The sequence below is a fragment of the Micromonospora jinlongensis genome (assembly GCF_013410645.1).
GTDB lineage: Bacteria > Actinomycetota > Actinomycetes > Mycobacteriales > Micromonosporaceae > Micromonospora > Micromonospora zamorensis.
This window is the reverse complement of record NZ_JACCHK010000001.1, coordinates 2,629,238-2,685,436: the sequence shown is the minus strand read 5'-3', so window position 1 is coordinate 2,685,436 and position 56,199 is coordinate 2,629,238. Positions and strand designations below refer to the sequence as shown.

51 protein-coding genes, 1 other RNA gene and 1 pseudogene (2 of these 53 only partly in view) are annotated in these 56,199 nt (G+C 70.9%); 33 read left to right on the top strand and 20 right to left on the bottom strand.

Annotated elements, in window-relative coordinates; genetic code table 11:
• Positions 1–260, bottom strand: the 5' portion of a protein-coding gene (locus tag HNR22_RS11440; protein WP_179780350.1) for a MarR family winged helix-turn-helix transcriptional regulator. 199 nt of this gene lie to the left of the window's left edge; the window shows 260 of its 459 coding nt (coding positions 1–260); the start codon lies at positions 258–260; its stop codon lies beyond the left edge, outside the window.
• Positions 261–314: 54 nt separating this feature from the next.
• Here HNR22_RS11440 and HNR22_RS11435 point away from each other — a divergent pair, with 54 nt between their 5' ends.
• The gene (locus HNR22_RS11435; RefSeq protein WP_179780349.1) at positions 315–1,547 is read left to right on the top strand and encodes an MFS transporter; all 1,233 of its coding nucleotides are present in this window, start codon (positions 315–317) and stop codon (positions 1,545–1,547) included.
• A gap of 91 nt (positions 1,548–1,638) precedes the next feature.
• Here the strand turns inward: HNR22_RS11435 and HNR22_RS11430 are convergent, their stop codons facing one another.
• Positions 1,639–2,400 carry a sulfite exporter TauE/SafE family protein gene (locus HNR22_RS11430; RefSeq protein ID WP_179780348.1) on the bottom strand — a complete coding sequence of 254 codons (762 nt, stop codon included), beginning with the start codon at positions 2,398–2,400 and terminating at the stop codon, positions 1,639–1,641.
• Between the two features lie 130 nt (positions 2,401–2,530).
• Between HNR22_RS11430 and rnpB the strand changes: the two genes are divergently transcribed.
• Positions 2,531–2,946, top strand: an RNA gene (gene rnpB / locus HNR22_RS11425) — RNase P RNA component class A.
• A gap of 201 nt (positions 2,947–3,147) precedes the next feature.
• Positions 3,148–4,695 carry a reverse transcriptase domain-containing protein gene (locus tag HNR22_RS11420; RefSeq protein WP_179780347.1) on the top strand — a complete coding sequence of 516 codons (1,548 nt, stop codon included), beginning with the start codon at positions 3,148–3,150 and terminating at the stop codon, positions 4,693–4,695.
• 456 nt (positions 4,696–5,151) lie between these two features.
• On the opposite strand, the gene HNR22_RS11415 is transcribed toward HNR22_RS11420, so the two are convergent.
• The 4 genes from HNR22_RS11415 to HNR22_RS11400 all read right to left on the bottom strand — a co-directional run bounded on the left by HNR22_RS11415 (position 5,152) and on the right by HNR22_RS11400 (position 7,899).
• Positions 5,152–6,447, bottom strand: a complete 1,296-nt coding sequence (locus HNR22_RS11415; protein ID WP_179780346.1) for a hypothetical protein — start codon at positions 6,445–6,447, stop codon at positions 5,152–5,154.
• 99 nt (positions 6,448–6,546) lie between these two features.
• Positions 6,547–6,819: a hypothetical protein gene (locus HNR22_RS11410; protein WP_179780345.1), complete on the bottom strand. Its 273-nt coding sequence runs from the start codon at positions 6,817–6,819 to the stop codon at positions 6,547–6,549.
• A gap of 95 nt (positions 6,820–6,914) precedes the next feature.
• On the bottom strand, positions 6,915–7,106 hold the full coding sequence (locus HNR22_RS11405; RefSeq protein WP_179780344.1) for a DUF397 domain-containing protein: 192 nt from the start codon (positions 7,104–7,106) through the stop codon (positions 6,915–6,917).
• Positions 7,093–7,899: a helix-turn-helix domain-containing protein gene (locus tag HNR22_RS11400; protein WP_179780343.1), complete on the bottom strand. Its 807-nt coding sequence runs from the start codon at positions 7,897–7,899 to the stop codon at positions 7,093–7,095. The genes HNR22_RS11405 and HNR22_RS11400 overlap by 14 nt, the downstream gene beginning before the upstream one ends.
• A gap of 397 nt (positions 7,900–8,296) precedes the next feature.
• On the opposite strand from HNR22_RS11400, the gene HNR22_RS11395 reads away from it, so the two are divergent.
• From HNR22_RS11395 to HNR22_RS11375, 5 genes are all read left to right on the top strand, one after another.
• Entirely contained in the window at positions 8,297–8,572 is a 276-nt protein-coding gene (locus HNR22_RS11395; protein ID WP_179780342.1) for a hypothetical protein, read from the top strand.
• On the top strand, positions 8,569–8,838 hold the full coding sequence (locus HNR22_RS11390) for a hypothetical protein (protein ID WP_179780341.1): 270 nt from the start codon (positions 8,569–8,571) through the stop codon (positions 8,836–8,838). Before HNR22_RS11395 ends, HNR22_RS11390 begins: the two co-directional genes overlap by 4 nt.
• Positions 8,839–9,022: 184 nt before the next feature.
• Positions 9,023–9,379, top strand: coding sequence for a hypothetical protein (locus HNR22_RS11385; protein ID WP_179780340.1), 357 nt, complete (start codon positions 9,023–9,025; stop codon positions 9,377–9,379).
• Positions 9,376–9,825 (top strand): MerR family transcriptional regulator, encoded by a 450-nt coding sequence (locus tag HNR22_RS11380; protein ID WP_179780339.1) that lies wholly within the window; start codon positions 9,376–9,378, stop codon positions 9,823–9,825. Before HNR22_RS11385 ends, HNR22_RS11380 begins: the two co-directional genes overlap by 4 nt.
• Positions 9,826–10,007: 182 nt before the next feature.
• Positions 10,008–10,505 (top strand): GNAT family N-acetyltransferase, encoded by a 498-nt coding sequence (locus HNR22_RS11375; protein ID WP_179780338.1) that lies wholly within the window; start codon positions 10,008–10,010, stop codon positions 10,503–10,505.
• 72 nt (positions 10,506–10,577) lie between these two features.
• On the opposite strand, the gene HNR22_RS11370 is transcribed toward HNR22_RS11375, so the two are convergent.
• From HNR22_RS11370 to HNR22_RS11360, 3 genes are all read right to left on the bottom strand, one after another.
• Positions 10,578–13,217: a TIM-barrel domain-containing protein gene (locus tag HNR22_RS11370; protein ID WP_343059783.1), complete on the bottom strand. Its 2,640-nt coding sequence runs from the start codon at positions 13,215–13,217 to the stop codon at positions 10,578–10,580.
• Positions 13,218–13,608: 391 nt separating this feature from the next.
• Positions 13,609–14,523 (bottom strand): expansin EXLX1 family cellulose-binding protein, encoded by a 915-nt coding sequence (locus HNR22_RS11365; protein WP_179780336.1) that lies wholly within the window; start codon positions 14,521–14,523, stop codon positions 13,609–13,611.
• 114 nt (positions 14,524–14,637) lie between these two features.
• The gene (locus HNR22_RS11360) at positions 14,638–15,237 is read right to left on the bottom strand and encodes a TetR/AcrR family transcriptional regulator (RefSeq protein WP_179780335.1); all 600 of its coding nucleotides are present in this window, start codon (positions 15,235–15,237) and stop codon (positions 14,638–14,640) included.
• A 122-nt stretch (positions 15,238–15,359) separates the two neighbouring features.
• Between HNR22_RS11360 and HNR22_RS11355 the strand changes: the two genes are divergently transcribed.
• The 3 genes from HNR22_RS11355 to HNR22_RS11345 all read left to right on the top strand — a co-directional run bounded on the left by HNR22_RS11355 (position 15,360) and on the right by HNR22_RS11345 (position 18,477).
• A complete protein-coding gene (locus HNR22_RS11355; protein ID WP_179780334.1) occupies positions 15,360–16,196 on the top strand; it encodes an SDR family oxidoreductase in 837 nt (278 codons plus the stop codon).
• Positions 16,197–16,311: 115 nt separating this feature from the next.
• Positions 16,312–17,535, top strand: a complete 1,224-nt coding sequence (locus tag HNR22_RS11350; protein ID WP_179780333.1) for an epoxide hydrolase family protein — start codon at positions 16,312–16,314, stop codon at positions 17,533–17,535.
• On the top strand, positions 17,536–18,477 hold the full coding sequence (locus tag HNR22_RS11345) for a redoxin family protein (RefSeq protein ID WP_179780332.1): 942 nt from the start codon (positions 17,536–17,538) through the stop codon (positions 18,475–18,477).
• On the opposite strand, the gene HNR22_RS11340 is transcribed toward HNR22_RS11345, so the two are convergent.
• Complete coding sequence (locus HNR22_RS11340) at positions 18,464–19,348, bottom strand: transglutaminase-like domain-containing protein (RefSeq protein ID WP_179780331.1); 885 nt, start codon at positions 19,346–19,348, stop codon at positions 18,464–18,466. The genes HNR22_RS11345 and HNR22_RS11340 overlap by 14 nt on opposite strands.
• 66 nt (positions 19,349–19,414) lie before the next feature.
• On the opposite strand from HNR22_RS11340, the gene HNR22_RS11335 reads away from it, so the two are divergent.
• Positions 19,415–19,978, top strand: coding sequence for a GNAT family N-acetyltransferase (locus HNR22_RS11335; RefSeq protein ID WP_179780330.1), 564 nt, complete (start codon positions 19,415–19,417; stop codon positions 19,976–19,978).
• 49 nt (positions 19,979–20,027) lie between these two features.
• On the opposite strand, the gene HNR22_RS11330 is transcribed toward HNR22_RS11335, so the two are convergent.
• On the bottom strand, positions 20,028–20,618 hold the full coding sequence (locus HNR22_RS11330; RefSeq protein WP_179780329.1) for a GrpB family protein: 591 nt from the start codon (positions 20,616–20,618) through the stop codon (positions 20,028–20,030).
• Between the two features lie 143 nt (positions 20,619–20,761).
• Here HNR22_RS11330 and HNR22_RS11325 point away from each other — a divergent pair, with 143 nt between their 5' ends.
• From HNR22_RS11325 to HNR22_RS11315, 3 genes are read left to right on the top strand one after another with little or no spacing between them, the layout of a single operon-like run.
• Positions 20,762–21,634 (top strand): GyrI-like domain-containing protein, encoded by an 873-nt coding sequence (locus HNR22_RS11325; protein WP_179780328.1) that lies wholly within the window; start codon positions 20,762–20,764, stop codon positions 21,632–21,634.
• Positions 21,635–21,654: 20 nt separating this feature from the next.
• Positions 21,655–21,987 (top strand): PadR family transcriptional regulator, encoded by a 333-nt coding sequence (locus HNR22_RS11320; RefSeq protein WP_179780327.1) that lies wholly within the window; start codon positions 21,655–21,657, stop codon positions 21,985–21,987.
• Positions 21,981–22,922, top strand: a complete 942-nt coding sequence (locus tag HNR22_RS11315; RefSeq protein ID WP_218906337.1) for a hypothetical protein — start codon at positions 21,981–21,983, stop codon at positions 22,920–22,922. Before HNR22_RS11320 ends, HNR22_RS11315 begins: the two co-directional genes overlap by 7 nt.
• A 3-nt stretch (positions 22,923–22,925) precedes the next feature.
• Here the strand turns inward: HNR22_RS11315 and HNR22_RS11310 are convergent, their stop codons facing one another.
• Positions 22,926–23,423, bottom strand: a complete 498-nt coding sequence (locus tag HNR22_RS11310) for an NUDIX hydrolase (protein WP_179780326.1) — start codon at positions 23,421–23,423, stop codon at positions 22,926–22,928.
• 176 nt (positions 23,424–23,599) lie between these two features.
• Here HNR22_RS11310 and HNR22_RS11305 point away from each other — a divergent pair, with 176 nt between their 5' ends.
• The 4 genes from HNR22_RS11305 to npdG all read left to right on the top strand — a co-directional run bounded on the left by HNR22_RS11305 (position 23,600) and on the right by npdG (position 27,025).
• The gene (locus HNR22_RS11305; RefSeq protein WP_088949509.1) at positions 23,600–23,803 is read left to right on the top strand and encodes a hypothetical protein; all 204 of its coding nucleotides are present in this window, start codon (positions 23,600–23,602) and stop codon (positions 23,801–23,803) included.
• Positions 23,804–23,885: 82 nt separating this feature from the next.
• Positions 23,886–24,722, top strand: coding sequence for a histone (locus HNR22_RS11300; protein ID WP_179780325.1), 837 nt, complete (start codon positions 23,886–23,888; stop codon positions 24,720–24,722).
• A gap of 86 nt (positions 24,723–24,808) precedes the next feature.
• On the top strand, positions 24,809–26,239 hold the full coding sequence (locus tag HNR22_RS11295) for an RNB domain-containing ribonuclease (protein ID WP_179780324.1): 1,431 nt from the start codon (positions 24,809–24,811) through the stop codon (positions 26,237–26,239).
• 87 nt (positions 26,240–26,326) lie between these two features.
• On the top strand, positions 26,327–27,025 hold the full coding sequence (gene npdG, locus HNR22_RS11290) for an NADPH-dependent F420 reductase (RefSeq protein ID WP_179780323.1): 699 nt from the start codon (positions 26,327–26,329) through the stop codon (positions 27,023–27,025).
• 108 nt (positions 27,026–27,133) lie between these two features.
• On the opposite strand, the gene panB is transcribed toward npdG, so the two are convergent.
• Together panB and HNR22_RS11280 are read right to left on the bottom strand one after the other, a co-directional pair.
• On the bottom strand, positions 27,134–27,979 hold the full coding sequence (gene panB, locus HNR22_RS11285; RefSeq protein ID WP_179780322.1) for a 3-methyl-2-oxobutanoate hydroxymethyltransferase: 846 nt from the start codon (positions 27,977–27,979) through the stop codon (positions 27,134–27,136).
• A gap of 193 nt (positions 27,980–28,172) precedes the next feature.
• The gene (locus HNR22_RS11280; protein ID WP_179780321.1) at positions 28,173–29,930 is read right to left on the bottom strand and encodes an NAD+ synthase; all 1,758 of its coding nucleotides are present in this window, start codon (positions 29,928–29,930) and stop codon (positions 28,173–28,175) included.
• Positions 29,931–30,169: 239 nt separating this feature from the next.
• On the opposite strand from HNR22_RS11280, the gene glnA (HNR22_RS11275) reads away from it, so the two are divergent.
• From glnA (HNR22_RS11275) to HNR22_RS11260, 4 genes are all read left to right on the top strand, one after another.
• A complete protein-coding gene (gene glnA, locus HNR22_RS11275; RefSeq protein ID WP_179780320.1) occupies positions 30,170–31,519 on the top strand; it encodes a type I glutamate--ammonia ligase in 1,350 nt (449 codons plus the stop codon).
• Positions 31,520–31,606: 87 nt separating this feature from the next.
• Positions 31,607–32,032 carry a DUF350 domain-containing protein gene (locus tag HNR22_RS11270; RefSeq protein WP_179780319.1) on the top strand — a complete coding sequence of 142 codons (426 nt, stop codon included), beginning with the start codon at positions 31,607–31,609 and terminating at the stop codon, positions 32,030–32,032.
• Positions 32,033–32,122: 90 nt separating this feature from the next.
• Positions 32,123–32,815, top strand: coding sequence for a helix-turn-helix transcriptional regulator (locus tag HNR22_RS11265; protein WP_179780318.1), 693 nt, complete (start codon positions 32,123–32,125; stop codon positions 32,813–32,815).
• A gap of 119 nt (positions 32,816–32,934) precedes the next feature.
• Positions 32,935–33,300, top strand: a complete 366-nt coding sequence (locus HNR22_RS11260) for a VOC family protein (protein ID WP_179780317.1) — start codon at positions 32,935–32,937, stop codon at positions 33,298–33,300.
• 179 nt (positions 33,301–33,479) lie between these two features.
• Here HNR22_RS11260 and HNR22_RS11255 read toward each other — a convergent pair.
• Positions 33,480–33,938 (bottom strand): annotated as a pseudogene (locus HNR22_RS11255) (hypothetical protein); the annotation flags it as partial.
• A gap of 184 nt (positions 33,939–34,122) precedes the next feature.
• Between HNR22_RS11255 and HNR22_RS11250 the strand changes: the two are divergent.
• Positions 34,123–35,004 carry a Vgb family protein gene (locus HNR22_RS11250; protein WP_343059780.1) on the top strand — a complete coding sequence of 294 codons (882 nt, stop codon included), beginning with the start codon at positions 34,123–34,125 and terminating at the stop codon, positions 35,002–35,004.
• A gap of 143 nt (positions 35,005–35,147) precedes the next feature.
• Here the strand turns inward: HNR22_RS11250 and HNR22_RS11245 are convergent, their stop codons facing one another.
• On the bottom strand, positions 35,148–36,083 hold the full coding sequence (locus HNR22_RS11245) for an LD-carboxypeptidase (protein ID WP_179780315.1): 936 nt from the start codon (positions 36,081–36,083) through the stop codon (positions 35,148–35,150).
• A gap of 114 nt (positions 36,084–36,197) precedes the next feature.
• Between HNR22_RS11245 and HNR22_RS11240 the strand changes: the two genes are divergently transcribed.
• From HNR22_RS11240 to mptB (HNR22_RS11220), 5 genes are read left to right on the top strand one after another with little or no spacing between them, the layout of a single operon-like run.
• Positions 36,198–36,965, top strand: a complete 768-nt coding sequence (locus tag HNR22_RS11240; protein ID WP_179780314.1) for a glutamine amidotransferase-related protein — start codon at positions 36,198–36,200, stop codon at positions 36,963–36,965.
• Positions 36,965–39,985 (top strand): bifunctional [glutamine synthetase] adenylyltransferase/[glutamine synthetase]-adenylyl-L-tyrosine phosphorylase, encoded by a 3,021-nt coding sequence (locus tag HNR22_RS11235; RefSeq protein ID WP_179780313.1) that lies wholly within the window; start codon positions 36,965–36,967, stop codon positions 39,983–39,985. Before HNR22_RS11240 ends, HNR22_RS11235 begins: the two co-directional genes overlap by 1 nt.
• Positions 39,978–41,600 (top strand): hypothetical protein, encoded by a 1,623-nt coding sequence (locus HNR22_RS11230; protein WP_179780312.1) that lies wholly within the window; start codon positions 39,978–39,980, stop codon positions 41,598–41,600. Before HNR22_RS11235 ends, HNR22_RS11230 begins: the two co-directional genes overlap by 8 nt.
• 47 nt (positions 41,601–41,647) lie before the next feature.
• Positions 41,648–43,048, top strand: coding sequence for a polyprenol phosphomannose-dependent alpha 1,6 mannosyltransferase MptB (mptB, locus tag HNR22_RS11225; protein WP_179780311.1), 1,401 nt, complete (start codon positions 41,648–41,650; stop codon positions 43,046–43,048).
• A 14-nt stretch (positions 43,049–43,062) separates the two neighbouring features.
• On the top strand, positions 43,063–44,790 hold the full coding sequence (gene mptB, locus HNR22_RS11220; protein WP_425488049.1) for a polyprenol phosphomannose-dependent alpha 1,6 mannosyltransferase MptB: 1,728 nt from the start codon (positions 43,063–43,065) through the stop codon (positions 44,788–44,790).
• A gap of 559 nt (positions 44,791–45,349) precedes the next feature.
• Here the strand turns inward: mptB (HNR22_RS11220) and glnA (HNR22_RS11215) are convergent.
• Positions 45,350–46,774 carry a type I glutamate--ammonia ligase gene (gene glnA, locus HNR22_RS11215; RefSeq protein ID WP_179780309.1) on the bottom strand — a complete coding sequence of 475 codons (1,425 nt, stop codon included), beginning with the start codon at positions 46,772–46,774 and terminating at the stop codon, positions 45,350–45,352.
• Positions 46,775–47,037: 263 nt separating this feature from the next.
• Between glnA (HNR22_RS11215) and HNR22_RS11210 the strand changes: the two genes are divergently transcribed.
• Complete coding sequence (locus tag HNR22_RS11210; RefSeq protein ID WP_179780308.1) at positions 47,038–47,436, top strand: RDD family protein; 399 nt, start codon at positions 47,038–47,040, stop codon at positions 47,434–47,436.
• A 323-nt stretch (positions 47,437–47,759) separates the two neighbouring features.
• Here the strand turns inward: HNR22_RS11210 and HNR22_RS11205 are convergent, their stop codons facing one another.
• Positions 47,760–48,446, bottom strand: a complete 687-nt coding sequence (locus HNR22_RS11205; RefSeq protein WP_091407420.1) for a DUF4191 domain-containing protein — start codon at positions 48,444–48,446, stop codon at positions 47,760–47,762.
• Positions 48,447–48,653: 207 nt separating this feature from the next.
• On the opposite strand from HNR22_RS11205, the gene HNR22_RS11200 reads away from it, so the two are divergent.
• Both HNR22_RS11200 and HNR22_RS11195 read left to right on the top strand, forming a co-directional pair.
• Positions 48,654–48,824, top strand: coding sequence for a hypothetical protein (locus HNR22_RS11200; RefSeq protein ID WP_179780307.1), 171 nt, complete (start codon positions 48,654–48,656; stop codon positions 48,822–48,824).
• A 125-nt stretch (positions 48,825–48,949) separates the two neighbouring features.
• Positions 48,950–51,847: an ATP-binding protein gene (locus tag HNR22_RS11195; protein WP_343059778.1), complete on the top strand. Its 2,898-nt coding sequence runs from the start codon at positions 48,950–48,952 to the stop codon at positions 51,845–51,847.
• A gap of 39 nt (positions 51,848–51,886) precedes the next feature.
• Here HNR22_RS11195 and HNR22_RS11190 read toward each other — a convergent pair whose 3' ends face one another.
• Both HNR22_RS11190 and lipA read right to left on the bottom strand, forming a co-directional pair.
• On the bottom strand, positions 51,887–53,554 hold the full coding sequence (locus HNR22_RS11190; protein WP_179780305.1) for a hypothetical protein: 1,668 nt from the start codon (positions 53,552–53,554) through the stop codon (positions 51,887–51,889).
• Positions 53,555–53,607: 53 nt separating this feature from the next.
• On the bottom strand, positions 53,608–54,603 hold the full coding sequence (gene lipA, locus HNR22_RS11185; protein WP_179780304.1) for a lipoyl synthase: 996 nt from the start codon (positions 54,601–54,603) through the stop codon (positions 53,608–53,610).
• 453 nt (positions 54,604–55,056) lie between these two features.
• Between lipA and aspS the strand changes: the two genes are divergently transcribed.
• Positions 55,057–56,199: the 5' portion of an aspartate--tRNA(Asn) ligase gene (gene aspS, locus HNR22_RS11180; protein ID WP_179780303.1), read on the top strand. 144 nt of this gene lie beyond the right edge of the window; the window shows 1,143 of its 1,287 coding nt (coding positions 1–1,143); it begins with the start codon at positions 55,057–55,059; the stop codon falls past the right edge of the window.

The following is a 56,199-nucleotide window of genomic DNA, read 5'->3' as shown; positions in this document are numbered from 1 at the left end:
GCGCGCACGATCAGGCCGTCGCGTTGCAGCGCGGACACCTGCCGGGTGACGGTCGAGCCGTCCAGATTGAGCCGGGCGGCGAGCGCGGAGACGTTCTGCGGGCCGGCGGTGTCCAGGTGACGCAGGATCACGTACGCCGCCCGGTCGAGCACCCGGTGCTCGGCGGTGCCGGTGGCCCGCCGGGTCGCCTCGCCGAAGCGCATCAGCAGGGCAACCTCAGTCTCGATGCGGCCGAGGGTGATCTCGTCGTCGTCACTCATAGCTGTATGATACAGAATAAGTACCTGTACCATACAGCTAGTTGAGGAGTCGGAGTGGATCGGCGTTCCGAACCGAACCGCAGTGCCATCTACGCCACCGTCCTGGTGGCCTTCCTCGCCATCGCCGGCATCGCCGTCGTCGACCCGATCCTGCCCGCCATCGGCGAGGCGATCGGCGTCACCGCCTGGCAGGTCGAGCTGCTGTTCACCGCGTACATCGCGGTCATGGCCCTGGGCATGATCCCGGCGACCCTGGCCAGCGGCCGCTTCGGCTTCAAACCGGTGCTCATCACCGGCGTCTCCGTGGTCGGCCTCGCCGCGATCCTCGCCTCGTTCAGCGACAACATCGTGCAACTCTCCGTGCTGCGCGGCGTCTGGGGTCTGGGCAACGCGATGTTCTTCGCCACCGCCATGGTGGTGCTGGTCAACCTGGCCATCGACCGGGAGTGGGTGGTCGGCCTCTTCGAGACCGCCCTGGGCATGGGCTTCGCCGTCGGCCCGCTGATCGGCGGCCTGCTCGGTGAGATCAGCTGGCGGCTGCCGTTCTTCGTCTGCGGCGTCTTCATGGTCCTCGCCCTCGGCGTGGCCTCCCGCAAGCTGCGCGAGCCCACCAACCGCCAGGCCCCGGTACGCGTCGGCCAGATCTTCGCCACCTACCGCCGGCCGGCGTTCATCGCCCTCTGCGTGGTCACCGCCGCGTACAACTTCGTGTTCTTCGTGGTCCTCGGCTACACGCCGCTCTTCCTCGGCCTGGACGTCATCCCGCTGGGGCTCGCCTTCACCGGCTGGGGGCTCGGCCTGGCCGCCGGCATCATGGTGATCGGCCACCGGCTGGCCCACCGGATCGGCGCTGTGCAGACCGTCGGCGTGGCCATCGCCGGGCTGCTGGTCTGCATGGTCCTCTTCGCCACCTCCAGCAGCACCGCCGAAGCGCTCGTGGTGCTGGTGCTCGCCGGACTCTGCATGGGCCTGGCCAACGCCAACCTCACCGACCTGGCGCTCGGCCTCGGCTCCAGCGACCGGCGCGTCGCCACCGGCGCGTTCAACCTGGTCCGCTGGGGCGCCGCCGCGCCCGCACCGATCATCTCCGGCAAGCTCGCCGAGCACTCGCTGTCGCTGCCGTTCTGGGTCGGCTTCGGGGTGCTCGCCGTCGGCGTGCTGGTCTACCTGGCCTTCGCGCACCTGATGGCCGCCGGCTACGGCGAACGTGTCCTCTGGTCCCGCTGGAACCGAGCCGCCGCCGACACCGAGAAGGCCGCCGAGGAGCCGGTGGGCGAGGTGTACTGACCCCGTCTCAAGATCCGCGCACTTTCCGGGAAACTGCTGCCTCGACGCGCGCTGAGGCAGCAGTTTCCCTGAAGTTGCGCGGATCTTGGCGTCAGCTCAACGCGCGCCAGAGCAGGTAGAGGCCGATCGTCGTACCAAACACCACGATCACCGTCTTGAGCAGCACCGACGGCAGCCGGCGGACCAGCCGGGCACCCGCGTACCCCCCGATCAACGTGGCCGGCGCGACCACCGCGACGGCCGCCCAGTTCACCGGGCCGAACAGGGCGAACACCACGAGCGTCGTGAACCCCACCACCGCGGACAGCAGATTCTTGATCGCGCTCACCCGCGCCAGGGTCGCGTCCAACACCAGGGCCAGGCCGGCGACCAGCATCACCCCGAGCGCCGCACCGAAGTACCCGCCGTACACCGCACCGAGCCCGACCATCGTCTGCACCGCGACCGTCCGCTGCCGGGGCGACATGTCCCGGGGGTGACCGACCAGCCGGCGCAACGGGTCCTGGAAGGCCAGGATCGCTGTCGCGCCGAGGACCAGAAAGGGTACGACCAGCTCGAACGCGCGGGCCGGCGTGGCCAGCAGCAACAGCGCCCCGAGGATCGTGCCGACGATCGTGGTGGGCACCAGCGTGGCCAACGCGCGGGGACGCGGCAAGTCCTGCCGGCTACCCGCCACGCTGGCCAGGTACCCGGGGAACACGGCCACCGAGTTGCTGACGTTCGCCGGCACCGGGGGCAACCCGACCGCGATCATCGCCGGGAAGGTGATCAGGGAGCCACCACCGGCCACCGCGTTGACCGTGCCAGCGGCGAGACCGGCGGCGAGCAGCAGCGCGGCGTGGGAGAGATCCATAGCCCCACGAGGCTAGCCCCCGCCTCATCGGCCGGATCCGCCGGACCACTGCCCTTGAGCTGCTCGATCTTGCCCAGGTGGGGCGGCAATACCGGGAGCTGGCACGTCGTTAGGATGAGGGAGCGACGGACGAGTCGACCGGGCGGTCGCGTCGGCGGGCTCAAGCCCGCCGCCGAGGAACGTCCGGACTCCACAGGGCAGGGTGGTTGTTAACGGCAACCCGGGGCGACCCGCGGGACAGTGCCACAGAAAACAGACCGCCGACCCCAACGGGGACGGTAAGGGTGAAACGGTGGGGTAAGAGCCCACCAGCACCCCGGGTGACCGGGGTGGCTCGGTAAACCCCACCCGGAGCAAGGCCAAGCAAGGGCCGTCACCGCAAGATGACGACCCGGCGCAGACGCTTGAGGGCTGCCCGCCCGATGTCTGCGGGTAGGCCGCTGGAGCCTGCCGGCAACGGCAGGCCGAGATGGATGGCCGCCGCCGGCGCAAACCCTTCGGGGTACGCGTCGCGCACAGAATCCGGCGTACAGGTCGACTCGTCCGTCGCCCACCAGCTCAGCCGCTAATAGATGACGGTTAACCTGCCGTTTCTTCGGGCGCTACCGGTGGTCCTTGGTCACCTTTGGTCAGCATCCAACGGCCCAGCGGCGGCCCCGACGGCGCAGAGACGGCCCAATAGTGGCTGGCCAAGTCGGGTGACCTCAGCGAGGATTGGGGTCTTGCCCGATCGAGGGAGGTTGCGTCGTGTCTTGGGCCTCATCACTGGACCTGGATAAGGCTCTGATTGCATGTCACCAGGACTTGCTGGGTGACTGGTTCCGTGACCCGTGGGGCTGGCCCGAGTTGGACTGGGTAGTTGCTACTCGACGTGACCTCATAGAGGAGCGCCTAGAAAGCACTGATGTGCGGGCCATCTCAAAGATTGATGTCCCAAAGGAGAATTTCGGTATCCGGCCGGCGATGGTGATGGACCCGCTGGACCGACTTGCCTATCAGGCGCTTGTGGGTCACCTCAGCGTGCCGTTGATCGGCGGGATGCATCGCAATGCGTATGGCTGGCGGCTCCCGGTAAAGGGTATGACCGCAGGCCTCTATTCTCCAAACGACAAGCAGTGGGGAAATTACCGTTCCTACTTGTCGCTCTTGGCCGGGGAGTTCGATGTAGCACTCAAAACCGATATCGTTTCCTGTTTCGCAAGCATCCCGGTCGAGCGGCTGATCGAGGAGATCGAGGGCAAAGTTACTCGGGCGAGCGCTCGACCCATCGTCGATCATCTTGTCCCTCGTCTTAAGAGTTGGACCAAGGTCTCTGGCCGGAGCGGTATCCCTCAACGCTTCCAGGCATCAGCCGTGCTCGCGAACCTATACTTGTCTCAGCTGGACGAGGTACTGGAACACCATTCATCCGAAGTTGACTACGACTCGGGTAAACGGCATAGCTTCGTCCGATGGATGGACGATGTGTGGCTCTTCGGTGAGGATGCCGGCAATCTACGCCACGCGCAGGTCGAGATCAACAGTGCGCTTAATGACATGGGCCTGCATATGAACTCCGGAAAGACTGAGCTGCTGGAGGGGAAGCAGGTAGCCCTCAGCGCTCGTGAGGTCGAACATAGTGCGATCGAGGAGGAACTCCTGTTCGGCAAGCTTCTCCTCAAGAAAAAGCTTGTAACTAAGCGCCTTGATGAGTTGGTGGAGCGACTAGTTGATGCCAAAGAAACCGCGAGTCGCACCTCTTTGAAGTTTGCTACTACCCGGATGAGAACCTACAAGCACTTTGTGAAGGTCGACAGTTTCATGGAAGTGGCTATGCGAATGCCGCAAGGCGCTGACTCACTAGCGCGGCTCTTCCGGGATGCCAAGAGGACTGGCGGCATGGAGGACTGGTACATCGACTACCTCGGAAAGCCATGGTCTAAGGTCGAGTGGGCGGCGGCGCAGCTCGGCACCATGTTCCCCTCGCGCGGCAAAGTAGGTCGGCCGATTCAAGAGGAATTCGCCTCCATTCTGTCCCGAGGCGGTTCGTCGCTGCCCATGACTGCCGTGGCTGCCCAGCGCCTTGCCAAGTGGAACCGCAAGGAGGCGCGGGTCGTAATTGCAGAGGCCGTGAAACGCGCTGAGAACCCCCTACACCGGCGCGTCCTTGCCCTTGCAGGTCTAGAAGCTGGCTGCTCCCAGACCAACGTCACCAAATGGCTCGGTGAGTTCCCTGAGAACGCGGTGACCCTAGAGTTGCTGCGGGACCGGTCATTTAGAAAGCTCCCCTTGAAGCCGGATTTCGCTGGCAGCTAACCGCTTGCCAGCAAGAGTTCCCCGATCTGCGCTGGTATAGCCGCGCCTATAGGATGTGTCCCCAAGTCGGTCGATTTAATGCCGCGTGCCGCAATGAGGTGCGGTTCGTGGTCTGGTTCGAAAACGATCCTGGATGCGCACCGGGCCCTTGCGAAGGCCACTGGGAGGCGTGCCAGGAACACTTGACGACGCTACTTGAAGGGCGCAACACTTGGACTGAAAGCGGCAAGGCTGTCATCGTTGCTCGCTACGAGCCGATAGAGGACGAGCAGCCGCCGTTTTGAATCCAAGGGAGACCTTCTTGTGCTTAAGTCGGCTCACGCTCGTCGGTGGCCCAGGCCCACGCCATCTCACCGCTGACTGCTTCAGCTAGCCAAAAGCGACCGTCAGGCCGACACTAACTCCGCACGGTCGGGCGGCTTCGGCCGAATCAGGACGCCAATTTCGGTAGATCTCTTACTCCTTATGAAACTTAAAGTCCATCGCAAAAGACCACACTTCATCGAGAATTGCAGTCTCGAATTGTCCCGTCTTTTGACTACAAATGCGTATTACTCCTAGCGTGAGTGGCCAGTGGGCAATTGACGTAACGGCCATGAGTGCGATATCGCCATTTAGGCCTACGTCAGGCCCACGGTAGTATTCATCAAGGACGCCCTTCATTACTAAGTTCCATGCGAGACGTGCAGTCTTACGGGCAACACGATCACGAATCCCAGCCGCCTGCATTACTGTTTCCACTCGAATGGTATCGGGGTCAACAATATACTCAAGGCTCGCGTACATGAAAGCTGAAGCCAGCAAATGGTAGCTGGCAAAAAACGAGCGCACCGGGTTTGCCTCAACTAAACTACAGTGCACCTCGGTCAGCTTAAAATATTCATCAGAATTGCAGGTTATTCGGGCCCATAGCATCCTATGCAGAATGGTTATCTCCCGACTCGGAACAAAGTTGTCCTCCGGAACGACTGCAACTGGCGGCGCATTCTTTGCTTGGGGGTCAGCCGGGCCGAACTCCACCTGCACTAGGTCCCGTTGGCCAAACAAGAGGAACTGCTGGGTAAGGTCATACCGGGACCAGATGGTGACTCTAAGCCTTTCGGAGCTTAGCTCGTCGGCGATCTGCACGAGCGAGGGATGGGTTCCGGGATGGTTCACCACAAAAGTCCACTGAGTGACCCCTCTCGACTCATTCCAACATTCAATAAAGCGATTGAAATCTTTCTTCATCTTCGATCTTGCAGCAGTGATGCTCACTGGCGTCTTTGGTCCGTACACAGCAAAGGACATCCGCTTGGAAGACAGGTATCCGTCGCAGCCGAGGTCCCCTTCGTTTCCAATGGCGGCAGTTGAAACGTAGTCCTGGCTATGAATCGATCGCATAATGCGATCAAACAGCTCTTGAAATGCTTCGCCGGAAGATCGCTGGTATTCAAGCTCCAGGCGGAGCTTGTATAGGTTTTTCACCCACTCCGGTGCGTCTTTTAGCCAACGCCGCTTTGTCTGCTTCTTGGCCATAAAGAACGCCACCTCCGTGCCGCATCCGTTGCGACGGACAATAGCATTCACATCGCTGCCATCCCGTCTGCCGTCGACCCGCCCTGCTGGGAGAGCGGGCCGCCGCCCGGCCCGCCGCGGCAAGTCAGAGGCGAATTGATGCTCCCACTGCTTCACGAAACCAAGGCGGGAGTACCAGGTCACCGCGGCGTTGGCGTCCGTGGTCCGGAGCACAGGCGCAAGGCGTTCGGTCATCCAGGCAGTCTGGCACCTAGTTGCGATGAGAGGGCCCTGCGTTGATCGGACGTGCCCTCGTGCTGCGTCGCAACGGCCGGCCATCGGACTACTCGGCGATCACTCGTCGTCGGCGCGCGGAGCTGTGCCACCTGCCCCGCCGGAGGTGCGTCCCGGCAGAAGGACTCTGCCTAGGATCAGGCCGCCTGCAACTGCGATCAGTTGGCCAAGGAAGATCCCAAACGGGGCAACGAAGATTGCCCCGATGACGACGGTGAACCCGACGGCGATCAAGGCGCCACCGATGGCGAGGGTCACGCGGCGCGTCGTCACCTTTTTTGTCATGGTCTCCCAGTCAAGCAGTTCGTCACCACTGCCCGGCATCCCGTCCACCGTCGACCGCACTCCCTGTGGAGCGGGCTTCGGCCCGCGCTCCCGTCCGCCAAACGGACCCGAGCCGACGGGCGCTGTCGCGCGTCCGGCGTAGGTTACGGCCGCTCGGCAATCTGAGCGACGAACGCTCGCCAGGCAGTCGGACCGAAAATTAGTGCCGGGCCGGCAGGGTCCTTGCTGTCCCGAACGCCGACGACGCCGGCCAGGTTGTCGGCGACTTCGACGCAGTTGCCTCCGGACGATCCGCTGCGCCGGGACTTGCGCCAGGTGGCGTTAGTGAGGTCCATGATCGCTGTGCACTTCCTTCATCAGCTCGTTGGACTGTCGGCGCGGGAGCGCTTCGTTCCGCACGTTCTCCCACCTCGTCTGAAGAGTATGTAGCCCATCTTCGTTGTCGACCACGATCCCGCCTAGCTGATTTTCGAGGTGCCCGACCCAGGTTCCGTCGCCGGCCCGGGCCAGCGCGAACGGTCCGGACAGCCCGATGTGGAGGCCGGCTCCTGCCGGGATCACGTGCACGTGAACGTGCGGCAACTCTGCGACGGTGATGAGGTGCGCGACCTGCTCCGCCATGATGCCGGCGTGCTCGTCGCCGGCGCGACGAAGCGTGGATTCATCCAGCACGGCTACCACCTGAGGCGGCGTGTCACCGGTCAGGATTTTGTGTCGGCTCATGCGAGCGCTTACCTGTTGGTCTACTTCGGTAGCTGACATGAGGTCGTTCAAGCGCATCACCACGCGGGCGTAGTTCTCGGTCTGAAGTAGGCCAGGGATTAGTAGTGGCTCGAAAAGGCGAAGTTGTCGCGCGCCGCGCTCGGCGTCCAGCCACGCCAGGAACCACGATGGTGCGCCGAGTTTCACCACCAGTCGTCCGAACAGCCCGTCGTTACTGAAGGCGCGGTCCGCTCCCCGGATGAAGTCGATCGTTAGCGCCCGGGTGCCGCTCTCCACGGCGCTGACATGCGACGCGCTGAAGCCCGCTGCCCGGCCGAACGCCTCTTGCGTCATCCCGGACGCTCCACGAGCGCGGCGGATCTCACTCACGATGAAGTCCGCGAGGGGACTTGGCACATCAGCCATGCAACGCTCCTCAAATCGGAGATCGGCTTCCCGAGATTCCCCACGGGTTGGGCCTGTTCCGCCAGGTCAGCCCGGACACCTGGGATGCCTTCCGAGCGTAGTGGTCTCCACAGCAGAGTGTCACCAAGTGGCGCGGCCGGTAGGGATCGAGGTCCGGCGGTCGCGTTCGTAGCGGGGCCGCTCCCGACGGGCGAGCACTCACGGGAGCGGCCCCTTCCCATAGGCCCCAAGGGGAGACCGTGCCCGACAACAAGCCCGAGAAGCCCAAGCCCGCGAACCCGGAGGCGCCAAAGGTTCCCTACGGCCCGTGGTCGCCCGAGGCGGTCAGTCCCCACGTCCGGCGTTCGGGCGCGAACCGCGCTGTCGCGTACCCCTGGGGGTTGCTTTGATCGGGACGATGAAGGCCGGCGATGTGGTCCTTCTGGCCACGGCCGCGAGCGTGCAGTTCCTGCGCCCGATCTTCGTGCGCGTCATCCGTGAGTTGCCCGAGCGGCACACGTACGACGGCTGGGTGTGGATTGAGGGTTACGAGCTGAACGCCGCCGGCGATGCGGTGGCGCGACGAGAGCTGTACGTGATGCGTCGGGGCGTGCGGTTCCAGGCCCAGCCCACCGCTCCGACGAAGGCCACGAAGCGTCGGCCCGTCCGCCGGGGTCCGGCGAGGGTCGGATGACCTCCCGCCCCCGCCCGCACCTGCCGATGCGCCCGGCGTGGCTGTGCCGCAACTGCGCCGCGCCCTGGCCGTGTGGCCCGGCTCGGCTGGATCTCGCGGCCGAGTTCCACGGTCATTCGATCGCCCTGGCGTTCTACCTGGCCGCGTCGATGCACGAGGCGATCGACGACGTACACGGTCTGGGTCTGCGTCCGAACCTGCCGGCGATGCACGCGCGGTTCCTCGGGTGGTTGTCCCTGGCGCGACGGCCCCGCCGGTCCGGTTGAGCCTGAGGTCCCGTGCCGCTTCAGTCACCGAAGTGGCGCCATGCAACGGCGGTTGTCGGCTACGGCGTCATGACCGGTCAGGCGATGCAGACGGTGAAGTAGGCGGGCGCGTACTGAGGGATTTCAACCCAGCGAGGCGTCGGGCTTGCATCTGATACCTGGGTACAGGCTTACCGTCGAGAGTATGAGTGATCGCCACATCACGACGGACGACGCCTGGGTGCCGGAGGCCTGCACGCTCCCGACGGCTGAACGGCCGCTGCGGCTCGCCGAGTTTGATCAGTTCTTCACCGATGCGGTGCGGGGCCTCGACCGGCTGTCGGCGCAGCACCTGCGGTTGCGGCTTGATGGTGATGCGCAGGTCGAGGAGATGGCGCGGGACCTCACGGCCCGTGAGTCGTCCTGCTGCTCGTTCTTCACGTTCGGCCTCTCCCGGTCGGGCCCCGACTCGCTCTCGCTGGACGTCCGGGTGCCGGCGGCCCACGTCGACGTGCTCGACGCCCTCGCCGAGCGTGCCGTGTCTCTGCGAGATCAGGGGTGACCGGGTCGGGCCTGCGCAGCGGTCAGCTGGCCGACGCGGCAGGAGTCAACCAGCAGACGCTGCGCTACTACGAGCGCCGGGGTCTGCTCGACTCGCCGCAGCGGTCGCCGGGCGGGCACCGGCTCTACCCGGCCGAGGCGGTCACCCTGCTGCGAGTCATCAAGACCGCACAACGGCTGGGCTTCACCCTCAACGAGGTTGCCGACCTGCTCGACGCCGGCCGGCACCAGCACAGGGGCCGATCCGACAGCGGCCTCCAGGCGCGTGCCAGGGAGAAGCTCGTCGAGGTCGAGCAGAGGCTGGCGGACCTGACCGTCATCCGCGACACCCTGCGGGACGCTATCTCGGCCGGTTGTGACGACCTGGTCGCCTGCGCCGAAAGCTCCCGCTGCCCCCTGCCCTTCACCGAAATGGTGGAGAGGAACGGTCGTGCCGACACCTGCTGAGTCGGTACCCGGGGATGCCACGCCGAGGCGAGTTGGATTGGCGGCAAGCCGCGCCGGGATGAACTGGCGGGGCGGCCGCAGTCACCGTCGGGAGCGCCGCTCGAACCACCCGCGATGACACTCCTTGCCGCCTCCTGCCGGCCACGGCCAAGGCTCAAGGTGGCGTCGACCGTAGGATCGAGATGATGCAGGAGACACGGCTGAGGGTTCGGCCAGCAAGTCTGGCGGACGTCCCTTCATTGGTGGAGTTGCGCTTGGCCAACGCCGAGGCGCACCTCGCTCTTGACGCCGGCACATACCGCATTCCGCAGCGCGAGGCGGTGGTTCGCCACTTCGCGGTCATGCTGGCCGACCAAGCGGATCGAGACGGGGTTCTCGTCGCTGAGACTGATGATGGCCGGGTCGTCGGGATGGTTGAGGTCTTACTTCAATCTGATCCGCCGGAGCATCAGATCCTGTGTCCTCAGCCCTCGGCGCAGGTGCACACGGTTGTGCTGCCCGACGCCAGGGGACTTGGGGTGGGATCAGTTTTGTTGCAGGCGGCCGAACGGTGGGCAACCAGCCGGGGGATCTCGTACCTGTCGGCCGGCATCTACCACCGCAACGTCGATGCAGTGCGCTTCTACAGCCGGCACGGCTATACCGACGCCGGTCTCTCCCTGGGCAAGAGCGTGGATTAGCGCCTGCATCCGCCCACCGGCCGGGTGGGTTGCCCCACCCGGCCGGTGTCCGGATCCCTGCAAAAACAGGTTCTAGTGCTTCTTGAACACCGGCATGGTGTCCAGCGTGGTGGTGATGTTCTGCGTGGTGCCGCCCCGGTACGTCTTCCCGGTGAAGATGTCGGTCCAGCTGTTGCCCGGCGGGAACCACACCGACGTCGTGGCGGTGTTGCCCGGCGTCGTCACCGGTGCCACCAGGTAGTCCGGGCCGTAGAGGTACTGGGATCCGGCGGTGGCGTACGCGGCCTGCTCATTCGGGTACGCCAGGTACATCGAGCGGACGATGGGCGTACCCGTGCGGGTGGCCTCCTTGGCGGCGGCGTAGGTGTACGGCTGCAGTTCCTTCCGCAGGTTCAGGAACTTCTTGGCCGACGCGTTCGCCGCTGGGCCGTACTGCCAGGGCAGCCGGTCGCTGTGGTTGGAGTGCAGCCGGTCGATCGGCTGGAACGTGCCGAACTGGACCCACCGGGCGTAGAGGTCGTCGGGCAGTTTCGTGCTGCCCGGTTCGCTGCCCGGCTCCTGGAGGCCGCCGGTGTGCCCGCCGATGTCGTGGCTGACCGCGGCCAGCCCGGTCGCGGCCGACTCGCCCGGTGTGTAGCCGACCTCCATCTGCAGGGTCTGCCAGTCGGAGGTGGTGTCGCCGGTGAAGTGCAGCGTGGTGCGCTTGTCGGCCCACGGCCCGGTCGACACCGGCGTCGGGCTGCCGTAGCCGCCGGCCTGCAACGAGCCGTACGCCCGGGAGAAGGCGAAGCCGGTCTTGTCGGCGTACTGCTGGTTGATCCACGCGTCCGCGGTCACCCCGGCGAGCGAGGACTTCGTGTTGTCGCAGCACCAGTCCAGCCACCAGAAGTCCGGGCCCTTGCTGCCCTTCGGCAGCATCCCGTCGTGGAGCTGCATGTACGCCTTGAGCTGGTCCGGGTCGCCGAAGTCGAACGCGTAGCAGTCGGGACCGCCGTTGCAGCCGACGCGCTGGAGCTTGCCCTTCGCGGTGGCCTGCGCCTGCGCGAACTTCGGGTCCGAGCCGAGGATGCTCGGGTGGATGTTGATGCCGGTGTGCAGGCCCTGCTTCTTCGCCCAGTCGAAGAACGCCTTCGGGTCGGGGATCCGGGTGGGGTCGATGCTCCAGCCGTTCCACTTGTCCGGCGCCTTGATGTCGGTGTCGAGGACGAGCACATCCAGCGGCACACCCTCGGCCTTCGCCCGGGCCACCAGGTCCTGGAACTCGGTCGCGGTGCGGTCGTAGTACTCGGAGTACCACACCCCGTACGCCCACTTGGGCAGCAGCTTCGTGGGTCCGGTCAGGGTCGCCAGGTCCTTCAGAGCGCGGGTGAAGTCCTGCCCGTAGGCGAAGACGTAGCCGTCCTGCTCGGGGGCGGGCCGGGGCTTGGTGTTGCTGAGGGCCGAGGCCGAGTCGTCGAGCAGGTACCAGCCGTCCTGGTAGAGCAGGCCCGGAGCGGTGAGCGCGGTGCCGGACACGCCGTCCAGGCCCCGGCGATAGCCGCCGAGCGGCGCGTGTGGGGCGAGCAGTGGGGAACCCTTGCTCGTCACGGCGACCGTGTCCACATTGACGTTGCAGCTGGCGTCCGTGGGGCATCCCAGCGTCACGGTGTTGGTGCCGCGGTCGAGGTGGACCGGTACGGAAACGGTGTTCCAGTAGTCCCATCCGCTGGTCGGCGGAAGGGTCGCCGTGACCGGCGCAGCCGTTTCCGCCGTGACCGATACGGTGCGCGCCTGGCTTGGCTGGGAGCCGGCCTGGCCGTTGGCGTAGCGGATCTGCACCTGGTAGTCACCTGCGGAGGGCACATCCGTCACGGTGAGTGCCACGGCGGCGGTAGTGCTTTCCAGGCCGGCCAGGAATCCCGTACCGGAAGCGCCGTTGTGGTCGTTCGCGGGCTTCGCGCCGCCGGTCAGCGCGCCTGTCTCGGCCTCTGCCAGCGTGCCGAACCGCATTGGCTGCGGCTCGGGCGCGGCCGGCGCCGGGAACGGATCACCCGGGTTGACCACTGCGAGGCTGTCGACGTTCACATTGCCGGAGTCGTTGGGACCCCGCACCACGCTGATCTCGTGCCGGCCCGCGGTGAGGTCGACCGGCACGCTGGCCAGGCCCCAGGTGTCCCAGTTCGTGGTGGGCGGCAGCGTCAGTGTGCGGCCGGCGTCGCCGTCGACCTGGACCGTCAGGGTGCGGGCCACGTTCTGGCCGTCGCCGCCGGTGCTGTTGGCGTAGCGGACGGTGAGCTGCTTCGTGCCGCTCGCTGGAGCGTCGAGCGCGAACGTGGCCGAGTCGCCGGACGAGGCGAAACCGGCCGCGAAGCCGCGTCCGGTGTATCCCTGGTGGTCGGTGGCCACGCCGGGACCATTCAGTTGCAGCGATTCGGCCTCGCAGAGTGCGCCGAGGACGCAGGCCGGAGCGGTGTGACCGGCCCAGGGGCGGCCCTGCACGACCTGCTTGCCGGTCTTGAGCTGCACGGTGAGGTTGTCGGCGGTGAAAGCGCCCGAGCCGACCTGGTAACGCAACGTCATCGCGCCGGTGTCGATGGTGAGCCAGCCGTGATCGACGCGCTTGGTGAAACGCGTACGGGAGAAGTCATCGCGCCCGATGGCGTTGAACGTGGCGGCGTCGGTGAACCTGCCGTCCTTTTGGTACTCGGTGCGGATCAGCGTCGGGGACAGCACTTCGAAACGTGCGTCGCCCGACCGGACGGCCCCGTCTTGCGCGCGGTGACGGCTGGCCTGGGCCGGCGCGGACGGGGCGAGTGTCAGCCCGGTGATGAGAATGCCGGCTGCTGCGGCTGCTGTCGCGCTGCGGCGGCGTGAACTCCGATAGAGCAAGTTGCGCTCCTCGTCTCATATGGAGGAAATGAGTCGATGACAACGCTGTCACTCGCTCAAAACGCGTGTCAACGGGCCGCGGAGGGTGTCCCTTCTCTCTTTCATCGGCGGCGTACCTGCTGGCGTCGACGCAGGAGGGCGATCGCCGACGTGTACGGCCCGGGCCTGTGCCCGGATCTGCCCACGATGTGCGCCAGGTTCCCCGGGTGGGTCAGCGCCCCTGAACAAGGCCGGGTCAGCAGCGAGGGGCGTTGAGCGGGGCGGCACCGGCGAGCGCCTCGACGGTCGCCGTTGGTGCGACCGATTCGGACGGGGTCGGCGAGGGCGCGATGCTGGGGGACGGGGGAGCCGACGGTGAACTGCTGGGCGGCGTGGGCGAGGCGAGTGTGGCCGTGCTGCGTTGGACCTGCTTCGTGATCATCCGGATGGTGGTGGCGGTCGCCTGGCGTCCGTACACGTCGGTGACCCTGATGTTGTAGGGCCCGGGGCCGAGCCCGCCCTCGACGGTCCAGTAGTTGTCGCTCTGGCGGGTCGCCTTGCGGAAGCCGCCGCCCGGCCCCTGTGCCTCGACCGAGCGGAGTGGGTTGCCGTGGTTGCCGACCTGCACCGCGAACCAGTACCGCGAGGCGCCGCCCTTCATCCGGAAGGTGAGGCCTCCGTCGAGCGGCGGGTTCACCACCGCCCGGTACGTCACCTGCGCGATGCCCTGCGCCCGGTCGGCAATCTTGGCGTACGCCTCGTCGGAGAGGTCGATCTTGCCGGAACCGCACCCGCCGCACTGGTCCATGACCATGACCCGGACGGTGCCCTTCGGGCCGGTCACGTCCAGGTAGCTGCCGCAGGCCGCGGACCCGGAGTACGCCGACGAGCCGAGGGCCACGTAGAGCCGGTCCGCGGGTGGGCCGGGGAAGGAGCAGTTGCCGCCCGAGCGGCCGGCGTCGTAGAAGCTGGCCTTTGCCTTGTGGACGGTGTTTCCGGTCGGTGGCGCGGCGCACGCCGGGGTGGCACCACCGCGTACGGCGAGTGTGATGCCGAGCACGGCGGCCAGGGCGGTGACCCCGGCGCCGGCCAACCAGTGTCTGACCCGCCGACGCGACCCGAGTGTGCCGACCGGGGTGTCGTTGTTGGGGGCCGAGTCCGGTGCCGTCACGGCGCCTGATGTTGCCGCACCAGCTCGCGGCGGTGCAACTAGATCCACTCGGCTTTCAGGAAGGCGGGGTGTCGTGTGGCCCGGGATGGACCGGTTTCAAGAAAGACGAGTGGATCAAGCCGGCCGGCGGGGGCGCAACCCGTTGAGGGCGGTGGTGACGACGAGGTCGGCGTACTCGGCGGTGAGCGGTCCGCTGCGTTGCAGCCATCGGCTGAACAACGGTCCCCAGATCAGGTCCACCGCCACGTCGAGGTCGATGTCGTCGGCGAGTTGCCCGGCCTGTTGGGCGCTGCGCAGGCGCTGCCGTTTGGCCTCCTTCAACGGCCCGTCCAGACGTTCGGCGTAGGCCGCCGCCAGCTCAGGGTCGAGCGCGATCTCGGTGGCCAGGGCGCGCATCGGTTGCTCGTACCGGGGATCGTTCATCTCCTCGACCGTGGCGCGGAGCACCAGGGTCAGGTCGGCGGCCAGGTCGCCGGTGTCCGGCAAGGTCGGCGGCCCACCCTCGGTGGCCTCGCTGAGCATGAGGAACGCGTCGAAGATGACCGCGCCCTTGGACGGCCACCAGCGGTAGATGGTCTGTTTGCCGACGCCGGCGCGCGCAGCGATGCCCTCGATGCTGACCTTCGCGTACCCGATCTCCTGGAGCAGGTCGAAGGCCGCGGTGAGGATGGCGCGCCGGGAGGTCTCTCTCCGGCGGGCCGTGTTGGGGGTCATGGGGCACCACGATATCAGCAACGAGACGAACCGTCTCGTCTTGACGGGCGGGCCGGCGTGGCCTAATCTCTCCTCTATGACGAGACGGACCGTCTCGTCTCGCTAAGGGATGGAGCTCCGACATGCGCACCTGGTTCATCACCGGCGCCAGCCGCGGCTTGGGCCGTGCCTTCACCGACGCCGCGCTCGAGCGTGGGGACCGGGTGGTCGCCGCCGCCCGGACCATCACCCGGGACGGCTTCGACGAGCGCCACGGCGACCGGCTGCTGGCCCTGACCCTCGACGTGACCGACCGGGCTGCGGTCTTCGCCGCCGTGGCCACCGCCGTCGAGCACTTCGGACGGCTCGACATCGTCGTCAACAACGCCGGGACTCTGTCCATGGGAATGGTCGAAGAGTTCACCGAGGCGGAGGCGCGAGCCCAGTTCGAGGTCAACCTCTTCGGCGCGCTGTGGGTCAGTCAGGCGGTGCTGCCGCATCTGCGCGCCCAACGGTCCGGCCACATCGTGCAGGTGTCCAGCATCGCCGCGTTGGGTGGCTTTCCGAGCACCGGCATGTACAGCGCGAGCAAATTCGCCCTGGAAGGCATGAGTGAGGCGTTGGCAATGGAGGCGGCGGCCTTCGACGTCAAGCTCAGCATCGTGCAGCCGGGCGGTTACTGGACCGATCTCTACACCAGTTTGAGCGCCACCACCCCGATGGAGGCGTACGCGCCGCTGCGCGCCGAACTGGAGCGACAGTGGGCGGAAGGATCGATCGACAGCGAACCCCGGCTGGCCGCAGAGGCGTTGCTGCGCCTGGTCGACAGCGACGACCCGCCGCTGCGGCTCCTGCTCGGGAGCATGGTGTACGACCTGGCGTTCGACCTCTCCCGCCGGCGGATGGACACCTGGGCGGGCTGGGAGCAGGTCAGCCGGGCCGCCGAGCACGCCGTCGCAGGTCCCACTTCGGCCCGGTGACCGCTGACAGGACTTCTCCCCATGGTCGTGCCTGAATGCCGTCAACCTGGGAATAACGCGATCCGCCCCCGCCCACTCCTCGCGAGGCGCAAACCCAGACGGAGAGGAAGCACGCATGGCTGTCAAGACCATGACGCGACCCGGCACCACGGAAATCCGTCCGTTCAAGGTGGAAATCCCCGAGTCGGAACTCAAGGCCATGCGTGCGCGCATCGCCGCCACGCGCTGGCCGGAAAAGGAAACCGTGCCGGATCAGTCGCAGGGCGTGCAGCTTGCGACGATGCAGGCGCTCGCGCGTTACTGGGAGAAAGAGTACGACTGGCGTAAGGTCGAGGCGAGGCTGAACGCCCTGCCGCAGTTCATGACTGAGATCGACGGCCTCGACATCCATTTCATCCACATCCGTTCGAAGCATGAGGACGCCCTGCCGCTGATCATCACGCACGGGTGGCCCGGCTCAGTAATCGAGCAGATGAAGATCATCGACCCGCTCACCAATCCCACGGCACATGGTGCGAGTGCCTCGGATGCCTTCCATCTGGTGATCCCGTCGATGCCCGGCTACGGCTTCTCGGGGAAGCCGAGCATGCCCGGCTGGGACCCGCAACACATCGCAACCGCCTGGATCGAGTTGATGAAGCGCCTCGGCTACGCGCGGTTCGTCGCGCAGGGTGGCGACTGGGGAGCGCTCATCACGGAGCTGATGGGTGTGCAGGCGCCTCCGGAACTCATCGGCATTCACACCAACATGCCGGGCGTGTATCCGCCCGACATCGATGCGATGCTCCAGTCCGGTATCACCGGTGCGAACAATCCGCTCGCGTCGCTTCCATCCACTCTCTCGGAGGATGAGAAGCGCGCGTGTGAGCAGGCGGACTTCTTCTGGAAGCATTCCAGCTACGCCCTTGAGATGGGCCGCGCGCAGACGCTGACCGGGTTGGCGGACTCGCCCGTCGCCTTGGCGACCTACATGCTCGACCATGACGCCGCCAGCCTGAAGCTCATTTCCGAGTCCGTTGCGGGCCAGCCCCGAGGCATCACGCCGGAGGACCTGCTCGACAACATCTCGCTTTACTGGCTGACGAACACCGGGGTTTCCTCGGCTCGTTTGTACGCGGAGAACCAGCTCTCCTTCTTCGCGGCCAAGGGCGTAACCATCCCGGTCGCCGTGAGCGTGTTCCCCGACGAGCTCTACCAGGCTCCGAGGAGTTGGGCAGAGCAGGCATATCCCAACCTGATCCACTACAACAGGCTGGACAAGGGCGGGCACTTCGCGGCCTGGGAACAGCCGCAACTCTTCTCCGAAGAGATGCGCACCGCCTTCCGGTCGCTTCGCTAGATGGCCGTGCACCTGCCCCCGCTGAACGGGGCGGCCGAGTGGCTCAACTCCGAGCCACTCGGCCCCGCCGACCTGCGCGGACGCGTCGTCCTGGTCAACTTCTGGACGCTGACCTGCATCAACTGGCTGCGCCAGGAGCCGTACGTGCGTGCCTGGTCGCAGGCCTACCGCGACGACGGGCTGATCGTCGTCGGAGTGCACACGCCGGAGTTCTCGTTCGAGCACGACGTCGACGAGGTGCGGCGGGCGGTCGCGGCGCGATCGATCGACTACCCGGTGGCGGTCGACAACGACTACGCGATCTGGCGCGCCTTCGGCAACCAGTACTGGCCGGCGCTGTACTTCGTCGACACCGACGGGGTCATCCGCGACGAGCACTTCGGTGAGGGGCGCTACGAGCAGTCCGAGCGGGTTCTCCAGCAACTGCTCGGCATCGAGCGCGACCCCGTACCCGTGCAGGGTCTCGGCCCGGAGGCGGAGGCCGACTGGGGCGAGCTGCGGACGCCCGAGACGTACCTCGGATTCAGTCGCGGCGAACACTTCGCGTCGCCGAACGGCCCCGCGCTCGACGAACGCCGCGCCTACGAGCTGCCGGCGAGCCTGGGCCTCAACCAGTGGGCACTGGCGGGCGAGTGGACGATCGGGTCGGAGAGCGTCGTGGCCGATCGGGCCGGCGGGAGCATCGCCTTCCGGTTCCACGCCCGCGACGCGCATCTCGTGCTGGCCCTCGGGACGGGACGGTCGATCCCGTTCCGGGTGCTCCTCGACGGCGAAGCTCCCGGCCCGTCACACGGCGTCGACGTGGACGAGGCCGGCAACGGCGTGCTCCAGGACGGCCGGCTCTACCAGCTCGTCCGCCAGGACGGCGCGGTCCGGGAGCGGACCTTGGAGATCACGTTCGGTGAGCCTGGCGCCCAGGCGTACGCCTTCACGTTCGGCTGAGGCGCAGATCGACAGTGCTCACCGTGTTGGAGACCGGTGAAAAGCTCTGCACCTGAGCGCCGGGACGCAGGCGGCTGTCGGTCGCGTACCGGTCGGCGAGCGCCTTCTCCGCGCCCTCGTCGCCGTCGTCGGCGGCGAGCAGCAGGGCGGCGATCTCGTCGGCGAGCGTGAGGTCGGCGTCGGCGAGGTCCTCGGTCATCGCGCCGAAGCTGTCCCACAGCAACAGCTCGTCCTTCTGCCGGTGAGCGAGCTCCTGGATGACGTAGTCGTGGATGAACCAGGCGCCGCGGATCGGCGATTCCGGTGCCACGCCGTAGACGTCGGGGTCGATCGCCCCGGCCCGGTAGGCCGACCACACCCGTGCGGCCGAGTCGAAGAGCCCTGCCGTCGGGTCGATGTCGTAGCCGTCGAACCGCCAGTCGCCGGCTGGGTCGATCTCCGGGTCTGCCCAGACCCATCGTTCGCCGTTCCAGTACTCCAGCAGCACGTGATCGTGGTGCCAGCCGGGCGTGAAGTAGGAGGCGAACCCGACCCGGCTGCGGCTGGGAATGCCGTGTTGGCGGAGCACCGCCACCGACAGCAACGTGTGGTCCCGGCAGCAGCCGGCCACCCGGTCGACGGCCGGGCGCTCAGCGGTGAGTGGCAGGAGAGAGCGGGACTGGTCCGTGTCCAGGATGCGGTCCACCCAGCGACAGTTCACCTCGTCCAGCCGATCGTCGGGCAGCTCTACGCCGCCGGCCCGGTAGTGGACGATCACGTTGCGGGCGGTCGCCGCCACGGTGGGGATGTCGGTCGCCACGGCGTCGAGAAGCCCGCCGTGCCGACCGGGGTCGCTGTAGGGGGAGTGGTTCCGGTAGTCATCGAGGTCCATGGGGCCAGTCTCCGGTCCGCCACCGTGTCAGGGTCAAGGCGCTTTTTCCGGATAGGGTCGACTGCTGTGACAGCGCCCGAGATCACCATCGCCACCCCAGCGGACCGTCGAGCAGTGGTCGACACGCTGGTCGCCGCGTTCGTCAAGGATCCCGTCCTGCGGCACCTGTTCCCCGACGAGGAGACCTATCCGCGCTACGCCGCCACCTTCTTCGGCAACCTCTTCGACAAGCGGGTGCACCGGTCGTCGATCTGGACGATCGGTGGGGGAGCGTCGGTCGCCATCTGGGAGCCACCGGCGGCCGGCCACGAGACGTCGGCCGAGGTGCGATACCCCGCTGACGTGCAGGCTCGGGTCCAGAGCTACGACGAGGCCGTGCACGCAGCCCTGCCCGAGTTCCCGTTCTGGTACCTCGGCGTCCTGGGCACCCACCCCGACAGCGCCGGACGCGGTTGGGGCCGCGCCGTCATGCGGGCCGGGCTGGAGCGCGCCGCCGCCGACGGTCTGCCGGCGATCCTGGAAACCAGCAAACCGGCCAACGTCGAGCTGTACCGCCGCGCCGGCTGGGAGGTGGTGGGCTCCCTGTCGGAGCCCGTGCCCACCTGGGTCATGCAGCAGTCGCCGCGGTGAGAGCCCCCGATCCGGCCACCTCGGCGCGGTCCCGGACCGCCGACCAGCCTCAGGCGGCGAAGATGCGCGCGTAGATCTCGTCGATGACGTCGTTCTTCGCCAGGCTGTAGTCGCGGGGCCGGTGCGCGGTGTCCCGCGCGAGGCGTCGCTTGGTCGCGGCGTAGAGCTCCCGGTCGTGTGGATGCGAACGCAGCCAGTCGCGGAAGAGTCGGTGCCGGACGGGTTCGGGCGCGCCCTGCGGCCAGACGTGCAGGTTGACGTCCTCGGCGGCGCTGAGCAGCATCCGGTGCCCGTGCCACCAGGGCTCCCGTAGGACGAGCCGGTAACCGAGCCGTTCCAGGGCGGAGAGATAGCCGGACTCCTCGTCGGCGTCCTCGATGACCAGGTCGATGTCGATGACGGGTTTGGCCGCGAGCCCCGGCACCGCCGTGGACCCGACGTGTTCCACCGCGATGATCAGAGCGCCCAGCGCCTCGGTCAGCGACGACCGGACGGCGGTGAACCGCTGCGCCCAGGCCGGGTCGTACTCCTCGATGACGACGGACTCCCACGTCCGTGGCGGGTCGCCCACCAGACCGGCGTCGACCTGTTCGGGGGTGCCGTGGAAGCGCTGCACGACGTCCTGCGGATACTCGGCCACGTCAACCTCCTGAAGAAGCAAAGTCCGCCAGGCTACGACACGACGACCGGTGCGGCCGCACCCGACCGATGCGGGCATCGGATGTCGGGTGGGCCACCGACCCCGCGACCTAGCGTCAGTGCTCGAAAGGGAAGGAGGCCCGGGTGCTGGATCGGCTCAACGAGGCGATGGCGTACATCGAGCGGCACCTCGACCAGAAGATCGAGGTGGCCGAGCTGGCGCGGATCGCGCTGACGTCGGAGTACCACTTCCGGCGGCTGTTCTCCGCACTGGCCGGGATGCCGCTGTCGGAGTACATCCGACGGCGTCGGCTCACCGTCGCCGGGGCGGACGTGCTGGCGGGGGAGCGGACGTTGCTCGACGTCGCGGTGCACTACGGCTACGGGTCCGCTGAGGCGTTCGCGCGGGCGTTCCACGCCGTGCACGGCGTGGGGCCCGGAGAGGCTCGGCGTACGGGGGCAGCGTTGCGTGCCCAGCCCCGGATGTCCTTCCGACTCACCGTCGAAGGGAGCGGCAGCATGGAGTACCGAATCGTCAGCAAGGACGCGTTCGCGCTGGTGGGGCGCAAGGCCCGGGTCCCGCTGGTGCACGAGGGGATGAACCCGGCGATCGTCGCGTTCATCCGGAGCATCGACAAGGAGACGACCGCACGGATCGAGGCGCTCTCCGATCAGGAGCCGACCGGGATCGTCAACGTCAGCGACAACCTCGCCGACAGCCGGGAGGAGGGCACCGAGCTGGACTACTGGCACGGTGTGGTGACCGGTGCCGTGCCACCGGAGGACCTGGACGCGCTGCCGGTGCGGGCCGGGACGTGGGCGGTGTTCACCACCTCCGGAGCCTTCCCGCAGGCGGTGCAGCACCTGTGGCGCGACGTGTTCACCCAGTGGTTTCCGTCCAACCCGTACCGCAGCCGACCCGGACCGGAGATCTCCCGGGTGCGGGTCTCCGCGGACGGCACCCAGGCCGACGCCGAGCTGTGGATTCCCGTCGAACGGGTACCCACCCCTATGTAGAGTTCCGATACAGTGGTCGGATGCGGATCACCATCCCGGTGGTGAAGGTGCTCGCGGCGCTGCTCGCCGAACCCGACGAGCAGCGCTACGGGCTGGACCTGATGCGATTGACCGGCCTGCCCAGCGGCACCCTCTACCCGGTGCTGCACCGGCTCACCGAGGCCGGCTGGCTGGACGCCGACTGGGAGGCGATCGACCCCGTCGCGGCCGGCCGGCCGGCCCGCCGTTACTACCGACTCACCGCGATCGGGGTGACGCAGGCCCGTCAGGCGCTCGCCGAGCTGCGCGCCGCGATCCCCGACGGCCGTCCACCGTGGGGCGGCACCGAGCCGACCGGGGCCCCGGCATGGTGAGCCGACGGGTCGCCGCGTTGCTGTTGGAGATGGCCGCCCGCCGCTGGCCCGTCGACGTCCGGGACGACCTGCGCCGCGAATGGGCCGCCGAGGTGCACGTGCTCGCCGAGAGCGGCCATCGGACGAAGATGCTCGGCTTCGCCGCGAGCCTCGCGGTGAGCCGGGCCGGCACGCCGGTGGTCGACCGCAGCGTGCTGCACCGGCGGGCCCGCCGCACGGCAGCCGCGCTGCTGTTGTCCCCGATCGCCTGCGCCCTGATCGTGCTCGCCAGCGCGGTGCTGATGAACGTGGCCCTCGAATGGGCCGGGCTGCCGCCTCAGGTGCAACTGCCGCTCTGGTCGGTGTTGACGACCGGATCGGCAGTCCTCCTCGCGGTGCGCGCCGCACGCTGGGCACGGCACACCGCGCTCGGCGGTCCGCTGCGAATCGCGCTCGGGGTGGTGCTCCCCATCGGTGCGGTCATGGCCCTGGCCGGGTACACCCTCGCTCCCGACAACATGCCCGGCACCGTGCCCGGCCTGCTGTTCTGGTTGGCCGGCCTGACCCTGGTCCTCTGGGCCGCGGCGACCCTCGTCGCGCGCGGCCGGGCCCGGGCCGCCTGGTGGCTGGGCATCCTCGGCGCGCTCGTCGTCGCCGACCTCGCCGTGATCCTGCTCGTCGTCGACAACATCCCCGGCTCCGGCCCTCTGATCGAGGGCACGGCCGAGGACTCCGTCGACCGGATCTCGGCACCGCTGTGGCTCTTCTCCTGCCTGACCGACTGGAACTTCGGCCTGCCCCGGCCGACCCGCTGGGAGATCTTCCTGATCACCGACGAGGTGCTGGTGGAGCCGATGTTCTACCTGGCCTGCTCGCCCTACGCCCTCGCGTACACCATCCGGGCGGCCCGGTCGGCCCCCGCCGAGCCGGTCGTCCTCGCGGCGACCCCGGTGTGAACCTCAGTCCGGTACGTCGTCCCACGTCATGCCCGGCTCCAGGTAACCGGCCACCTGGTTCTCCCGCAGCGCGTACGCGAGGACCAGCAGGGCGTGCTTGTCCAACTCGGGCAGCCGGTCCACCGAGAACCACCCGACGGCCAGCGACTCGTCGTCGTTGACCCGGGCGGTGCCGGACACCACCCGGCAGAGGAAGCTCAGGTTCAGGTATTCGCACTGGTCCCCGTTGGGGTACGTGTGCGGGTGCGACACGGCGCTGGACATCCGCACCGGCGCGACGTCCAGACCCGTCTCCTCCCGCACCTCACGGACCAGCGCGGTGGCCGGCTGTTCGCCCGGCTCGACGAACCCGCTGATCACCGACCAGCGCCCGTCGTCGGAACGCTGGCCCAACAGCAGCTCACCGGCGTCGTTGCGGACCACCGCGCTGACGCTGGGCAGCCAGAGCAGTTCGTGGCCGACGTGCTTGCGCATCCCCACGATGTAGTCCGGTGTCCCCATCCGGCGATCATAGGCGCGACCCCACAGCGAGGCTCACCTGCGCATCTTCTGGTGTTCCAGTCCCACGCGTTTCGCCATTCCGGCCCGACGAACCCCATGCATATCTACTGTGGAGAGGGTCGGCGACTTGTGCGATCCGGTGGCGGCCTGCCGGTTCGCGGTGCACAGTGATTCCCATGAGCGACAGCGAACGTGGTGGGCAGTTCTACTGGTGCACCCGGCATCACCGGGTCGAGACGGACGCCGACGTGTGTCCGGCGAAGCACGTTCTCGGCCCGTACAACTCGGCGGCCGACGCGGAGAACGCCCTGCAACGCGTGCAGGAGCGGAACGAGGCGTGGGATGCCGAGGACGCTCGTTGGGCCGGGGAGAACAAGTAGGCGGCGCGGGACGGCCCGCGCCGAGGCATTTCGTGCTCCGCGAGGACGCACGCGAGAGCACGTCCCCAAGGAGGGAACCACGATGGCCGAAGCACAGCAGGCCACCACCCGCCCGGCCGCCCGACGCACCACCGCGAAGAAGACCGCCGCGGCGGAGCGCAACACGGCCGCGAGCCGGACCACCCCCGTCCGCAAGTCCACAGCGGGTGCGAAGGCGGCCAAGGCCCCGGCGAGGAAGGCCGCCGGCGGCGCGGGACGTGCCCCGGCGAAGAAGACCACCACGGCGGCCACGAAGGCTCCCGCGAAGAAGACCACGACCAAGGCCACCACGGCCAAGAAGGCCCCCGCGAAGAAGACCACCACCCGCTCGACGACTGTCGCGGCGAAGAAGGCCCCGGCGTCCGCGACGCGCAAGACCACCGCCGCCGCGAAGAAGACGACGGGTACGGCGAAGAAGACCACGGGCACGGCGAAGAAGACCACCAGCGCCGCGAAGAAGACCGTGAGCGCCGCGAAGAAGACCACCACCTCGGCGGCGAAGAAGACCACCGCCGCGGCGAAGGCGCCGGCGCGTAAGACCGCGACCAAGGCGTCCGCCGTCAAGAAGACAGCGGCGAAGAGGACGGCGGCGACGAAGACGGCCGCCAAGAAGGCGCCGGCGAAGAAGACCGCGTCGACCGGTCCCAGCGGCGGTGCTCGCAAGGCCCCGGCGAAGAAGGCCCCGGCCGCGAAGGCGACGGGCACCTCGTCGACCACCGCGCGCAAGGCGGCGGCCAAGAAGGCCCCGGCGAAGAAGACCGTCGCGGCCAAGGCCCCGGCCCGCAAGGTGACCGCCCGCAAGTCACCGGCCCGCCCCGCCGCCGCCCGCGCCACCGCGCCCCGGAGCCCGCGCAGCGCTGCCCGGAAGGCGACCGGCTGAGCGCAGCTCGACCCGGCTCGCCCGGGGAGAGATATCTCGGCCGGTCACCGGAAGCGGATCACCGGCGGCGCTGTCAGGATTGAGTCGTGGTCATCCGACGCGTACTCGCGCCCCGTATCGACTTCGGCGCACTGCGCCGCGAACTCGGTCTGCCCGGGGAGTTCCCGGCCGACGCCCAACGTGAGGCCGACGAGGCGGCCGGCGCGCCGCCGCGACCGCCCGTCGACCGCACCGACGTACCGTTCGTCACCGTCGACCCGGCCACCTCTCGTGACCTGGACCAGGCGATGCACCTCGCCCGCCGCCCAGGTGGGGGCTACCGGGTGCGGTACGCGATCGCCGACGTCGCCGCCCACGTCAGCCCGGGCGGCGCGCTGGAGGCGGAGACCTGGCGGCGCGGGCAGACCATCTACCTGCCCGACGGGAACGTGCCGCTGCACCCACACACGCTCAGCGAGGGTGCTGCCAGCCTGCTGCCCGACGACGACCGGGCCGCGGTGGTCTGGACCATCGACCTGGACGCCGACGGCGGCACCGTGGCCGTCGAGCTGGAACGCGCCCTGGTCCGCAGCCGGGCCAAACTCGACTACACCGGGGTGCAGGCGGCAGCCGACGCCGGGCGGCTGCCCGAGCCGATCGCACTGCTGCCCGAGATCGGCGACCGGCTGACGGCCCGCGGGTTGCGCCGGGGCGCGATCAACCTGCCGCTGCCCGAGCAGGATCTGGAGCCCGACGGCGACGGCTGGCGGCTGGTGCTGCGCGCGCCGGTGCCGATGGAGGAGCACAACGCGCAGATCTCGCTGCTGACCGGGATGGCCGCCGCCGACATCATGCTGGCCGGTCGGATCGGGTTGCTGCGGACCATGCCGCCGCCGAAACCGGAGGCCGTGCAGCGGCTGCGGGCCGCCGCCGCGCCGCTGGGCGTGCACTGGCCGGACGGCGTGGGCCCGGGTCAGGTGATCGCCGGTCTGGACGCATCCCAGCCGCGCGCCGCCGCGTTCATCGACCAGGCGGCCGAGTTGATGCGCGGCGCCGCGTACACCGCCTTCGACGGGACGGTGCCGGAGCAACCGGAGCATGGTGGCGTGGCAGCCACGTACGCCCACGTCACGGCGCCGCTGCGGCGTCTGGCCGACCGGTACGCCACGGAGATCTGCCTGGCGCTGCACGCGGGCCAGCCGGTGCCCGACTGGGCCCGCGCCGCGCTGCCCCGGCTGCCCGAGGTGATGGCCAGCACCGACCGGACCGCCTCGACGGCCACCCGCGGCGCCGTCGAGCTGGCCGAGGCGGTGCTGCTGGCGCACCGGGTGGGTGAGACCTTCGACGCGGCCGTGCTGGACGTCGACGCGCCGCCCAACGGCCGGGCCCGCACCCGGCCGCCCGGCGGCACGGTCGCGCTGGACGCCCCGCCGGTGCGCAGCCGCTGCCTCGGCGAGCTGCCGCTCGGCGAACGCGTCCGGGTCCGGCTGGTCACCGCGGACCCGACGGCCCGCACGGTCCTGTTCGAGCTGGCCTGAGCCTGCCGGCGCGGCCCTCGGGGGCAGCGGGGATCGTCACAGTGCTCCGCGCTGCTGCCGGACCGGTCGGTTTGCGAGGATGAACCCATGGCATACGACGCGAGCACGCTCCCCGACGTGTCCGGGCTGACGGTCGGCATCATCGGTGGCACCGGCGACCAGGGGCGAGGCCTCGCCTACCGGTTCGCGCGGGCCGGGCAGACGGTGTTGATCGGCTCCCGCAACGCTGAGCGGGCCGCCGAGTCCGCCGCCGAGATCGCCGCCCTGCCCGGAGTGCCGGCGACCGGCAGTGTCACGGGCGCGGCCAACGACGAGGTGGCCCGACGCAGCGACGTGGTGATCATCGCGGTGCCGTGGGACGGGCACGCCGCCACCGTCGCCGGCCTCGCCGAGCCACTCGCTGGCAAGATCGTCATCGACTGCGTCAACCCGCTCGGCTTCGACAAGCAGGGCCCGTACGCGCTGACCGTCGACGAAGGCAGCGCCGTGCAGCAGGCCGCCGCGTTGCTGCCCGACTCCCGGGTCTGCTCGGCGTTCAACCACGTCAGCGCCCCGCTGCTGGCCGACCCGGAGGTCGACCGGATCGACCTGGACGTGCTGATCTGCACCGAGGACCGCGAGCTGGTCGACGTGGTCGGCGCGCTCGCCGCCCGGATCCCGGGGATGCGCGGCATCTACGCCGGCCGGTTGCGCAACGCCCACCAGATCGAGGCGTTCACCGCGAACCTGATCGCGATCAACAAGCGTTACAAGGCACACGCGGGCGTCCGCGTCACCGACATCTGAGTCATTCTCTGGTGGCGTGATCCACTCCGGTTTCGTGAAAACGCGGTGTCCCGAGGTCAGGGACACCGCGTTTTCGGCAAACCCGAGTGGATCACGCCGTGAGCATCCCTAGAAGGTGTGCTCGGCGGCCGGGAACTCGCCGCCTCGGACCTCGTCGGCGAAACGCCGGGTGGCGTCGGTGAGCACACCGGCCAGGTCCGCGTACCGCTTGACGAAGCGGGGCGTCTTACGGGTCCGCAAACCGGCCATGTCCTGCCAGACCAGCACCTGCGCGTCGGTGTCCGGGCCGGCGCCGATGCCCACCGTCGGGATCGGCAGCTCGTGGGTGATCCGCTTCGCCACCTCGCCGGGCACCATCTCCAGCACCACCGCGAACGCCCCCGCCTCCATGACCGCCCGCGCGTCGGCGAGCACCTCGTCGGCGGCGTCGCCCCGGCCCTGCACGCGGTAACCGCCCAGGGTGTGCTCGCTCTGCGGGGTGAAACCGATGTGCGCCATCACCGGAATGCCGGCGCCGACGATCGCGGCGATCTGCTCGGCGCAGCGGCGGCCCCCCTCCAGCTTCACCGCGTGGCAGCCACCCTCCTTCATGAACCGGACGGCGGTGCGCAGCGCCTGCGCCGGCCCCTCCTCGTACGAGCCGAACGGCAGGTCACCGACGATCAGCGCCTGCCGGGTCGCCCGCACCACGGCCCGCACCAGCGGAAGCAGCTCGTCGGCCGTGACCGGCAGGGTTGTCTCGTAGCCGAACACGTTGTTCGCGGCCGAGTCGCCGACCAGCAGCACCGGCACGCCGGCCTGGTCGAAGATCGACGCCGTGTACTGGTCGTACGACGTCAGCATCGGCCACCGCTCACCGCGCTCCTTCGCGGCGATCAGGTCCCGGGTGCGGACCCGTCGGGTGGCCGGGCCGCCGTACAGCGCGGTCACCTCGTTCGGAGTGGACTCCACCATCTCTGTCTCCCTTCCTCGAGGCCGCCTGCGCGGTCCCCGGGTTCCGTCGCGATCGTCGCACCGTGAGACGGGGTGACGGCAGGGCCCAGTGCAAGATGTCACTCCACCGCGAAACCGCGAGGCCCGCGCCGCGCGGCCCCCGCGAGCAGGCGCCGGGTCGCGCCACCGACCCGCCACCCCCAGGGGGTACGCCTCAGCCGTGCTCGCGCCACCGGTTGGTGATCGGCAGACGGCGGTCCCGGCCGAACGCCTTCATGGAGATCTTCGTGCCCGGTGCCGACTGCCGCCGCTTGTACTCGGCGGTATCCACCAGCCGCAGCACCTTGTCCACCACCGCCGGGTCGTGACCCGACTCGACCAGCCCGTCGCGGCCGAGGTCGCCGTCGACGTAGCCGATCAGGATCGGGTCCAGGACGTCGTAGTCGGGCAAGCTGTCGCTGTCCAGTTGGCCCGGGCTCAGCTCGGCGCTCGGCGGCTTGCCGATCGAGTTCTCCGGGATCGGTGCGGTCTCGCCGCGCCGTGCCGCGTCGGTGTTGCGCCACTTCGCGAGCCGCCAGATCAGCGTCTTCCAGACGTCCTTGACCGGGTTGAAGCCGCCCACCGAGTCGCCGTAGAGGGTGGAGTAGCCGACCGCCAGCTCACTCTTGTTGCCGGTGGTCAGCACCAGGTGGCCCTCCTGGTTCGACAGCGCCATCAGGATCACGCCACGGACCCGGGCCTGGAGGTTCTCCACCGCCACACCGGACAGCGACAGGTTGGCCAGGAAGCCGTCCACCATCGGCTGGATCGGCTCGACGCGGTAGTCCAGGCCGGTGCGCTTGGCCAGGTCGGCGGCGTCCTCGCGGGAGTGCTCGGAGGAGTGCTGGCTGGGCAGCGACACCCCGACCACCCGGTCCGGCCCGAGGGCGTCGACGGCCAACGCGGCCACCACCGCCGAGTCGATGCCGCCGGAGAGACCGAGCACCACCGACGGGAACCGGTTCTTGTTGACGTAGTCGCGCAGGCCGAGCACCAGGGCCTGCCACACCTCGGCCTCGTCGGCCACCGGCTCGATCAGACCGCCGGTGACGGCCGGACCGGTCGGCGCGGCCGGAACGCCGTCCAGCGTGCTGTGCACGATGCGCATGCCGTCCGCGACGGTCTCCGTGGTCGTCGCGGCGGTGGCGGCCGGCAGCTCGACGTCGTGCACGAGCAGATGCTCGACGAACTGCGGGGCGCGGGTGAGCAGCTCACCGTCGGCGGTCACGATCATCGAGTCGCCCTCGAAGACCAGCTCGTCCTGCCCGCCGATCATGTTGACGTACGCGATGGCGGCGCCCGCCTCGGCGGCCCGGCGGCGGACCAGCGGCAGCCGGATGTCGTCCTTGTTCAGCTCGTACGGCGAGCCGTTGATGTTGACCACGAGGCCGACGCCGGCCTGCCGGGCGGCGGCGAACGGGCCGCCGGCCTGCCACAGGTCCTCGCAGATGGTCAGCGCGACGTCCACGCCACCGATCCGCACCACCGTCAGGGTGTCGCCGGGGACGAAGTAGCGGTCCTCGTCGAAGACCCCGTAGTTGGGCAGGTGGTGCTTGAAGTAGCGGGCGGCGACGACCCCCCGGTGCAGCAGCGCGGCGGCATTGCGGGCACCCCGGCCCGGCTCGGCGTCGCCGCTCACCTGCGGCGGCCCGTCGGCGTCCAGGTAGCCGACCACCACCGGCACCTCGCCGAGGCCGTCCGTGGCGAGGTCGGCCGCGAGCCGTTCCACGGCGGCCCGGGACGCGGCCACGAAGGAGCGCCGGAAGACCAGGTCCTCGACCGGGTAACCGGTGAGCATCATTTCCGGGAAGAGCACCAGCTGGGCACCGGCATCGGCGGCCTGGCGAGTCCAGCTGCGGACCAGGTCGGCGTTTCCGGCGAGGTCGCCGACGCTCGGGTTGACCTGGGACAGGGCGAGACGCAGGGTGGGCATGTCCTCATCTTGCCCCAGCCTCCTCGGGAGAATCCGTACCCTCGGACGAGATGGCCGCCACGCTGCGGTGGCAGGCGTTCGTCGGGTGGCAAAGGCACTCGCTCGCGGGGCGGGACGCGAGGGGACGGGCGGCGGCAGTTCGCGTAACGTCTGCGTAACCAGGCCCGGGAACACTGGGCGATCAGGTCGGGTGCAGCCCGGCCAAGGCGGACATAAGAGTGTCGCGAGGGGTTGGGGAAGTGGACCGTCAGCAGGAGTTCGTCCTCCGCACGCTGGAAGAGCGGGACATCCGGTTCGTCCGGCTGTGGTTCACCGACGTGCTGGGCACGCTCAAGAGCGTCTCGGTGGCGCCGGCGGAGTTGGAGGCGGCCTTCGAGGAGGGCATCGGCTTCGACGGTTCGGCGATCGAGGGCTTCGCCCGGGTCTTCGAATCGGACATGGTGGCCATGCCCGACCCGACCACCTTCCAGGTCTTCCCGTTCGAGGGCGGGGTCAGCGGCGAGAGCGCCCGGATGTTCTGCGACATCCTGCTGCCCGACGGCGGTCCGTCCTGGGCCGACCCCCGGCACGTGCTGCGCCGGGCGCTGTCCAAGGCCGCCGAGAAGGGCTTCACCTTCTACACCCACCCCGAAATCGAGTTCTTCCTCCTGGAGAACGGCCCGCAGGACGGCTCGGTGCCCACCCCTGTCGACACCGGCGGCTACTTCGAGCACACCACGCATGCCGTCGCTCGCGACTTCCGCCGCCAGGGCGTGCTGGCGCTGGAGCGCATCGGCATCTCGGTGGAGTTCAGCCACCACGAGGTCGCGCCCGGCCAGCAGGAGATCGACCTGCGCTACGCCGACGCGCTGACCACCGCCGACAACATCATGACCTTCCGGCACGTGGTCAAGGAGGTGGCGCTCTCCACCGGAGTGCAGGCCAGCTTCATGCCGAAGCCGTTCACCGACCAACCGGGCAGCGGGATGCACACCCACCTGTCGCTGTTCGAGGGGGAGCGCAACGCGTTCCACGACAGCGGTGACCCGATGAAGCTCTCCAAGGTGGCCAAGTCGTTCATCGCCGGCCTCCTGGTGCACGCCCGGGAATACACCGCGGTCACCAACCAGTGGGTCAACTCGTACAAGCGGCTCTTCCCGCAGGCCCTGCCGGACCGGATCACCGAGAGCCCAGCGTACGTCTGCTGGGGTCACCTCAACCGGTCCGCGCTGGTCCGCGTTCCCGCGTACGGCAAGCCCAACTCGGCCCGCGTCGAGGTCCGCTCCCCGGACTCGGCGGCCAACCCCTACCTGGCCTTCGCGGTGCTGCTCGGCGCCGGCATGAAGGGCATCGAGGAGGGCTACGAGCTGCCGCCGGGCGCCGAAGACGACGTCTGGTCGCTGACCAGCGCCGAGCGGCGTGCCATGGGATACGAGGCGCTGCCGGAGAACCTCGCCGAGGCGATCGACGTGATGGCCGGTTCCGAGCTGGTCGCCGAGGTGCTCGGCGAACACGTCTTCGACTTCTTCCTGCGCAACAAGCGGGCCGAGTGGGAGCAGTACCGGCGCGAGGTCACCCCGTACGAGCGGCAGCGTTACCTGGCGCTGTAACCGCGGGGCTGACGCGGTTGCGCGCTGCCGCTATCGTCTCGATCACCGCGCCGGTCCCCCTCCGGGCGGAGAGTCGGGAGGCAGTCGGTGCTGGAGGATCTGCTCAGCGGTGCTTGGCAGAGCGTCGTGTTCGGGATCGTCGGCGTGGGGCTCATGGCGGCTGGCTTCGTGCTGGTCGACCTGCTCACGCCCGGTCGGTTGCGCGACCTGATCTGGGTGCAGCGCAACGCCAACGCGGGGTTGCTGCTGGCCGCCAACCAGCTCGGCATCGCCGGGATCGTGTTCACCGCGATCCTGACCAGCTACAGCGACTTCGGCAGGGGTCTCGCCTCCACGGTGATCTTCGGCATCGTTGGGCTGGCCATCATGGCGTTGGCCTTCTTCGTGCTCGACCTGCTCACCCCGGGCAAGCTCGGCGAGGTCATCTGCTCGGACGAGCCGCACCCGGCGGCCCGGGTCAGCGCCGCCACCCACTTCGGCGCCGCGCTGATCGTCTGCGCCTGCATCGCCTGAGGCGACTGTCCGCTTTGCTGTGGCGGCCGTCCGCGTCGCCGTGCGGGCGGTCGCCGACGGGCGTCGTACCCCGGCCGTAGCGTGCCGGGCATGAACCGTACGGACCGTCTCTACGCGCTGGTCGAGGAGCTGCGGGCGGTGTCGCCGAGGCCGCGCAGCGCCCGCTGGTTGGCTGCGCGTTTCGAGGTGAGCAGCCGCACCATCGAACGGGACATCGGCGCGCTACAGGAGGCCGGTGTGCCGATCTGGGCCGAGCCCGGGCGCACCGGCGGCTACGTGGTGGACCGTGCCCGCACTCTGCCGCCGGTCAACCTCACCCCGGCCGAGGCGGTGGCGATGGCCGTCGCGCTGCACCGGCTCGCGGGCACGCCGTTCGCCGGGCCGGGCGGCACCGCGCTGCGCAAGCTGGTGGCGGTGCTGCCGGCCGCCGAGGCCGCCGAGGCGCACCGCCTCGCCGGCCGGGTGCACCTGATCGGCGACGGGCCGGCCACGCCCGTCCCGGCCATCGTCGCCGACGCGGTCTCCGCGCGGCGGGTGCTGCGCATCGGGTACGACGACCGCGACGGCACGGGTTCGCTGCGCGACGTCGAGCCGCTGGGCTACCTCGGCAACTCCCGACACTGGTATCTGGTGGCCTGGTGTCGGCTGCGCGACGAGCTGCGGTGCTTTCGCACCGACCGGATCCGGACCGTCCGGTCGCTGTCCGAGGTGGTGTCCCGGGAGTTGCGCCTGACGGACCTCGACATCCCGCACCGGCGGGTCCGCCCGCTGAGCCTGGTCTGAGGAGGCCGCCCGAACCCCGTCAGGTGATCTGGAAACACCGACAGGACGGTGTCGCGGACGCCCCCGAGACTGCTCCAGACGGCCGAACGGCCGGCACGGGAAATTTCTGGAGGCAGTAGATGTCCACGACGCCCATCACCTGGTTCGAGTTCGGCACCGACCGGCCGGACGAGGCGCAACGGTTCTACGGAGAGCTGTTCGGCTGGGTCTTCGAGGAGCAGGGTCCGTCCTACCGTGTTACCGGGGCCGGTGGCGACACCGGAATCGGCGGGGCGATCCGGACCACCAACGGCGACGAGCCGAACTACGCGATGTTTTACGCCGAGGTGGCCGACGTCGCGGAGACCTGCCGTCGGGCCGAGGCGGCCGGCGGCACGGTGCTGGTGCCGCCGGGTACGACGCCGAGCGGCCTCACCCGCGCCCAACTGCTCGACCCGGTCGGGAACCGGGTGGGCGTGTTCGCGCCTCCGCCCGCTCAGGTCTGACGACTGCGGATCGCCGATGTGGCGGTGTCCCGGCGTACGGACACCGCCACATCGGCTGATCGGTGTGGATCAATCCGGGATCACTTGCCGGGCGTGGCCTCGGGCGCGTCCTGCTGGTCGGAGCCCTCCGGGGCGGCGTCGGGGCCGTCCTTGTCGCCCTGGCCGCCCTTGTGACCGGGGCCGCCCTTGTCGCCCGGGCCCCCCTTGCCGCCGGGGCCGGGGAAGACGCCGGCCTCGACGGCCTTGGTGATGGCGTCGGCCTGCTCCTGGGTGAGCTTGCCGTCCTTGACCGCCTGGTCCAGCCGCTCCTTGAGCGCGGCCTGCCGGTCCTCGGCGGACGGGCGCTCCGGCCGGTCGGCCGGCTTGTGCTGCTCGCGCAGCTTCTCCAGCGCGGCGGTCACCTTGTCGGTGGGGACGCCCAACTCGGTGGCGAGCTTCTCAGCGAACTCGCCCTGCCGCTCGCCCCTCTTGTCGCCCTGCCGGTCCTGCTGCTGCGGCTGCTCACTGCTGCTGGCGCTCGGCGTCGGGGTGCTGCCGTCAGCGGCGAACGCCATCGTGGGGGCGGCGATCCCCACGCCGAGCACACCGGCGGCGGCCACGCCGGCCAGCAGGTGCTTCTTCGACATCGTGCGGAACATCAGTCCTCCAGATTGTCGTTGGTGCTGCGATGACGTCACCGACAGTGACCGGAAAGCCTGGGCGCGGCCCATGGCGACCCTGTCAGCGGGCTGACAATCTCCGACCAACAGCCGGACAAACCGGTTGCAACGTCGACGTCCCTGCGATCAGGGTGGGAAAACCCCGACGAAAGGACCACGCCTCGTGACGACCGCCGAGATTCGTGAGATGCCACTCGCCGCGCCGGGCGCCGGCCCGTACGGCATCACCGTCGGTCCGGACGGCGCGCTCTGGCTGACGCTGGTCCACTCCGATGCGATCGCCCGGTTGGCCTCCGACGGCGCGATCCGGACCTACCCGTTGGACCCGGCCGGTGGCCGGCCGCTGATCATCACCACCGGACCGGACGGCGCCCTCTGGTTCACCCGCTCCGGGGATGACCGGATCGGCCGGATCAGCGTCGACGGCGAGCAACGCGCGGTCGTCCTGCCAACCGACACTGGGCCGTGCGGCATCGCGGCCGGCCCCGACGGCGCACTCTGGTACGCCGGAATGAACTCCGACACGATCGGCAGGGTGGGTACCGACGGCGCGGTGGAGGTGTTCTCGCTGCCGGTGACCGGCGGGTTCGCCTCGATGATCACCGCTGGCCCGGACGAGGCGCTCTGGTTCACCCTCAACCAGGCGAACGCGATCGGCCGGATCGACCTCGACGGCCGGGTGACGCTGCATCCGGTGCCCACCGCGAACGCCGGCCCGGTCGGCATCACCCTCGGCGGTGACGGCGCGATCTGGTTCGTGGAGATCGCCGCCGGTCAGCTCGGCCGGATCACCCCGGATGGCGAGATGACCGAGGTCCCGCTGCCGGACCGGGCGGCCCGCCCACACGCGATCGTTGCCGACCCGGCCGGCGGCGCCTGGTTCACCGAGTGGGGTGCCAACCGGATCGGTCACATCGACGGCACGGGCCGGATCGAGGGTCACGACCTGCCCACCCCTAACGCCGAACCCCACGGCATCACCCTGACCCCCCAGGGCGTCTGGGCCGCCCTGGAAATAGGAGCAGTAGCCCACCTGACCCCCTGAACCCCACCCCACCCCGCCCGCCCCGCCGCCCGCCTGGTTGATCAAGAGATTTGCGTCAGAATCCCGCCCGAAGTTGACGCAAACCTCTTGATCACCGGGGTGGGGCGGGGCAGGGCGAGGGCGGGGCAGGGTGGGGGGTGCGGTTACTGGACTGCGGGGGATGCGGTCAGGGTGCCGTTTTCGGCATTGAGCGTGGCTTGGGTGCCTACCGGGACGGTCAGCTGGTTGGGGCCGTGGCCGATGGGGAGGCCGCCGAGGACCGGTACGCCCAGGTCGCCGAGGCGTTCGGTGAGCACGTCGACGATCGTGGTGTCCCAGCCGTCACCGCAGTCGGTGAACTGCCCGACCGCCACCCCGGCCAGCCCGTCCAGCGCGCCGGCCCGACGCAGGTGGGTGAGCATCCGGTCGACCTTGTACGGGGGCTCCTGCACGTCCTCGATCAACAGCACCGCCCCGGTCAGGTCGGGCAGGTCCGGTGTGCCGATCGAGGCGGCGATCATGCACAGGTTGCCGCCGAGCAGGGTGCCGGTGGCGAGGCCCGGGACGCGTACGTCGAAGGTCTCCTCGGTGGGCACCGCGGCGATCGACACCGGCTCGGTCGTCATCAGGGCCGCGTGCAGGGACTCGGCGGAGCGCAGCGGGGTCCGCTCGTCGCGCCAGGCAGCCCCCGGACCGTGCACCCCGGCCAGCCGGGCACCCCGCCACAGTGCGAACTGCAACGCGGTGATGTCCGAGAAGCCGGCTACCACCTTCGGGTCGCGGCGGACGGCGGCCATGTCGATGGCGTCCACGACCCGCTGGACGCCGTACCCGCCCCGCGTGCAGATCACCCCGCGGATCTCCGGGTCGGTGAAGGCCGCGTTCAGGTCGGCGGCCCGTAGGTCGTCGGTGCCGGCGAGGTAGCCGTGGCGGGCGTACGCGTTCGGCGCCGGCACCGGGCGCAGGCCCCACCCGGTGAGCAGCTCCGTGCCCCGGGCCACCCGCTCCGGCGAGGTCGGGCCGGACGGCGACACCAGCAGCACCGCGTCGCCCGGGAGTAGCACGGGCGGGCGGACGGCTGCGGTGTCGTCGCTGATCACAACCGCTGAGCCTAACGACCACGCCAGGTCCCGGCCGCCGCGGTGGGACACCACCGGAAGCGTGGGCCTGTGGCGGGGCGCTGCGTCGCGTGGCGCACCGGCTAGCCTCGACGGGTGGCAACCGCGCTGGTGATCGAGAACGACCCGACCGACGACGCACGCCGGCTGGGCGAGTGGCTGACCGAGGCTGGGCTGGAGCTGTGGGTGGTTCGCCCGCACGCCGGCGACGAGCTCCCCGCCGACCTGGAGGGGTACGCGGCGCTGGTGGTGCTCGGCGGCGACCAGCAGGCGTACCCGCTGCCGGACGGCTCGCCCGGCGCACAGTGGTTTCCGGCGGTGGAGGGCCTGCTGCGCAAGGCGGTCCGCTACCGGGTGCCGACCCTGGCCGTCTGCCTGGGCGCGCAACTGCTCGCCACCGCGCATGCCGGCCTGGTCGAGCGGAGTCCATCCGGACCGGAGATCGGCCCCGGCGTGGTCGGCCGGCGCGACGCTGCCGAGGGCGACCCGCTGTTCCGGTACGTGCCGTTGATCCCGGACGTGCTCCAGTGGCACGCCGACGAGATCACCGAGCTGCCCCGGGGCGCCACCCTGCTGGCCGCGTCCACCCGCTACCCGCACCAGGCGTTCCGGCTCGGTGACCGGGCCTGGGGTCTGCAGTTCCACATCGAGTGCGACGCCGCGATGATCGCCGACTGGGCCACCGACTCGGCCCAACTCGCCGAGCTGGGCTACGACCCGGAGCTGGTGGTCGCGGCCTGCGCCTCGGTGCTGCCCGACATCGAGGAGGTCTGGCAGCCGTTCGCCGCCCGGTTCGCCGCGCTCGCCCTCGGCGAGTTGGACGACAGCACGATGCGGCGCGGCCTGCCGCTGCTCGGGCACTGATGAGCCGGCCGACCAGGGCAACGGGCCGGCTCGCCCGGTACGGCTTCGGCACCGCCGAGGGCGACGGCGGCGCGCGCGCCGCCGACCTGCTCGGCCCGGACGGGCTGCGGCTGTGGCGGCCGGAGGAGCAGGAGCCAGCCGACGAGCCGGCCGGTGAGCTGCTCGCCGCGATGTCCCGGGCCGCCGACCCGGACCTGGCGCTGCGCCAACTGCACCGCATCGTCGAGGCCGAACGCCGCACGACCGACGACGACGCCGACTCGCCGCTGCTCGCGGAGCTGCACGCCGACCCGGGGCTGCGGCGGCGGCTGATCGCGGTGCTCGGTGCCTCGTCGGCGCTCGGCGATCACCTGGTGGCTCATCCCGACCACTGCACGGCGCTGCGGACCGCCCCGGACGGGCTCGCGCCGATCGCCGAGGGGCGGTTGGAGCCGGCCGCCGGTGGCAACCCGGTGGCGGTGCTGCGGACCGCGTACCGGTTGGCGCTGCTGCGGATCGCGGCGGCCGACCTGACCGGCGGACGCGGCCTGGAGCAGACGATGGCCGCGCTCTCCGCGTTGGCCGACGCGACGTTGGCCGCCGCCTACGAGGTGGCCGTCGCGGAACTGGCGGAGGGCACCGAGCGGCCCCGGCTCGCGGTGGTGGCGATGGGCAAGTGCGGCGGCGGCGAGCTGAACTACGTCTCCGACGTGGACGTCATCTTCGTGGCCGCCGAGGACGCCGACCTGGCCGCCGCGACCCTGGTGGCGACCCGGCTGATCCACATCTGTGGGTTGGTCGCCTGGCCGGTGGACGCCGCCCTGCGCCCCGAGGGCAACCGGGGCCCGCTGGTGCGGACCCTCGCCAGCCACTTGGCCTACTACCAGCGGTGGGCGCGCACCTGGGAGTTCCAGGCGCTGCTCAAGGCCCGCCCGGCCGCCGGTGACCTTCCGCTGGCCCAGGAGTGGATCGACCAGCTCGCGCCGCTGGTGTGGCGGGCGGCCGAGCGACCCGAGGCGGTCGAGGACGTCCGAGCGATGCGGCGCAGGATCATCGACCACATCCCGCCGAAGGAGTTGGAGCGCGAGATCAAGCGCGGCCCCGGCGGGTTGCGCGACATCGAGTTCGCCGTCCAGTTGCTGCAACTCGTACACGGTCGCGGGGACGAGACGCTGCGGGCGCCGGGCACCATCCCGGCGCTGCGCGCGCTGGTCGCCGGTGGCTACGTCGGCCGGGCCGACGGCGAGGCGTTGCTGCGCGGCTATCGTTTCCTGCGCAGCGTCGAGCACCGGCTGCAACTACAGGGCCTGCGTCGTACGCACACCGTGCCCACCGAGCCGGGCGCGCTGCGGTGGCTCGCCGCCGCGCTGGGTTTCACGGCAGCGCCGGGGCGCAGCGCCGTGGAGAGCTTCCGGGCCGAGTGGGTCACCCACGCCACCGAGGTACGCCGGCTGCACGCCAAGCTGCTCTACCGGCCGCTGCTGGAGTCGGTGGCCCGGGTGCCGGCCGACGGGCTGCGCCTCACCCCGGAGGCGGCCCGGCACCGGCTGGAGATCCTCGGGTTCGCCGACCCGGCCGGGGCGCTGCGGCACCTCCAGGCGCTCACCGGCGGGGTGAGTCGCACGGCGGCGATCCAGCGGACCCTGCTGCCGGTGCTGCTCAGCGAGTTCGCCGACGCGCCGGAACCGGACCGGGGGCTGCTCAACTACCGGAAGGTCTCCGACAAGCTGGGCAGCACCCCCTGGTATCTGCGGCTGCTGCGCGACGGCGGCCCGGTCGCCCGTCGGCTGGCCCGGGTCCTGGCCCTGTCCCGGTACGTCGCCGACCTGCTCGCCCGCGACCCGGAGGCACTGCGGCTGCTGGCCGAGGAGAACGAGCTGGCGCCCCGCTCCCGCGAGGTGCTCCGGGAGGGATTCCTCGCCGCCGCGGCCCGGCACGCCGACCCGGTCGAGGCCACCCGCGCGGTACGCGCACTGCGGCGCCGGGAGCTCGTCCGGGTGGCCTGCGCCGACGTGCTCTGCCGGGCGGGCGCGCTCGCACCCACACCCACCCGACCGGACGGCACGAACCGCCCGGCACCGGGGCTGGCCGACATCACCCAGGTCGGCACGGCTCTCGCCGACGTCACCGACGCCACCCTGGCCGCCGCGCTGCGCGCCGCCCAGGCCAGCCAGCCGGCCCCGGAAGGGCTGCGGTTCGCGGTGATCGGCATGGGACGGCTCGGGGGGTACGAGTCGAACTACCTCTCCGACGCCGACGTGCTCTTCGTCTACGACCCGCCCGCCGGGTCCAGCGAGAGCGCCGCCAGCGCCGCCGCCCACGCGATCGCCGAGGAGCTGCGCCGACTGCTCGGCGTGCCCGCGCCCGACCCGCCGCTGGGCGTCGACGCCGACCTGCGCCCGGAGGGCCGGCAGGGCCCGCTGGTTCGCAGCCTCGCCGCGTACGCGGCGTACTACGCCCGCTGGTCGCGGGTGTGGGAGGCGCAGGCCCTGCTGCGCGCCCGGTTCGTCTGCGGCGACGCCGAGCTGGGCGCCGAGTTCGAGGCGATGATCGACCCGGTGCGTTACCCGGCTGAGGGGCTGACCCGCGAGCAGGTCGTCGAGATCCGGCGGATCAAGGCCCGGGTGGAGACCGAGCGGCTGCCCCGGGGCGCTGACCCGGCCACCCATACCAAGCTGGGGCGCGGCGGGCTGGCCGACGTGGAGTGGGCCGTGCAACTCGTCCAGCTCCGGCACGCGGGCGCGGTCCCGTCGCTGCGCGGCACGCGTACCCTCGATGCCCTTGCGGCCGCCGAGCGGGCCGGCCTGATCGACCCGACGGACGCCGCGGAGATGGCCGCCGGGTGGTCCCTGGCCGCGCAGGTCCGCAACGCGTTGATGCTGGTCCGGGGCCGGGCCGGCGACCAGTTGCCCCGGCACGGGGTGGAGTTGGCCGGCGTGGTCCGACTCCTCGGGCGGGACGACCCGGGGGAGTTCCTCGACGAGTACCTGCGCGTCGGCCGCCGCTCCCGTGCCGCGACGGAACGGGTCCTGAATGCCTGACGCGTCGACCCGGCCGGCCACGCGGTCCCCGCAGGCGGTCTGGGCGGCGGCGACCGGGGCCGCGGTCGTGTTCGCCGTCGCGTTCCTGCTCGCGCCGCGGATGGGCACCGACCTCGCGGCGCAGGTGGCCCGCGCCGAGTTCGCCGACCGGTACGGCGGTGCGCCGATCGACCTCGGCTGGTACGGCGGCGTCAACCAGTACGGCTACAGCCTGTTCACGGCCAGGTTGGGCGCGCTGATCGGGATGCGTCCACTGGGGGCCGTCGCCGCCTTGCTCGGCGCGGCGGCGCTGGGCTGGCTGTTCGTCCGGGGCCGGGCCCGCCGGCCGCTGCTGGCCGGCGTCCTCGGTGCCGTGGTCCTGGTCGGCAACCTGGCGAGCGGTCGGGTCACCTTCGCCGTCGGGCTGGCGTTCGGGCTGCTGGCGCTCTGCGCGGTCAGCGCGGAACGCCCACCGCGCCCGCTTCGCCTGGCACTCGCCGCCGGCTGCGCCGCCCTGGCGACGGCGGCGAGCCCGGTCGCCGGCCTGTTCACCGGCCTGGCCGGCGCGGCGTTGCTGCTGGCCGCCCTGCGCCGAGGCGACGGGCCCGGCCGTGCACTGCCCGGTGGGTGGCGCTCGGAGCGACCACTGGCGGAGGGGTTCGTGCTGGCCGTGGCACCCGCCGTCACCCTGGCGCCGATCGCGTTGCTCTTCGGCAACGGGGGCACCCAGCCGTACTCGGCCGAGTCGATGCGGATCAACGTCGCGCTCGCGGTGCTGGTGGCGGTCGTGCTGCCGCGTCGCCGCCGGGTGCTGCGCGTCGGCGCGCTGCTCACCGTGCTGCTCCTGGTCGGCGCGTACTACGTGCCCAGCCCGATCGGTTCCAACGCGCTGCGCCTGCCGCTGCTCTTCGCACTGCCCGTGCTGGCCGGGTACGCGCCGCTGCCCGGCCCGTGGCTGGCCGGGCTGCTCGCCGCGACGGTGTGGTGGCAGTCCCCGGTGATGCTGAGTGACGTCACCCGGGCCGGCGCCGCCGAGAGCGCCCCGGCGTTCTATCGCCCGCTCGTCGCGGAACTCGACCGACGGCAGCCCGTCGGGCGGGTCGAGGTGGTGCCCCTGCGCGACCACTGGGAGTCCGCCTACGTGCCACCGACCGTGCCGCTGGCCCGTGGCTGGGAGCGCCAGGTCGACAGCGACCGCAACGCGCTGTTCTACGACGGCACCCTGAGCGCCCAGACCTACGAGCAGTGGCTCCGCGACCAGGCGGTCACCTACGTGGTGGTCGCCCCGGACGCTCCCGCCGACCGGTGGGGCCGCGACGAGGCCGCGTTGATCCGCGGCGACCTGCCGTACCTGCGGGAGGTCTGGCGCGATCCGACCTGGCGCATGTACGAGGTGGTCGATCCGACGCCGCTGGTCGGGGCCCCCGGCCGACTCGTCACCGCCGACCGGGGCGCGGTCCGGCTGACAGCCCAGCCCGGCGACGTGCCGGTCAAGGTGCGGTGGTCACGGTGGCTGTCGCTCGATGGCCCGGACGGCTGCCTGCGACCTGGCGCGGACGGGTGGACCGAGGTGCGGGTACGCGCGGCCGGCGACTACTCGATCTCCAGCAGCCTGGCACCGGCCAACCACTGCTGACGGTCCTGCCGTCGGTCACCCACCGGGGTGCTGGCAGCATGTCGGGCGTGCCTCCCCACCTCGCGCGCTGGACCGGCCTGGCCGGCTCGATGCTGCTCGCGCTGTCCGCGTTCCTCGGCGGCGCGTTTCCCAGCGGCCCCCTGCGCAGCACCCCGGTCAGCATCTGGCAGGGCACCAACGGCCCGCTGATCCTGGCGGCCTGGGCGGTCGGCACCGGCCTGATGGCGTACGCCTGGTGGCGGCTGCGCGACGGCGGCCCGTCGACTCGCTGGGCACTGGTCACCGTGGGGCTGTGGCTGCTGCCGCTGCTGGTCGCGCCGCCCTTCGGCAGCCGCGACGTGTACGCGTACGCGTGTCAGGGCGCCAGCTTCGCCGGTGGCATCAGCCCGTACGAGCAGGGCGTCTCCGCGCTGCCCTGCCCCTGGCTGGACTCGGTCTCCTACATCTGGCGGGACACCCCCGCGCCGTACGGGCCGCTGTTCGTGCTCGTCGCGGGTGCGGTGGTCAAGGTCGCCGGCTCGCTGACCGCCAGCATCGTGCTGTTCCGGGCGCTGGCGCTGCTCGGCGTGGTGTTGAGCGCGTGGGCGCTGCCGGTGCTGGCACGCCGGGCCGGGGTGCCGGCCAAGCGGGCGGTGTGGCTGGCGCTGGGCTCCCCGCTGCTCGCCGCGCACCTCATCGGTGGCCCGCACAACGACATACTGATGCTCGCCGCGCTGGTCGGTGGGCTGGCCGTGGTGGCCGCACACCCGCGCCGACGCGGCATGCTGCTGGTCGGCGGGTTGCTCCTCGGAGTCGCCGTGGCGATCAAGGTCACCGCCGTGGTGGTGGTCCCGTTCGCCGCGCTGGCGGCCACCGCCGGCCCGTACCGGCTCCGGACCCTGATCCGCGACGGCGGCTGGGTGGTCGGCGGCACGATCGCCGCCGTGGTGGGCGTGACCATCGCTGGCGGGCTGGACTTCGGCTGGGTCGGCGGGCTGTCCCAGGGCGGCGCCGCCGTCGCCTGGACATCGCCGCCGACCGCCGTCGGTCAGACCGTCGGCTACATCGCCGCGCTGTTCGGCGCTCACATCGACGCGTTGCCGGTGACGCGCGGGACAGCCGTGGTGGTCCTGGCCGTCCTCCTCGTCTGGCTCTGGTGGCGGGCCCGCACCCGCGACCCCCTGTACTACGCCGGGCTCGCCCTCGCCGTCACCGTCGCGCTCTCTCCCGTGGTGCACCCCTGGTACTGGACGTGGCCGTTGTTCGTGCTGGCCGCCACCGCCCGCCGTACCGGCTGGTTCACCGTGGTCGCCCTCGTCGCGTCGTTCCTGGTGCTGCCGGACGGCACCGGGTTCCCCAGATATACCAAGACGGTCGGGGCGCCGCTGATGACGCTGTTGGTGATCGTGGTGGTCGTCCGGTTGGTACGGTCGGCTCGGGCGGCCCGTCAGCCGGTCGCCGCCGACTGAGGGAAGGTGCGCCGGTGACCGCTCCCGGCCCGCCTGTTCCGCCGCCGCCTGGTCCCTTGTCGGCACGCCTCGCCCGGTACGCGGGCCTGGCCGGCGGGGTCCTGCTCACCGTGGCCGGCTACCTCGGCGGGGCCCTGCCCGACGCCCCGCTCGGCGTGACACCGGCGTCGATCTGGCGAACCCCGGACGGCCCGGCGACGCTGATCTGCTGGCTGGTCGGCACCGCGCTGCTGGTCGGTGCGTGGTGGTCGCTGCGCGGGGGCGCTCCGTCGACCCGGTGGGCGTGCGTCACGGCCGCGCTGTGGGCGCTGCCGCTGCTGATCGCGCCGCCGCTGGGCAGCCGGGACGTCTACTCGTACGCCTGCCAGGGCTGGACGTACGCGCACGGCGTCGACCCGTACGCGGTGGGCGTGGCGGCGGCGGGGTGCCCGTGGCTGGATACCGTGGCACCCATCTGGCGGGACACTCCGACACCGTACGGGCCGGTGTTCGTCCTGCTCGCGGCGCTCGCGGTCACGCTCGGCGGCGGGCTCACCGGCACGGTGGTGCTGCTGCGGGTGATCGCCGTGGCGGGGCTGCTGCTGGCCGCGATCTGCCTGCCCGGCCTGGCACGGGCAGCCGGGGTGCCGACCCGGCGGGCAGTCTGGCTGGCGTTGGCCGCACCGCTGGTCGGGGTGCACCTCGTGGCTGGGGCGCACAACGACGCAGTGATGCTGGGCCTGCTGCTGTGTGGGCTGCTGCTGGTGATCCGGCGGCCGGGTCTGCCCGTGGCGTTGCTCCTGGCCGGGGCGCTGCTCGGGCTGGCGGTGACGGTGAAGGCCAGCGCCCTGGTGGTGGTGCCGTTCGCCGCCCTGGCCGCCGTACACGGTCGCCACACCGTACGGGCGTTGCTGCGGGACGGCGGCTGGCTGGCCGGTGGGTTGTTCGCCGCGCTGCTGGTCACCTCGACGCTCTCCGGCCTCGGGTTCGGCTGGGTGGGTGGGCTGACGCACAGCGGCGACTCGGAGCAGTGGACGTCGCCACCCACCGCCGTCGGGTTCGTGGTGGACTACGCCGGTGCGCTGGTCGGCCGGGACCCGCAGGCGGTACCGGTGCTGCGGGCGGTTGCCCTGCTGCTGCTCGCCGGGGTGCTGGTGGTGCTCTGGTGGCGTGCCTGGCGGGCGCTGCGCGGCCCCAACGATGCCCGGCGGGCGGCGCGGGCGGCTCAGGGCGAGGGGGCGGGGGTCGAGGGCGCGTGGGTCGAGGGCGCGTTGGCCGAGGGCGCGGGGGGCGAGGGCGCGGGGGTCGAGGGTGCGCGGGTCGAGGGCGCGTGGGTCGAGGGTGCGCGGGTCGAGGGTGCGCGGGGCGAGGGGGCGCGGGGCGAGGGGGCGCGGGGCGAGGGGGCGGGGGGCGAGGGCGCGGGGGGCGAGGCGCGGGCCGAGGGCGCGTGGGTCGAGGTGGGGCGCCCTCGGGTGGTGCTGCACGGCGCGGCGCTGGCGCTGGTCGCGACGGTCGTCCTGTCCCCGGTCTTCCACCCCTGGTACGCGACCTGGCCGCTGGCGTTGCTCGCACTGACCGCCGTGCGAACGACGTGGTTCGTTCTGCCAGTGGCGGTGGTGGCCTTCCTGGCCCTGCCCGACGGCACGAACCTGGCCCGCTTCACCAAGGCCCCCGGCGCCGTGGCGATGACCGCCCTGCTCCTGGCCGTGGTCCTGATCCTCCTGCGCACGGCGCACCGCCCGGGTCCAACCCGTCGATCATGAGGTTGGCGGGGGCAATTCGGATGTAATGCCCGGCCAACCTCATGATCGACGTCCTTGTGCGGCCAAGATCGTGCCCGAACGTGGATATAGGGGCTTCGGGCCGCTTCGGTGGCCACTAAAACCATGATCGAGCACGATCTTCGTCCAGGCCCAGTCCAAGATCCGGGCAACTTCAGGGAAAGTGCTGTCTACGGTGCCTGGGAGGCAGCAACATCCCCGAAGTTGTGTGGGGTGCGGGGCCTGCGGGGCGCGGGGCCTGAGGGCGGGGCCTGTGGGGCGCGGGGCCTGCGGGGGGCGGGGCCTGCGGGGCGGGGGCCTGTGGGGCGCGGGGCCTGCGGGCGTGAGGCCTGAGGGGCGCGCGGCCTGAGGGGTGCGCGGCCTGAGGGGCGCGGGGTCTCCGCGGCGCGGGAGCTGTGGGACGTGAGGCGTGCGGGGCGCGGGCATGGGGTGCGGAGTCGAGGGCGGGGGAGGCAGAAGCTGAGGCGCGGGGGCGGGCGTGTAACGGGCCGGGCCGGCTCCGCGATCGCGAAGCCGGCCCGGCCGGTGGTGCGGTGACTGCTCAGCAGTCGTAGTACATGGCGAACTCGTGCGGGGTCGGGCGCAGGCGCACCGGGTCGACCTCGTTGGCGCGCTTCCAGTCGACCCAGGTGGAGATCAGGTCGGGGGTGAAGACGCCGCCGTCGAGCAGGTAGTCGTGGTCGGCCTCGAGCGAGTCGAGCACGGCCGACAGCGAGCCCGGCACCTGCTTGACATCGCCCCACTCCTCCGGCGGGAGGTCGTAGAGGTCCTTGTCGATCGGCGTCGGCGGCTCGATCTTGCTCTTGATGCCGTCGAGGCCGGCCATCATCATGGCCGAGAAGGCCAGGTAGACGTTGGCCGACGGGTCCGGGACGCGGAACTCGACGCGCTTGGCCTTCGGGTTGCTGCCGGTCACCGGGATGCGGGTGCAGGCGGAGCGGTTGCGCTGCGAGTAGACCAGGTTGACCGGTGCTTCGAAGCCCGGCACCAGACGACGGTACGAGTTGATCGTCGGGTTGGTGAAGGCCAGCAGCGACGGCGCGTGGTGCAGCAAACCACCGATGTACCAGCGGGCCATGTCGGACAGGCCGGCGTAGCCGGTCTCGTCGTAGAACAGCGGCTCACCGTTGAGCCAGAGGCTCTGGTGGGTGTGCATGCCGGAGCCGTTGTCACCGAAGAGCGGCTTGGGCATGAACGTCGCGGTCTTGCCGTTGGCCCAGGCCTCGTTCTTCACGATGTACTTGAAGAGCTGGAGCTGGTCACCGGCGTGCAGCAGGGTGGAGAACCGGTAGTTGATCTCGGACTGGCCGGCGGTGCCCACCTCGTGGTGCGAGCGCTCCACGTTGAAGCCGGAGTCCACCAGGCGGCGCACGATGGAGTCGCGCAGGTCGGCGTAGTGGTCGACCGGCGGCACCGGGAAGTAGCCGCCCTTGTACGCGGTCTTGTAACCACGGTTGCCGCCCGGCTCTTCGCGGCCGGTGTTCCAGGCGCCCTCGATCGAGTCGATGTAGTAGAACGACTGGTGCGCCGAGGTCTCGTGGCGGATCGAGTCGAAGATGTAGAACTCCGCCTCGGCGCCGAAGTAGGCGGTGTCGGCGATGCCGCTGGCCGCCAGGTACGCCTCGGCCTTCTTCGCCACGTTGCGTGGGTCGCGGCTGTAGGCCTCGCGGGTGAACGGGTCGTGGATGAAGAAGTTCAGCGCGAGAGTCTTCTGCGCGCGGAATGGGTCGATGAACGCGGTGGCGACATCCGGGAGCAGGAGCATGTCCGACTCGTGGATCGCCTGGAAACCGCGGATCGACGAACCGTCGAACGCGAGGCCGTCGGTGAAGAGATCGTCGTTGACGGACTCGACCGGCAGGTTGAAGTGCTGCATCACGCCGGGCAGGTCACAAAAACGAACGTCGACGAACTTCACGTCCTCGTTCTTGAGGTATCGCAGCAGTTCCTCGGGGTTGGCGAACACACATCCTCCTGGCACGTCCACGGGGTGGCTAGGCTTCTGGCGACGCTATGGCCGGGGGGTTGCCCGGCCGTGTCTCCGTTGTTTCTGCCGTGTTACGTCCCTCGCGGAGCGTCAGCGGCGCTCCTGTCCACGCCTTCGGCCCGCCGCGAACGTCGTACCGACTGTGCCAGTGTAGTGACATCTGATGCCTTTGGTCGCAATCGGCACGCAGCGGCGGCGGCACCCGGCGAGCTCTCGTCGCGACGCGGATACCCTTGATCGCTGTGACCAATCCGCACGTCCCGGCAGCGCCGGCCACCGACCCCACCTTCACCCCGCCGACCCTCGGACGCCGCTTCGGGGCGCTGATCATCGACTGGGTGCTCTGCCTGCTGGTGTCCAACATCTTCGCCGACCCGGTACGTGACGGCTGGGCGCCGGTGCTGGTGCTGGTCCTGGTGTACGGCGTCTTCCTCGGCCTGTTCGCCCAGACCCCGGGCATGTACGTCACGAAGATCCGTTGCGTGAACTGGCACGACGGCGGTCGGATCGGGGTGCTCCGAGGGTTGATCCGCGGCCTGTTGCTGGCCCTCGTCGTCCCTGCGCTGATCATGGATGAGCACCGTCGCGGCCTGCACGACCGGCTCGCCGACTCGGTCATCGTCGACGCCCCCAGAAGCTGAGGAGATCCGAGTCGAGGCTGATCCGAGCTACCACGATCGGCAAGATCGCGCTCGATCCAGGATCTAGTGGCATCCGGCCGCGCACGAGACCACTACATCCTGGATCGAGCACGATCTTGGCCGGGGGAGCCGGCGCGGCGCAGTGGGCGGCCAGGGGAGCCGGCGCGGCCCGGCCCCGGCGGGAGGCACGGCCCGGCCCCGGCGGGAAGCACGGCCCGGCCCGGCGGGAAGCACGGCGCGGCCCGGCCTGCGCGACGCCCGGGGGCGTACGCCAAAAGAGCCGGACCCACACGGGTCCGGCTCTTTCGCGTACTCCTTGGGGGTCAGCGGCCCCGCGACTGGCGGAAGGCGCCCGGCGGCCGCATGTTCTTCGGGATCGCACCCTTGGGCATCTGCGGTCGAGCGGTGAGCGCCTTGAGTCGCTTGTCCAGCGAGTTGACGTCCTTGCCGGAGAGCGCGCGGGGCAGGCGCAGCAGCGTCGTCCGCAGCTTGCGGATCGGCAGCTCGCCCTCCTCCTGCCCGATCACGTAGTCGTGCAGGGGAGCGGAGCCGATCACCTTGGACAGCCGCCGCTTCTCCTGCCCGAGCAGGCCGCGCACCCGCTGCGGGTTGCCCTCGGCCAGCAGGATCACGCCCGGGCGGCCGATCACCAGGTGGACCATGTCCATCTGGGTGGTCGAGCTGACCGCCGGGGTCACCCGCCAGTCGCCGCGCATGTTCTCCATGATCTGCGCCGCCGCGCCGGGCTGGCCCTCGGCAGCGTTCATCATCGCCTTGTTGGACCGCAGGTTGAGCACGATCAGCACCGCGAGCAGGACGAACAGGATGCCGATCGGCAGCCAGATCCAGCTCCAGAGGATGACCGCGACCACGGTGAGGGCGAGCGGGATGAGCACCGCGGCGGCGACCAACGGCGCGAACCACCGGTCCTGCTTGGCGGTGAACTGGAACACCATCCCGATCTGCTTCAGCCGCTGGCCGAACGAGACCTTCTCCTGGGGCTTTGCCATGCCGCAGAGTCTAGTGGTCGCCGCCCGCCCCGTTGATCCGCGTCCGGGTGCCGGGGCAGCTGAGTACCTTACGTCTCCTCACCGCCGGAGAACGGACGGGTAAGGAGGGTGCCGGCCGGGAAGATGAGGCGCCGTGCCCATGCCCGGGTGGGGCCTTCGCGCGAAGAGTCGTCAGCAGAAGACGACGACGCCACGAAGGAGCCCGACATGTTCGGCAACGACGTAGATTTCCTGCTCTCCCTGCACCGTACGCACGCCGCCGAGCTGCGCGCCGAGGCGGCCGCGGAACGGCTCGCCCGGGCGCTGCCGCGTCCGGCCGGCCGCGGTTGGCTGGGGCGGCGCAGGCACGCCGGCCGCACCGGCGACGCCCGCCGGTGACCGCGCCCGCCTCGGCTGCCACGGCGCCCGCCGTGCCGGCCGGCCGGCACGACGCCGCCCCGCCGCCCGGCCACCGGCCGATCGGCGGGGCTGTCGGCGAGGGACGTCATGGCATGCTCGAACCTGTGACCGTACGTGCCGCCAGTTCCGTCCTCGTCGGCCGCCATCGTGAGATCGCGGCGCTGCGCGACGCGCTGGGCCGCGCCCGGGTCGGCGAGCCGACCACCGTGCTGGTCGGTGGCGAGGCCGGCGTGGGCAAGACCCGGCTGCTGGAGGAGTTTGGTGCCTGGGCCACCGACGGCGGGGCGCGGGTGCTGGTCGGCCAGTGCCTGGAGCTGGGCGAGGCGGGCCTGCCGTTCGCTCCGTTCGCTGCCGCGCTGCGCGCGGTGCTGCGCGCCGACGGCCCCGAGGTCTTCGCCGGCTACGAGGCGGAGTTCGCCCCGCTGCTGCCGGAGCTGGGACGGGCGTCCGCGGCGTTGGCCGGCCCTCGTGCCGTCGCGCTCAGTGACGCCCCGCGCGGCTACCTGTTCGACCTGGTCGCCGAGCTGTTCCAACGACTCGCCGATGCCCGCCCGCTGGTGCTGATCATCGAGGACCTGCACTGGGCCGACCGCTCCACCCGGGACCTGATCGGCTTCCTGGTCCGGGCGGCGCGCCCGGGTCGCCTGCTGCTGGTCTGCACCTACCGCACCGACGAGTTGCAGCGCGGGCACCCGCTGCGCCCGTTCCTCGCCGAACTGGACCGCGCCCGCGGTGCGGAGCGGGTCGAGTTGGGCCGACTGGATCGCGACGGCACCGGCGCGATCCTCGCCGACCTGCTCGGCGCCGAGCCACCCGCCCGGGCCGTCGACGATGTCCACGGCCGCACCCAGGGCAACCCCTTCTTCATCGAGGAGCTGGCCGTCGCCGGTGACCCGATCGGCTGCGCGGCGCTCCCCGAGACGCTGCGCGACCTGCTGCTGGCCCGGGTGGACCGGCTCCCCGAGCCGACCCAGCGGGTGCTGCGCATCGCGGCTGCCGGCGGCACCCGCTTCGCCCATGACCTGCTCGCCGAGGTCGCCGGGCTGCCCGAGGCCGAGCTGGAGGACGCGCTACGCGTCGCCGTCGCCGCCCAGTTGGTGGTGGCGAACCCCGACGGTGACTACGAGTTCCGGCACGCGCTGGTCCGCGAGGCCGTGCACGACGAGTTGCTGCCCGGGGAGCACGCCCGGCTGCACGCCCGCTTCGCCGCCGCCATCGAGGCCCAGCCGCACCTGGTCGCCGCCGGCCGGGCCCCGGCGGAGATCGCCCACCACTGGTACGCCGCGCACGACCACCCGCGGGCCCTCGTCGCGGCACGGGCCGCAGCGGTCGCCGCCGGTGGCCGGTACGCGTACGCCGAGCAGCGCCGACTGCTGGAGCGGGCGCTGGAGCTGTGGGAGCTGGTGCCCGACGCCGCCGACCTGCTCGGCATGGACCACCTGGCGTTGCTGGAGCAGACGCTGGCCGCGGCGGTCACGGCCGGCGACTTCAGCCGGGCCATCACGCTGACCCGGGCCGGCCTGGCCGAGGTGGACGCCGACGCCGCACCGCTGCGCGCCGCCCGCCTGCTCAACCAGCGGGGTCGGCTGATGGCCCTGCTCGGCAAGAGTGACGGTCGCCGGGAGCTGGATGAGGCGTACCGGCTGGCCGCTGGCGGCCCCCGGGGAGCGGAGCGGGTCCGGCTGCTCGCCGACATCGCCGCGCACCTGGTCAAGATCGACCCCAAGCAGGCGGCCCGGGTGGCCGCCGAGGCCGCCGTTGACGCCGAGGCGTTCGGCGAGGACGTCGCCCTGCTGCACGCGCGGCTCGCCCTGCTCTGCCACGGCGAGCGGGACCTGGAGCGAGGGCTGGCCGAGCTGAGCCAGGCCGAGGCCGTCGTCCGTGCGTCCGGGGACGCGTCGGGGCTGGTGCTCGCCCGGGTGTACCAGTCGGACGTGCTGTGCGAGCTGGGCCGCTACGCCGAGTCCGCGCAGGCTGCCGAGGCCGGCGTCGCCGAGGCGCGTCGGGTGGGGATCAGTCGCTCCACCGGGGCGTACCTGCTGTCCAACCGGGCCGAGGCGTTGATCGCGCTGGGTCGCTGGGACGAGGCCGAGGTGGTGTGCGCGGAGGCCGCGCGGATCGACCTGTCCGGCGTCACCGGCCTGCACTGGCTCCAACTGAGTGCCGGGCTACGGCTGGCCCGCGCCCACCCGGGCGCCGACGAACTGGTCGACCGGGCGCTCACCTTCCTCGGCCGGCCCTACCTGTGGCCGAGCCACCGACTGCCCCTGCACGAGTTGGCGATCGAGGCGGCGTTGGCCGCCGACGACAAGGTGGAGGCGGTCCGGGCGGCGCGGGTCGCGGCTGTCGACGAGAGCCTGCCGCAACTGCCCCGCGAGGGTTGGCCGGTGCTCAGCGCCGTCGCGCGTACCGCCGCACGGGTGGGCGACCGGGACCTGTCGGTCGCGGTGGCGGCGCTCGCCGCCGACCTGCCCGTCCGGCACCCGGCGGCGCGGGCACACGCCGCTCAGGTCGCCGCCCTGCTCGCGGTCGGCGACCAGGCGCTGCCGGCCTGGCGGAAGGCGGTCGACGCGTGGCGGGTCGACGGGCAGCCGTACCCGCTGGGTCGCGCGTTGCTGGCGCTCGCCGAGTCGGCTGCCGCCGCCGGGGAGCGCGACGAGACGGCCGCCGCGGTCACCGAGGCCGCCGAGATCGGCCGACGGCTGGGTGCGGTGCCGCTGGTCGAGGCGGCTGCCACCCTGGCGCGGCGGGTCGGCCTGCGCACCATGGGCCAGGGCGGTGCCGGCGCCGACCTGCTCACCGCGCGGGAACGGGAGGTGCTGCGACTGGTCGCCGAGGGGCACAGCAACAGCCGGATCGCCGAGCAGCTGTTCATCTCCCCGAAGACGGCCAGCGTCCACGTTTCCCGGATCATCGCGAAGCTGGACGTGACCAACCGGGTGGAGGCCGCCGCCCTGGCGCACCGCCTCGGCCTGCTCACCGAGCCGGCGGCGTCGCACTGACGCGCACCCCTTTGTCGCACTGACGCTTAGCCGGCGAGGTCACTGCGGCAGGTAGATCCGCCAGCCGTCGATCGTGACCAGGTCGAGGCTGCCCGGGTTGGCGCGCTGCCGCTCGTCGAGCGCGTTCGCCAGCGGTGAGCCGGCCGGTGCGACCCAGGCTGGCGCCGAGGCCCTGTCCACCTCCCGCCGGTACGCGGGGTAGCGGTCGAAACCGGGGCGCAGCGCGTCGTCGACCACCGCGCAGACCACCTGCTCCGCAGCGGCGAAGGTGAGCCGGTTGCAGGTCCAGTAGCCGGCGCGCACCTGCCCTACGCCGAGCTGCCGCAGGGTGCTGACCAACTCGGCGTGCCGGGCCTCGGCGGCCCGGGTGGCCGGCGCGGTCTGCGCCGACCGCCAGGTGGCCTGGGCGGCGGTGCCCAGCGTGGCCGCGAGCAGCGCCAGGGCGACCAGCCGGGCCGGCGTCCGCCCGAGGCCGCGCCGGCCGGTCGCCGACGGGCCGCGCCGGGCCACCGTCCACACCGGCCAGAGCAGCGCCGGCAGGGAGATGAGCAGGCAGGACAGGTAGCGGGAACTCTCCACCGGGGTGAGGCCGGCGGAACTGCTCACGGTGTACGCCCCGAGGGTGACCACGGCGGCCAGCACGAGCGCGAGCCGGATCGCCGCCGCCACCCGGGGTGCAACGAGCACCGGGTCACCAGGATCAGCGGCGGGGCCGGCTGGCGAGGCGGGATCGGTGGGCGGTCGGCGTAGTGCCCGCCAGGCGGTGACGGCACCGAGGGCCAGCAGCAGCGGCAGGGCGAGCGCCCACCAGAGTTGCCAGGTGGCGCACTGCCCGGGAGCGCAGAAGCCCATGCCCAGCGGCGGGCCGATCAGCAGGCCGCCGTGCAGCCGGTTCGCCCAGCCGGCGGTGGCGTTCGCGCCGCTGGCGGCGAGCACCGCGTGCAGCGGGTTCCGCCCGTTCAGCAGGCTGTGCAGCAGCAGCGGGGCCGCCCCCAGCACGGCGGCCGCCCCGAGCAGCGCACCGGCGGCCCCCCGCAGCTCCCGGTGGCAGAACCCGACGAGCACGGCCCCGGTCGCCACCACGTACGGCAGCACGAGCGGGTCGACCCAGAGCATCAGGCCGGCCAGGAACCCCCACGCGGCCCACCGCGCCAGCCGCCACCTCGACCGGCCGGCGGCCAGATCCACGGCGAGGACGGCCAGCGCCACCCCGGCGGCGTTCATCTCGGGGTAGCCACCGCCGGCGATGAGCTGGTTCTTGACGATCCGGTCGGAGCCGAGCGCCAGCAACGCCACCACCAGCAGCCCGAACCACCGGTCCCCGGTCAGCCGCAGCGTCAACCGCCAGGACAGCAGCAGGAACAGCAGGTACAGCGCCAGGGTGGGCAGCCGCAGGCCGAGCAGCGACGGCCCGCCAGCCAGCGCGAACACCGGCGCGGCCAGGTACGCCTCCAGCGTGCCCATGTACTGCTGGCCGTAGAACCAGACCGGGAAACCCTCGCCTCGGGCGATGTGCAGCGCGGCCAACCCCATGGTGGCCTCGTCGCTGTTCGTCGGCGGAGCCGCCTGACCCAGCAGCCAGAGCCGGTAACCCACTCCGGCGAGCACGGCGAACCCGGTGAGCCAGCCGACCAACCCGAAACGCGTGCCCGGCCGCGGGCGCGGGGAGCCCGCGCCCCGCGGCTGCTGGCGTACGCCGAGGGTCATTCCACGATCATGGCATCCGGACGCCGAACGGCCGTGCGGCGCCGCCGGCGGGGTCAGCCCGCGGTGGCGACCGGGATGGCGGCGCGGGCGTCGAGCGCCTGCTTGTAGAGCCGGCCGGCCCGGTACGACGAACGCACCAGCGGCCCGCTCATCACCCCGGCGAAGCCGATCTCCTCGGCCTCCTCGCGCAGCTCCACGAACTCCTCCGGCTTGACCCAGCGGGTCACCGGGTGGTGCCGGGGCGAGGGGCGCAGGTACTGGGTGATGGTGATCAGCTCACAGCCGGCCTCGTGCAGGTCGCGCAGCGCCTGCGAAACCTCGGCCCGCTCCTCGCCCATGCCCAGGATCAGGTTGCTCTTGGTGACCAGGCCGTCGGCGCGGGCCTGCCGGATCACGTCCAGCGAGCGGTCGTAGCGGAACGCCGGCCGGATGCGCTTGAAGATGCGCGGCACGGTCTCCACGTTGTGGGCCAGCACCTCCGGGCGGGAGCCGAAGACCTCGGCCAGCTGCTCGGGGACGGCGTTGAAGTCGGGGATCAGCAGCTCGACGCCGCAACCCGGCTGAAGGGCGTGGATCTGTCGGACGGTCTCGGCGTACAGCCAGGCGCCGCCGTCGGGCAGGTCGTCGCGGGCGACGCCGGTGATGGTGGCGTACCGCAGCCCCATCGAGACCACCGACTCGGCGACACGACGCGGCTCGTCGGCGTCGAACTCGGCCGGCTTGCCGGTGTCGATCTGGCAGAAGTCGCAGCGCCGGGTGCACTGGTCGCCACCGATGAGGAAGGTGGCCTCCCGGTCTTCCCAACACTCGTAGATGTTGGGGCAGCCGGCCTCCTGGCAGACGGTGTGCAGCCCTTCGCGCGAGACGAGCCCGCGCAGCTGGGTGTACTCCGGGCCCATCTTGGCCTTGACCTTGATCCATGGCGGTTTGCGCTCGATCGGCGTCTCGGCGTTGCGCGCCTCGATCCGCAGCAGACGCCGCCCCTCGGGGGCCGCCGTTGCGGTGCGCGCTGCCTGGCCGGTCGTCGGCGCGGAGTGCTCGATCGTCACGAAAACGAGCCTACGCCGGACGGCGGGTATCTATGTGCGTCGGGCGACCGGCGTCACGCCCCGAACGTTGTGACGCCGGACACCGGGGTGTCGAAAATGTGCGTCACACGAGCGGGATTCGGGTGCTACGGTCACCGCCAACAGCGACGACGGAGCCGAGTAGCGCGCCGACCCGCCAGTGCAGAGAGCCGCCGGTGCTGAGAGGCGGTCTGGCGCCGGTGCGCGAAGACCCTCCCGAGCTGCGGGAAGAACGGTTGCGGGTCACCCGTGCCCAGTAGAGCCCGCCCGGCTGGCCCCGGTCATCAGGCGACGAACGAGGCCCTCGCTTCGGCGGGGGTGAAGGTGTGGTGGCACCGCGAGGTTCCCGCTCGCCCACACCTCCCTGGGGCTGATGCGACGCTTCGCCGCCCCAGGGCGGCGAAGGCGTGGCGATCGACCGAGGAGCAGCCCGCCATGCAACGAACCCTGTCCCACCACCTGCCCACCCGGATCGGCACGACCGTGCGGATCGCCGGCTGGGTGCACCGCCGCCGACTGCTCAAGTCGGTGGCCTTCCTGATCGTGCGCGACGCCACCGGCCTCGCCCAAGTGGTCGTCACCGACCCGGCCGTCCGCGCCGAGCTGGAGAAACTCACCGAAGAGACGGTCGTCGAGGTCACCGCGACGGCCACCGCGAACGAAACGGCGCCCGCCGGGGTCGAGCTGACCGACCCGACGGTACGTCCACTGGGGCCGCCCGCCGTGCCGCCACCGTTCGACCTGTACCGGCCCGCGCTGACCGCGAGCCTGCCCACCCAGCTCGACAACGCGCCCACCGCGCTGCGGCACCCCACCCGGTCGGCGGCGCTGCGGATCTCGGCGGCGGCGGTGGCCGGCTTCCGGGCCGCCCTGGACACCCGGGACTTCGTGGAGATCCACACCCCGAAGGTGGTCAGCTCCTCCACCGAGAGCGGGGCGAACGTGTTCGCGCTGGACTGGTTCGGTGGGCCCGCGTACCTGGCCCAGTCGCCGCAGTTCTACAAGCAGTTGATGGTCGGCGTCTTCGAACGGGTCTACGAGGTGGGGCCGGTCTTCCGGGCCGAGCCGCACGACACCGTCCGGCACCTCGCGCAGTACACGTCGCTCGACGCGGAGCTGGGCTTCGTCGCTGACCACCACGACGTGATGCGGGTGTTGCGCGACACCCTGGCCGCGATGCTGGGCACGGTGGGCGAGCGGGCCGGTGGGGCCCTGGCGACGCTCGGCGTCACGCCGCCGGAGGTGCCCACGGAGATCCCGGAGGTGCACTTCACCGAGGCGCTGACGATCGCCGGCGCGCCCGCCGACGAGCCGGACCTCGCGCCGGCCCACGAACGGGCGCTGGGCGAGTGGGCCCGCCGCGAACACGGCTCCGACTTCCTCTTCGTCACCGGCTACCCGATGGCGAAGCGACCGTTCTACACCCAGCCCGACCCGGAGCGGCCCGCGTACTCGAACGGTTTTGACCTGCTCTTCCATGGTCTGGAGCTGGTCACCGGCGGGCAGCGGCTGCACCGGCACGCCGACTACCTGGCGGCGTTGGCGGCCCGGGGTGAGCCGGTCGAGCCGTACGCCGGC

What these genes read in the sequence shown, in the direction of transcription:
- HNR22_RS11360 (WP_179780335.1), bottom strand. Translation starts at nt 15,237, where the DNA reads ATGACCCCCAACACGGCCCGCCGGAGAGAGACCTCCCGGCGCGCCATC.
- HNR22_RS11305 (WP_088949509.1), top strand. Translation starts at nt 23,600, where the DNA reads ATGAGCGACAGCGAACGTGGTGGGCAGTTCTACTGGTGCACCCGGCAT.
- HNR22_RS11310 (WP_179780326.1), bottom strand. Translation starts at nt 23,423, where the DNA reads ATGGGGACACCGGACTACATCGTGGGGATGCGCAAGCACGTCGGCCAC.
- HNR22_RS11205 (WP_091407420.1), bottom strand. Translation starts at nt 48,446, where the DNA reads ATGGCAAAGCCCCAGGAGAAGGTCTCGTTCGGCCAGCGGCTGAAGCAG.
- HNR22_RS11190 (WP_179780305.1), bottom strand. Translation starts at nt 53,554, where the DNA reads ATGACCCTCGGCGTACGCCAGCAGCCGCGGGGCGCGGGCTCCCCGCGC.
- HNR22_RS11340 (WP_179780331.1), bottom strand. Translation starts at nt 19,348, where the DNA reads ATGGACCTCGATGACTACCGGAACCACTCCCCCTACAGCGACCCCGGT.
- panB (WP_179780322.1), bottom strand. Translation starts at nt 27,979, where the DNA reads ATGGTGGAGTCCACTCCGAACGAGGTGACCGCGCTGTACGGCGGCCCG.
- HNR22_RS11300 (WP_179780325.1), top strand. Translation starts at nt 23,886, where the DNA reads ATGGCCGAAGCACAGCAGGCCACCACCCGCCCGGCCGCCCGACGCACC.
- HNR22_RS11395 (WP_179780342.1), top strand. Translation starts at nt 8,297, where the DNA reads ATGAAGGCCGGCGATGTGGTCCTTCTGGCCACGGCCGCGAGCGTGCAG.
- HNR22_RS11390 (WP_179780341.1), top strand. Translation starts at nt 8,569, where the DNA reads ATGACCTCCCGCCCCCGCCCGCACCTGCCGATGCGCCCGGCGTGGCTG.
- HNR22_RS11415 (WP_179780346.1), bottom strand. Translation starts at nt 6,447, where the DNA reads ATGACCGAACGCCTTGCGCCTGTGCTCCGGACCACGGACGCCAACGCC.
- HNR22_RS11400 (WP_179780343.1), bottom strand. Translation starts at nt 7,899, where the DNA reads ATGGCTGATGTGCCAAGTCCCCTCGCGGACTTCATCGTGAGTGAGATC.
- HNR22_RS11200 (WP_179780307.1), top strand. Translation starts at nt 48,654, where the DNA reads ATGTTCGGCAACGACGTAGATTTCCTGCTCTCCCTGCACCGTACGCAC.
- HNR22_RS11355 (WP_179780334.1), top strand. Translation starts at nt 15,360, where the DNA reads ATGCGCACCTGGTTCATCACCGGCGCCAGCCGCGGCTTGGGCCGTGCC.
- HNR22_RS11430 (WP_179780348.1), bottom strand. Translation starts at nt 2,400, where the DNA reads ATGGATCTCTCCCACGCCGCGCTGCTGCTCGCCGCCGGTCTCGCCGCT.
- HNR22_RS11235 (WP_179780313.1), top strand. Translation starts at nt 36,965, where the DNA reads ATGAGCCGGCCGACCAGGGCAACGGGCCGGCTCGCCCGGTACGGCTTC.
- HNR22_RS11260 (WP_179780317.1), top strand. Translation starts at nt 32,935, where the DNA reads ATGTCCACGACGCCCATCACCTGGTTCGAGTTCGGCACCGACCGGCCG.
- HNR22_RS11375 (WP_179780338.1), top strand. Translation starts at nt 10,008, where the DNA reads ATGATGCAGGAGACACGGCTGAGGGTTCGGCCAGCAAGTCTGGCGGAC.
- npdG (WP_179780323.1), top strand. Translation starts at nt 26,327, where the DNA reads ATGGCATACGACGCGAGCACGCTCCCCGACGTGTCCGGGCTGACGGTC.
- HNR22_RS11280 (WP_179780321.1), bottom strand. Translation starts at nt 29,930, where the DNA reads ATGCCCACCCTGCGTCTCGCCCTGTCCCAGGTCAACCCGAGCGTCGGC.
- HNR22_RS11385 (WP_179780340.1), top strand. Translation starts at nt 9,023, where the DNA reads ATGAGTGATCGCCACATCACGACGGACGACGCCTGGGTGCCGGAGGCC.
- HNR22_RS11350 (WP_179780333.1), top strand. Translation starts at nt 16,312, where the DNA reads ATGGCTGTCAAGACCATGACGCGACCCGGCACCACGGAAATCCGTCCG.
- HNR22_RS11315 (WP_218906337.1), top strand. Translation starts at nt 21,981, where the DNA reads ATGGTGAGCCGACGGGTCGCCGCGTTGCTGTTGGAGATGGCCGCCCGC.
- HNR22_RS11405 (WP_179780344.1), bottom strand. Translation starts at nt 7,106, where the DNA reads ATGGACCTCACTAACGCCACCTGGCGCAAGTCCCGGCGCAGCGGATCG.
- HNR22_RS11320 (WP_179780327.1), top strand. Translation starts at nt 21,655, where the DNA reads ATGCGGATCACCATCCCGGTGGTGAAGGTGCTCGCGGCGCTGCTCGCC.
- HNR22_RS11265 (WP_179780318.1), top strand. Translation starts at nt 32,123, where the DNA reads ATGAACCGTACGGACCGTCTCTACGCGCTGGTCGAGGAGCTGCGGGCG.
- HNR22_RS11230 (WP_179780312.1), top strand. Translation starts at nt 39,978, where the DNA reads ATGCCTGACGCGTCGACCCGGCCGGCCACGCGGTCCCCGCAGGCGGTC.
- HNR22_RS11345 (WP_179780332.1), top strand. Translation starts at nt 17,536, where the DNA reads ATGGCCGTGCACCTGCCCCCGCTGAACGGGGCGGCCGAGTGGCTCAAC.